The organism is Chromobacterium alticapitis (assembly GCF_002924365.1).
Classification (GTDB): Bacteria; Pseudomonadota; Gammaproteobacteria; order Burkholderiales; family Chromobacteriaceae; genus Chromobacterium; species Chromobacterium alticapitis.
In genome coordinates, this window is record NZ_PQWB01000012.1 from 29,226 (window position 1) to 83,503 (window position 54,278).

Genomic DNA, 54,278 nt, shown 5'->3' on the forward strand with positions numbered 1-54,278 from the left:
ATTGATTAGCGGACGAAAGGGATAGCGATGGCGATAGATTTCAACGCGATGCCGCCCAGCACCTGGGCGGACAATCTGGCCAAGAGCAGCTTGAGCGGCATGCAGAGTGCGCTGGACAGCCAAACCAAGGACGCCAAGGCGCGCAGCGACGCTTTGAGCCAGTTGCAGAAAGCGCTGCAGGACTACAAGGGCAGCCTGACCACGCTGACCGGCAAGAAGAGCCTGGCGGCGATGGGCGCCACGGCCAGTCCGGACGGCGTGGCCACGGTCAGCGCCGCCGGCAATGCCCAGCCGGGCAGCTACAGCCTGTTCGTGGAGCAGACCGCCACGGCCCAGCAACTGGCGATGGGCGATTTATCGACCGCCACGGCCCAGGCCAGCGACAAATTCACGGTCAAGCTGGCTGGCGGCAGCAGCTTCGATGTCGCCATGAATGGAGCGGATCAGGACGGCGACGGCAAGCTTTCCGTCACCGAATTGGCATTGGCGATCAACCGCGCCAGCGGCAACAGCGGCAAGGTCAACGCCATGGTGCTGAACAATAACGGCGCGAGCCAGTTGGTGCTGTCTTCCGGCAAGACCGGCCAGTCCGGCGCCATTTCGCTGGACCTGAGCCAGGTGAGCGACGCCGGGCTGAAGAGCGGCTTGTCCACTTCGCAAACGCTGACCGCGGCGCAGGACGCCGTGGTGTGGCTGGGCGGCAAGGGCACCGGCGTGCGCATGCAGCAGGCATCCAATACCTTCACCAATATCAGCGGCGTCACGCTGACCGTCAACAAGGCGATGAAGGATGGCGACGCGCCGCTGCAAGTGTCGGTGAACCGCAGCGACAATGACACGACCGCGAACGTGCAGAGCTTCATCGATGCATACAACAAAGCCTACAAGGCGCTGGGCAGCCTCACTCAGCCTGGCGTGAACGGCAATGCCGCCGGCGCCTTGGGCGACGATTCAGGCGTGCGCAGCCTGCAGAGCCAGCTGGGCAATTTGCTGCGCCAGTCATTCGACGGCATCACTTTGGGGCAGTTGGGCATCACCGCGAGCCGCGACGGCACGCTGACATTGGATAGCAAAAAGCTGTCCACCACGCTGCAAGCCGCGCCGGATGCGTTGGACCGCTTTTTCAACAGCAGCGCGAGCAAAACCGGCGCGCTCAAGCAGAGCGGCGATTATCTGGATAAATGGCTGAACTTCAGCAGCGGGATGCTGAAGCAGCGCCAGGACAGCGCGAGCCGCGAAACGAAGGATTTGAACAACAGGCAGGACGCGTTGCAGCAGCAATACCAGCAGTTATACCAACGCTACCTGACCCAGTTCAGCAAATTGCAAAGCATGCAAGACCAGATGAACCAGACGCTGGGCATGCTCAACTCCAACTGATTACAAGACAGGCGGGATCAAGAAAGTGGATTACGAAGCCTACCGCAACTACCACGCGGTCAACCTGGAGTCGCAGACTCACGCCGCCAGCCAGGTGGAACTGGTGCTGGTGCTGTTCGACGGCTTGCTCGAGGAGATCGCGCGCGCGCGCGGCCATCTGGAGCATGGCCGCTACGAGCAGAAGGGCGAGAGCATCAGCAAGTGCATCAATATCCTCAACGGCTTGTCCAGCGCGCTGGATTTCGAGTCCGGCGGCGAGGTGGTGGCCAATCTGGCGCGGCTGTACGACTACTGCGCCCACCGGCTGTACCAGGCTAGCGCGGAGCTGGACGGCGCGGCGCTGGATGAGGCGGAGAAGCTGCTGTTGACGCTGAAGGGCGGCTGGGTAGGCGTGCGGGACCAGCATGCCGCGGCCTGAAGCGGCAAGCTGCTGCCAGGCTATGGCGGAGGCCGGCGCCCGCCGCGATTGGGCGGCGCTGGCCGCGCTGGATCGGCGCGTGCGAGAGGGTTTGGCGACGCCGGACGGCGGCTGGAGCCGCGAAGAGCGGGCGGCGTTGGCCGAGGCCTACCGCGCCGCGCTGGCGCGCAGCGGCGCCGAGCTGGAAGCGTTGCGGCACCGATTGGCCGCTATCGGCCAGCAGCGCGAAGGCCAGCTGGCCTACGCGCAATTCAGTGAATGGGAGCAAGCATGAGCAGAGTGGCGCCGCCGTCTATCCAGACCAGTTTGCCGGCTTTGTCGGACGAGGCCATCGCCCCGGGGCAGGAGGATCTGCCGCGGGGCGATGACGCGTCCGCCGCGGATTTCTTCGATGTTTTGCTGCAAGCCAGTCAGATGGCGCCTGCCGATCCGGCGCGACAAGCTATTCCGTCCGCGGCAGAGGCGCCCGCGCGGGGCGGGGAGGGCGGGCCGCGGAATGTCGCCGCCGCGCAGCCAGCGAAAGCGCAGGCGGAGCCTGCGCGAGAGGCGGATGAACCGCAGCGGCAGGCAGATCCCCTGGTTTTGATGCCGGCGATGCAGCCATCCGCGCTGTGGCAGGCATGGCTGCCGCAGGGCTCGGCGCCGTCCGAGCCGGTTCAGGCTCGGATCGACGGCGATGGGTCGCCCTCGAACGCGCGCGCGGCGGCGCCGGTTTTGCCGTCCGCGCAGTTTGCGCCGGTTTCCGCCAAGGAGTTGGCGCAGCAACTGGCGGAGCTGGCGCCGTCGCCGTCTGCCGCGGCGCCGGTTTTGGCCGCGCCCCTGGCGCCGGCGGCTGCGCATTTGGCCGACGCTGCCAGGCTGTCGGATGGATTCAGCCTGGCTTTGCCGCCGGCCCAGCCGGAAAGCTGGAGCGGCAAATTGCAGGCGGCGCTGGGCGAGCGGCTGCAAGTGCTGTCCAGCCAGAACATGGACCGGGCGACGCTGCGCTTGGACCCGCCGTCGCTGGGCACCTTGGAGATCGCCATCCGCCACCAAGCCGGGGCGCTGACGGTGGAGCTGACGGCTTCGCACGGCGAGGTGGTGCGCCAGCTGCAGAATATGGGCGACGCCCTGCGTCAGGATCTGGGCGGGCGACAGTACACCCAGGTGGCGGTGGAAGTGCGGGAGGGCATGCCTTCAGGCCATGGCCAAGGCGGCCGCCATGGCCGCGAGCAGCAAGCGCGCGAGGAGCCGGGACGGGCTTTGACGCGGGAAGGATGGCGGGAGGCGGAAGGCTTTTCGCTGGATCAGGGTTGAAGGATTGAAGGGTTGAAGAGGTAAAGAGATGAATGGCAAGACCCTGATCGCGGCTGCGTTGGCGGCTGTTCTGGCGGCGGGTGCCGGCGTGGGGAGCTGGTGGTATTTCCAGCGCGGCGCTCACGCCGCGGCCGAGCCGCCCAAGCCGGTCGACTACCGCTATGTCACCTTGGACAAGATCGTGGTGATGCTGCGCGCGGAAGGCGGCGATCCGCGCTATATGGCGGTGGACCTGGTGTTCCGCTGCGCGCCGGACGGCGAGGCCAGGCTCAAGGAGCAATTGCCGCTGCTGAAAAGCGTGGCGGTTCGAGCCTTGTCGCAGCTGAACCGCGAGCGCGCCGGCGCGCTGAGCATAGACGACTACCAAAGCCTGCTGAGCAAGGCCTATCGCGCCGCGTATGCGCGCGAGCAGGGGGCCCAGCCCTTCAGCGAGGTGATGGTGGGCAAATTGATCATCGAGTAGCGCGATGTACGCCGAAAGCTACGCACTTCCCACGCAGGCGGCGGACGAGAGCCGGCATCTGCTCGCCTACGCGCCGCTGGTCAAACGCGCGGCGCGCCAGCTATCCAGCCAGGCCGACGGCGTGTTCGATCGCGAGGACATGGAGCAGATCGGCCTGATGGCGCTGCTGGATTGCCTGCGCCGCTACGGCGGGGAGCCGGACGAGCGCTTCGCCGGCTTCGCCATGCTGCGCATCCGCGGCGCCATCCTGGACGAGTTGCGGCGGCTGGACTGGCGGCCGCGCTCGGTGCGGCAGGAGGCGCACCGCATGCGGGACGCGCTGCGCGAATTACGGCGCAATCTCGGACGAGAGCCATCCGAAGCCGAAGCGATGTCTTTGCTGGGGGTGGACGCGGACGCCTACCGCGAGGCGCTGCTGGCGGAAAACGCGGAGGCGATGGCCAGCTTCGACGAAATGGTGGCGTCCGGGGTGGAGCTGGCGGGCGAGGCTTCGCCCGAGGTCAGGCTGGAGCGTCAGAGCGAGCTGGCGCGCGCGCTGACCGCGCTCAATGAGCGAGAGCAGCAAGTGATCCAGCTGTATTACGAATTCGAACTGAGTCTCAAGGAGATCGCGGCGGTGCTGGAGCTGACCGAAGCCCGCATCTGCCAGATCAACAAGAGCGCCCTGAAAAAAATGCAGGCCTGTCTGATGGCGGCCTGAAGCAAGGAAAATCCTCATGCAGCAATTGTTGGGCATTGTGATCGTGCTGGTTTGCGTTTTCGGCGGCTTCATGCTGCATGGCGGCGTGTTGTCCATCATCTGGCAGCCGACCGAGCTGCTGATCATCTGCGGCGCGGCGCTGGGCGCCGTGGTGCTGGGCAATCCCCCGCATGTGCTGAAGGAGATGGGCGGCCAGATCAAGCGCGCGGTGCTGCGCAAAAAGCAGGGCGCCGAGTTCCAGCGTCAGCAACTGCTGCTGATGTATGAGCTGTTGATCACCGCTAGCCGCGGCCTGAAGGCGCTGGACCAGCACGTTGAGGCGCCGCGGCAGAGTCCGCTGTTCAACCGCTACCCCCTGGTGCTGGAAAGCCCCAAGCTGCTGGCCTTCGTCGTCGACAACTTCCGCCTGATGGCCATGGGCAAGATCAACGCCCATGAGCTGGAAGGCGTGCTGGACCAGGAGTTGGACGCGATCCATGAGCAATTGAACCAGCCGTCCAAATCCCTGCACAAGATCGCCGAAGCCATGCCGGGCTTCGGCATCCTGGCCGCGGTGCTGGGCATCGTGATGGCGATGAACACCGTCAGCCAGGGCGCCAGCGCCGGCGAAATCGCCGAGAGCGTGGCGGCGGCCATGGTGGGCACTTTCATCGGCATTTTCCTCTGCTACGGCGTATTGGACCCGCTGTCCAATGTGATGCACCAGTTGGTCAAGGAAGAACTGTCCAATTTCGAATCGGTCAAAGTGGTCCTGACCACGCATGTGTCCGGCAAGCCGCCTTTGTTGGCCATCGACGCCGGCCGCCGCCTGGTGCAGCTGAACACCAAGCCCAGCTTCTCCCAGCTGGAGTCCTGGATCAACGCGCTGGAAGGCGTATAAGCGATGGCGCCGTTGAAAAACAAGGACGCCCATGAAAGCGCGGTGATCAAGAAAGTGTCGCGCCGGCATTCCGAGGAGCCGCATGGCGGCGCGTGGAAAGTCGCGTTCGCCGATTTCGTATTGGCCTTGATGTGCCTGTTTCTGGTGCTATGGGTGCTGGCGGCGCGCGATCAGGAAAATCTGCAGCAATTGCTGAGCGCCTCCGGCGGCAAGCCGATGATGGAGGGCGCCAGCCGACAGATAGACCACCTGGGCAATCCGCCGGGCAGCCTGATCCCGCGCGACCCGGTTCCGGGACAGAGCGGCAGCCGGGCGGCCAGCAAGTCGGCGGTGAGGAATACCGACAAGCGCACGTTGGATGATGAGCCGGAAGTGATGCGCCGCAGCTATGACAGCGAAGCGGATCTGCGCAAGTTGGCGACCGAGTTGTCCGACATGAGCCGGCAAGCCGGCCTGGAGAGCAATCTACAGACCGTGGTCACGCCTTATGGCTTGCGCGTGACGCTGCATGATACCGACAAACAGGGCATGTTCGAGCGCGGCAGCGCCATCGTTGAGCCGCGGTTTCGCGACTTGCTGCAGCGGATGGGTGCCATGCTGGGCGAAATAGACAACCGCATTCTGGTGGTGGGCCATACCGATGCGGCGCAGTACCACAGCGCGGGTTTCGGCGCGCTGTCCAATTGGTCCTTGTCCAGCAATCGGGCAATGGCGGCGCGCATGCATTTGTTGCAGGGCGGCCTGGCTGGCGGCGCCGTGTTGCAAGTTGTCGGCATGGCGGACCGGGCGCCGCTGGATGCCGCGCATCCGCTCGCCGCGCTCAATCGCCGCATCGAACTGCTGATTCTGACATCTGGCCAGGCGCAAGCCGTGGTGGCGATGTACGGCGCGCAAGGGAAGGGCGCGACTGCGATTCCAGGCGTGGCGAGCGCGCTGCCAGGCGAAAGCGAATTGCGCGCGTTGCGCGAAGGGACGAATGGCATGCATTAAGCCGAAATCCTTCTGGCCATAAAAATCCTTGCTATGCAAGGATTTTTTTTTGTTAGAATTTCACGCAAATTTTAAGTAAATTATTTACAATATTACCGTTTTTGATAAGAATAACGCTATGTGAGTCATCTCACATATTATAAAAGTCAAATAATGACCAAGGCATTTTGCGCCAGGGGTCGGGGACGTGTTACCGAGATGAAACAAGAACAAGCAACGCAGATGTTGCGGCAGACGCCGCTGTTTGGTCATTTGACGGAAGAGAGCATGACGCGCGCGCTGTCCGAGGCGGAAGCGGTGCGCCTGGGCAGAGGGGATAGCCTGTATGCGGAGGGGGAGGCTTCCGACGAAGTCTATCTATTGCTCTCCGGATGCATGCAGTCCTGCGTGGCCGGTCCGGCCGGCAAGCGCTATGTGCTGCAGATGGCCATGCCTGGCGACATGCTGGGCATGGAGTCTTTTGTCGACGGCGATATCCGCAATAGCAGCGCGGTTGCGGACGAGGACAGTCAATTGCTGAAATTCTCCCGCACTAGGCTGTGCGCGCTGTTCGGCAGCGAAGACGGCTTGCCCGATTGCGACAAGGTGCGCGGCAGCATCATGCGCTACCTGGTTTCTCTGGTCCGCCATATGACCACGCTGGCGCGCAATCTCGCCCTGCTCGACGTGTACGGCCGGGTACGCATTCTGATCAATCAGATGCTGGTGGAGCAAGATGGCGTGCTGATGCTGCGCAAGCAGCTGACGCAGCAGGAAATCGCCGATCAGATCGGCTCCTCGCGCGAAATGGTGGCGCGGATCTTGAAGGAGTTGGTCTATGGCCATTACATTCGAGTGGAGAACCGCCGCATCGTGGTGCTGAAGATGCTGCCGGAAAACTTCTGACGCGGTCTCGCGCCGGGCGGAGATTCCGCTTCGGCGCTTAAGTTCGGCGCGTCAGCGTCGCCTTGTATCGGTATTCACCGCAATACGGACAGCAGGCATTCAGATGCAAATCACATCCCATTCTTCCCGCCGCGGCGAGGCGGCGGGCGTCGTCAAGACGGATAATCGCCCCGCGGCCGCGCCGCGAGCGGCCGCCGCTCCCGCGCAAGCCGCTTCGGCTGCCGCCAGTCTGCAGTCCATGCCGGAAATCGACCAGGCCAAGGTGGCGGAGGTGCGAGCGGCGCTCGCGCGCGGCGAGGTGCGCTTCAATCCGGAGCGCCTGGCTGGGCTGATCGAGCAGTATCACGGCGGCCGCTGATGGATAAAAGGCAGGCTTATCGCCAGTTGTTCGGCACGATAGCGGAAGACTTGACGGAATATCAGCGCCTGTTGGCGCGGCTGGAGGCGCAATTCCGCGCCGCGTTGGAGCATGACGCAGCCGCTTTGGCGATGAGCGCCGATGAGATAGCCGAATCGTGCGTCAGGCTGGAGCGCAGCCGGCGCGCGCGCCTGGAGCTGGTGCGCGGCCTGCTTCCGGCGGGCGCCGAAGCGTCGATGACTGCCGCGCTGGCGGTTTTGCCGCCGGCTTTGCGCGATCAGGCCGGCGCGCATTGGCAGCGATTGCGCGGCTTGATCGCGGAGTGCCGCGAATCCAATCTGCGCAACGGCCATTTGTTGCAGCAGCGGCGCGAGTTGCTGCAGCGGGTGTTGGTGGGGGAGTCCGATGTTTACCTTGCGCAGTGAGGGCATGGGCGGCTTTGCCGCGCCGGCGGCGGATGCGGTGGCTTTGCCGCTGGGTTTGCCTGGCGAGGGCGCGGGCTTTTCCGAGCAATTTTCCGGCGTGCGCGCCGAGGTGGAGCGCTTCATCGCCAACGGCGAGCCGGGCGGCGCGCCGCAGTTGGCGCCGGAGGCCTGGCGTTTCGCGAGAGCGCCGCAGGCCGGGGTGCCGTTGGCGGCGGCCGGGCCCGAGCAGCAGGCTTTTCTGGATGAAATGCGGCCCTATGCCCAGGCGGCGGGCGCGCGGCTGGGCGTGGCGCCGGATATCATATTGGCCCAGGCCGCCCTGGAGTCTGGCTGGGGGCGCAAGCCTTTGAAGCGGGCTGACGGCGGCGATAGCCATAATCTGTTCGGCGTCAAGGCGGACTCGCGCTGGCGCGGCGAGGCGGCATCGGCGCTGACGACGGAATTTGCGGGCGGCTTGCGGCAATCGCGCGTGGAGTCTTTTCGCGCGTATCCTGACTATCAAGCGGCTTTCGATGATTACGCGCGTCTTTTGTCGGAGAGCCCCCGCTACCGCGCCGCGTTGGGGGTTGGCGGCGACGCACAGGCTTTCGCGCGGGCGCTGGCTCATGGGGGTTATGCCACGGATCCGGAATACGCGGATAAGTTGACCGCGTTGGTGGGACGATTGCGGCGAGGCGCCTGAGCGAGTCGGGTTGGCGTATCGGCGCGATGGCGCCGATTTTCATTTATGCCATTTTTTGAAAAATAAAAATAAAAAAGCCGAAATCGTAAGATTTCGGCTTTTGACTGGTGGAGGTAAGCGGGATCGAACCGCTGACCTCTTGCATGCCATGCAAGCGCTCTCCCAGCTGAGCTATACCCCCAGTATGCTGGCGTCTCCACGCATGTCCAGGCTTGCTTGCCGCTATGAAAGGGCTATGGCCTGGAATTTTGAACGGTGGGGACGAGTGTCCTGACGAATTGTAAGTGGTGGAGGTAAGCGGGATCGAACCGCTGACCTCTTGCATGCCATGCAAGCGCTCTCCCAGCTGAGCTATACCCCCACGATAAAACCATTTTGCGATCGGAAATTGGCGGATTCCGAGCGCTTTGCTGCCTAAACTGTATTCTGGTGGAGGTAAGCGGGATCGAACCGCTGACCTCTTGCATGCCATGCAAGCGCTCTCCCAGCTGAGCTATACCCCCAGATTTTGGCGTCCCCACGGGGAGTCGAACCCCGGTTATCGCCGTGAAAGGGCGGTGTCCTAGGCCTCTAGACGATGGGGACTTTGGTGGAGGTAAGCGGGATCGAACCGCTGACCTCTTGCATGCCATGCAAGCGCTCTCCCAGCTGAGCTATACCCCCACAAGTCCGTCGATTCCGCGTCCGCGGCGACCGTTAGGTCTCGACAGGAGGCGAACTATACATGGGCCAATTTGGCTATGCAAGCAGTTTGTGAAAATATTTCGATAAATCCTGAGAATTACTCATTTTGATTGAAGAGCATGTCGCGCGGCGTGCCAGGGGGCCTGTTTGCGTGGTGATGGTCAATAAATGGAATATGTTTTTAATATATTATTCCTTGCAGTTCTAAGTTGGGGCCTGCTAAGGTGTGCCCATTGCCGGCGGACTGCGCCGGGCGCGATCAAGCAATGATGGAGATTCGACAATGAACAAACTGAACGCCTCGCTGATTTTGGGACTGGCGCTTGCCTCTGCCGCGGCGCATGCCGACGATCTGGCGGATATCCGCAAGGCCGGCGTATTGAAGATTGGCACTGAAGGCACTTACGCGCCGTTCACCTATCACAACGCTTCCGGCGAGTTGACGGGATTCGATGTCGAGATCGGCCAGGCTATCGCCAAGAAGCTGGGCGTCAAGCCGCAATTCGTGGAAGGCAAGTGGGACGGCCTCATCGCCGGTCTGGACGTCAAGCGCTACGATGTGGTGATCAATGAAGTGGCCGTGACCGATGCGCGCAAGGTCAAGTACGATTTTTCCGCGCCATACATCGTGTCCAAGGCTGTGCTGGTGGTGCGCGACGACAATCGCGAGATCAAGCGCTTCGAAGACTTGAAGGGTCGCAAGTCGGCCAATACGTTGACCAGCAACTTCGGCAAGATCGCGCAGCGCTACGGCGCCGAGGTGGTGCCGACCCAGGGCTTCAATGAGTCTGTCGCGCTGCTGGAATCCGGCCGCGTGGAAACCACCATCAACGACAACCTGTCTTTCCTCGACTTCAAGAAGAAGCAGCCGAATTCCCGTCTGAAAGTGGCTGCCACCGAGGTTAGCGGAGAAGCGTCCGCCGTGCTGCTGCGCAAGGGCAATCCGGAGTTGAAGGCGGCCGTGGATAAGGCGCTGGCGGCGATCAAGGCTGACGGCACGTATCAGAAGATTTCGCAGAAATACTTCGGCGCCGACGTGTCGCGCTGAGCATGAGCTTGCGCGCGCCGCCTTGTGCGGCGCGTTATGGTTTCCCGATGACTGGAAATGAGTGGAGGGCGGATGCCTCAGTGGTTGCAATTGATGGCGGACTCCTTGCCGTCGCTACTTTACGCCGGCGCGGTCTTTACCGTGCCGCTGACCTTGCTGTCCTTCGCCGGCGGGCTGGCGCTGGGCTTGCTGGTGGCCTTGATCCGGCTGTTTGGGCCGCGTCCCCTGGTGTTGTTGGTACGCGGCTATTCCTGGCTGGTTCGCGGTACGCCGCTCTTGGTGCAGCTGTTCGTGATTTTCTACGGGTTGCCGCGCGTCGGCATCGTGTTTGACCCGTTTCCGGCGGCTTTGCTCGGTTTCGTGCTCAATGTCGGGGCCTATACCTCGGAAGTGATACGCGCCGCCATCGCCTCTGTGCCCAAGGCGCAGTGGGAAGCGGCTTATTCGCTGGGCATGAGCTGGTCGCAGGCGATGCGCCGCGCCATCCTGCCTCAGGCGGGGCGGGTGGCGGTGCCGCCGCTGGCCAATTCCTTCATCTCGCTGGTAAAGGATACTTCCCTGGCGGCGGTGCTGACGGTGCCGGAAATGTTCCAGGCGGCGCAGCGCATCGCGGCCACCACTTATGAACCGCTGATGCTGTATCTGGAAGCGGCCTTCATTTACCTGATGTTGAGCACGGTGCTGACCTGGATGCAGGAGCGCCTGGAAAAACGTTTTGACCGCCATGTGGCGTCGGTGGGAGCAGCGACATGATCAAGCTCAGCGATATCGTCAAATCCTTCGATGGCCACAAGGTGCTGGATAAGGTAAGCCTGGAGCTGGCCGAGGGCGGCGTCACCGCGCTGATCGGCCCGTCGGGCAGCGGCAAGAGCACCTTGCTGCGCTGCGCCAATCTGCTGGAGACGCCAGATGGCGGCGAATTGCAACTGGCCGGCGAGGCGCTGCGCTTCGAGCCGGGCAGGCGCTTGTCGCGGGACGCGATTCTGCGCGCGCGCCGCGTCACCGGCATGGTGTTCCAGAACTTCCAGTTGTTCCCGCATCAAACCGTGCTGCAGAACGTGATGGAAGGCCTGCTGACTGTGCAGCGTTGGCCGCGCGACAAGGCCGAGGCGAGGGCGCGCGAGTTGCTGGACAAGGTAGGCATGAGCCACAAGGCGGACGCCTGGCCGTCCACGTTGTCCGGCGGCCAGCAGCAGCGCGTGGCGATCGCCCGCGCGCTGGCGCCTTCGCCGAGGCTGCTGCTGTGCGACGAGCCGACTTCGGCGCTGGATCCCGAGCTGGCTGCCGAGGTGGTGGCGGTGTTGCGCCAGTTGGCGGCGGAGGGCGTCACCATGCTGATGGCGACGCATGATCTGCGGCTGGCGGCCAGCGTGGCGCGCGACGTGGTGTTTCTCGAGCATGGGCGCATCGTTGAGGCGGGGCCGGCTGCGCAGATATTCGGCGCGCCGCGCGAGTCGCGCACGGCGGAGTATGTGTCCACGCTGACGGCGGGGGCGAGGGATTTGGTGCAAATCTGACCGGACGGGCCGCCGCTTGGCGGCCTGCCATGGCTGGAATGCGAAAAAGCCTGCTTGCGCAGGCTTTTTTGTTTGGTGAAGCAGTCGAGTGGTGGAGGTAAGCGGGATCGAACCGCTGACCTCTTGCATGCCATGCAAGCGCTCTCCCAGCTGAGCTATACCCCCCGTTGGATGTCGCTGCGTTCACAGTGAAGGACATTTTAGGCGGGGCAGGCGCGCTTGTAAATACCTGGCGATGCGAATTGTGAAAAATCACTTTCAGGGCGAGTCGGAAGGTCTGCCCGTGGCGGCGGCTTGCAAGCGCGCGCGCGGGACGCTGCAGCCCGCCCTCGGTTATAATCCGCGGCCGGAACAGGCTTAAAGAGGCGCAGATGTCGGTAGGCCATTACGAGAATTTCCCGGTTGGCTCCATCTTGCTGCCGCGGCGGATGCGGCGCGCGGTGCATGCCATCTACCATTTCTCCCGCTATGCGGACGATGTGGCGGACGAGGGCGACGCCGTCGAGGCCGAGCGCTTGGCAGAGCTGGACCGGCTGGAGGCCGATCTTGACCGCATCGTGGCCGGCGAGCCGCCGGCTATCGCATTGATGGCGCCGCTGGCGGCGGCCATCGCCGAGCACTCGCTGCCGCTGCAGCCCTTTCGCGATCTGCTGTCCGCCTTTCGCCAGGATGTGGCCAAAACGCGTTACCAGAGCTTCGCCGAGCTGGTGGATTACTGCCGCCGCTCCGCCAATCCGGTGGGACGGTTGATGCTGGCGCTGTACGGCGAGACCGACGCGCGCAGCCTGGCGCAGTCGGACGGCATCTGCACCGCCTTGCAGCTGATCAATTTCTGGCAGGATGTGGCGGTGGACTGGGGCAAGAGCCGGGTGTATCTGCCGCAGGAGGATCTGGCGCGTTTCGGCGTGAGCGAGGAGCAGATCGCCGCGGGCCGCTGCGACGCCAGGTGGCGCGCGTTGATGCTGTTCGAGATCGAGCGCGCGCGCAAGATGCTGCAGGCCGGCGCGCCGCTGGGCCGCACGCTGCGCGGCCGCCTGGGGCTGGAGCTGCGGCTGATCGTGATGGGCGGCGAGCGCATCCTGTACAAGCTGCGCGCGGCGGAGGGCGATGTGTTCGCCAAGCGGCCGAAACTGAATGGCGGCGACTGGATATATATGATGTGGCGGGCGTGCCGGGCCAAGTGAGCCGGCGCGGCGCCGACGACGGAATTCATGCCGGCGGCTTGGCCGGCGACAGCAGGGGAGAGGCGTGTGACGCCCGATCAGTATTGCGAGGACAAGGCCGCGGCCAGCGGTTCCAGTTTCTATTACAGCTTCCGCTTTCTGCCGGAGGCGAAGCGGCGCGCCATCACCGCGCTGTACGCGTTCTGCCGCGAGGTGGACGATGCCGTGGACGAGTGCCAGGACCCTAACGTGGCCCAGGCCAAGCTGGCCTGGTGGCGCGGAGAGGTCGGGCGCGCCTATCTGGGCCAGGTGGACCATCCGGTGATGCGCGCGCTGCAGCCGCATCTGAAAGCCTTCGAGTTGCCGCAATCGCAGCTGGAGGAAATCATTGACGGCATGGAGATGGACCTGCGCATGGTGCGCTACCAGCGCTACCAGGACCTGCTGCTGTACTGCCACCGCGTGGCCGGCGTGGTGGGCCAGCTGGCCGCCCGCATTTTCGGCTACCGCGACGAGCGCACGCTGGAGTACGCCCATGAGCTGGGCGTGGCTTTCCAGCTGACCAACATCATCCGCGACGTCGGCGAGGACGCGCGGCGCGACCGCATCTATCTGCCGATGGAAGAGCTGCAGCGTTTCAACTGCCCAGCCATGGACATCCTGCATTACGAGGAGAGCGAGGCCTTCAAGGCTTTGATGGACTTCCAGATCGAGCGCGCGCAGGAACACTACCGCAAGGCCTGGGAGCTGCTGCCGGCGGACGACCGCAAGTCGCAGCGGCCCGGCCTCCTGATGGCGGCGATCTATCGCGCCACGCTGGAGGAGATTCGGCTGGATGGCCCGGCCAAGGTGCTGAACCAGCGCTTGTCGCTGACGCCCTTGCGCAAGTTGTGGCTGGCCTGGAAGACCTGGACCTTCGGCTATCAGCCGTGAAGCCGCGAGTTGCGGTGGTCGGCGCGGGCTGGGCCGGGCTGGCGGCGGCGGTGGAGCTGGCCGGCCAGGCCGACGTCACGGTCTACGAAGCCGGCCGCGAGCCGGGCGGCCGCGCGCGTCGTGGCGGCAAAGAAGGCGACAGGTTTGACAATGGTCAGCACATTTTACTGGGCGCTTATGCAGAATGCCTGCGCCTGATGCGGACGGTCGGCGTGGAGCCGGAGCGCGCATTGCGGCGGCTGTCCATGCAATGGTTGCGCGAAGGCGGGCTGCGCATGCGCTGTCCGCGTTTGCCGGCGCCGCTGCATGTGGCGCTGGGCCTGGCGCTGGCCGATGGCTTGGCGTGGCTGGACAAATGGCGGCTGGCGCGCGCGTTGCGCAGTCTGCAGAACACCGGCTATAGGCTGGCGCGCGATGTGAGCGTGGAGGTTTGGTTGGCGGAGCAGGGACAGAGCGCCGCGTTGCGGCGGGATTTCTGGCGACCGCTGGTCGCTTCGGCCCTGAACACGCCGTTGGAGCGGGCGTCGATGCGGGTATTGGCCGCCGTGCTGCGCGACAGCCTGGGCGCGAGCCGCGAATCCAGCGATTTGTTGCTGCCCGCGGTCGATCTGTCCGAGCTGTTTCCGGCGCCGGCCTGGCGCTGGCTGGGAGAGCGGGGCGCGTCCTTGCGGGCGGGCGAACGGGTGGCCTCGATACGGCTGAATGGCGGCAGTCCGGAAGTGGACGGCGTGCGGTATGATGGCGTGATCGCGGCGGTCGCGCCTTATCATGTCCAGTCGTTGCTCGAAGAGCCCGAGTTGGCGGCGCGCGCGGCGGCGTATCGCTATTGCCCCATCGCCACCGTTTACCTGCGTTTCGAGCAGTCGCCTCGCTTGCCGTCGCCCATGATGGGCGTCAGCGGCGGCGCGGCGGACTGGTTGTTCGACCGCGAGGCCTTGTGCGGGGAAACCGGCTGGCTGGCGGCGGTGATCAGCGCGCCGGAGGCGCTGCCGCCGGCAGAGGCGCTGATCCGCGCCGTGACGGCCGACGCGCGGCGGCTGGCGCCGTGGCTGGGCGAGCCGGCGCAAAGCAAGATCATCGTGGAGAAGCGCGCCACTTTCGCCAGCGAAACCGGTCTAAGCAGACCGGGCGTCCGCGCGAAGTGGCCGCGGATTTATCTAGCCGGGGATTGGACGCATCCTGAATACCCGGCGACACTGGAGGGGGCGGTGCGCAGCGGCTTGGCCGCGGCGGCCGCCGCGAAGCGGGACTTACGGATAGAACAATGAAGACAGAATTCGCGCAAGACGCCCTGGCCGGGCGCGTCATCCTGATAACCGGCGCCTCGCAGGGCATAGGCCGCGAAGCGGCGCTGGCCTTCGCGCGCCATGGCGCGTCGGTGGTGCTGCTATCGCGCAGCGTCAGGGGGCTGGAGAAGGTCTACGATGAGGTGGTGGCCATCGGCGGGCCGGAACCGGCCGCCATCCCGCTGGATTTGCTGAGCGCCGGCGAAAACGAGTTCAACAATCTGGCCTTGACGATACACCGCGAATTCGGCCGCCTGGACGGCATCCTGCACTGCGCCTCGCACTTTTACGCGCTGTCGCCGCTGACCAACCAGGGCATTGAAGAGTGGATGAACCAGTACCGCATCAACACGGTGGCGCGTTTCGCGCTGACCCGCGCCTGCCTGCCGCTGCTGAAGGAGGCTCCGGACGCGTCGGTGCTGTTTGTCGGCGAGCACCACGCGCTGTATCCGGCCGCGTACTGGGGCGCCTTCGGAGCGTCCAGCGCCGGGCAGGCCTATCTGGTCAAGGTGGCGGCGGACGAGTGGGAGATGTTCCCGAATCTGCGCGTCAACCTGATGCTGCCAGGCCCGGTCAATTCGCCGCAACGCAACCGTACCCATCCGGGCGAGGACAAGAGCGAGCGCGCCGATCTGGCCGATCTGATGCCGCATCTGCTGTACTGGATGAGCGGGGACAGCCAGGGCCGCAGCGGCGAAATCGTGGAGCTGGATCTGCGCAAGCCGCGCGGCTGACACAAGGAGAGAGCATGAGGACATCGTTGCTGTTGGCCGCCATGCTGGCGCTGGGCGGTTGCAATTACGTGAATAGCGTGACCGGCCTGAGCAAGGATTCGGACAAGGCGATAGGCGCGGCCTGCCGCCAGACCGGCCGCTCGCTGGAGGAGTGCTACCAGCGCAATCCCAATGCCGACAAGGCTTTTATCTACGCCGGCTGGCGCGAGATGAACGAGTACATGTCCAAGAACAAGCTGGAGACGATGCCGCCCTTGCCCGAAAAGCAGGCAGACGCCAGCGGCGGCGCGATGACGAGCGAGGGCAAGCCGGCCGGCGCTCCCCCCGCCGGCGGGCCTCTGGCCGGCAAATCCAGCGAGGCGGGCGCGCATCCGCTGACCAGCGAGGAAGCGGACCGCGCCGCCAAAACCGATCCGGAAGTGGCCGCGGTGGTGGCGGCTATGCATAGACAGGATGGCACCGGCAAGCCGAAGGGCGCGGTCAAGGGCGAGCAGGACCAGAAGCGCTTGCTGAACATCATCAACGAGATCAACAAAGCCGACCCCAACCGCGCCCAGCAGAATTGAGGAGCGGCGCGCCGGGCCGGCTCCTGCTATCCTTGCGCCTTTGATTCCCGTTTTCGTCTCCGATGGCCAAGAGCAAAACCGTCTTCAGCTGCACCGAGTGCGGCGGACAATCGCCGAAATGGCAGGGCCAATGCCCGCATTGCAACGCTTGGAACACGCTGGTGGAGGCGGTGGCCGCGCCGGCCGCGGCTGGCCCGCGCTTCCAGTCCTGGGCGGCCAATGTCACCAAGGTGCAGAAACTGTCCGAGGTGCAGACCGAGGAAGCCCCGCGCGATCCCTCCGGCATTGAAGAGCTGGACCGCGTGCTGGGCGGCGGCATCGTCCGCGGCGCCGTGGTGCTGATAGGCGGCGATCCCGGCATAGGCAAATCCACGCTGCTGCTGCAGGCCTTGTCCCAGATAGGCCAGAATCGCAAAGTGTTGTACGTTTCCGGCGAGGAGTCGGCGCAACAGATCGCGCTGCGCGCCACGCGCTTGGCGCTGGATACCAGCCGAGTGGATTTGCTGGCTGAAATCTGCGTCGAGAATATTCTGGCCACGCTGAAGCGCGAACAGCCCGAGGTGGTGGTGATCGACTCCATTCAGACGCTGTACACCGAGCAGGTGACCTCGGCGCCGGGCTCGGTGTCGCAGGTGCGCGAATGCGCGGCGCAGTTGACGCGGATGGCCAAGCAGAGCGGCATCACCGTGCTCCTGGTCGGCCATGTCACTAAAGAGGGCTCGCTGGCCGGCCCTCGCGTGCTGGAGCACATGGTGGACACCGTGCTGTATTTCGAGGGCGACTCCCATTCCAGCTATCGCATGATACGCGCGATCAAGAACCGCTTCGGCGCAGTCAACGAATTGGGCGTGTTCGCGATGACCGACCGCGGCCTGAAGGGCGTGTCCAATCCGTCTGCGATCTTCCTTTCCTCCTATCGAGACGATGTGGCCGGCTCCTGCGTGCTGGTGACGCAGGAAGGCACGCGGCCGCTGCTGGTGGAGATTCAGGCGCTGGTGGACGACTGTCACGGCTTCCAGCCCAAGCGTCTCACCGTGGGCCTGGAGCAGAACCGGCTGGCCATGCTGCTGGCGGTGCTGCACCGCCACGGCGGCGTGGCCTGCTTCGATCAGGACGTGTTCCTCAACGCGGTGGGCGGCGTCAAGATCAACGAGCCGGCTGCCGACCTCGCCATCATCCTGGCCATGGTTTCATCTTTGCGCAACAAGGCGCTGCCGGAGAAGCTGGTGGTGTTCGGCGAGGTGGGCCTGGCAGGTGAAGTGCGCCCGGTGACGCGCGGGCAGGAGCGGTTGAAAGAGGCCGCCAAGCTCGGCTTCACTCGCGCCATCGTGCCGTCGGCCAATAAGCCGCGCCAGGAAATAGAAGGTCTGAAGGTGCTGGCGGTGGACCGGCTGGACCAGGCAGTGGAATTCTGCAGGGAATGAACATGATAGACCCGCAACAGATCGAACAGGAGCGCCCCTACTTGCTGCGCTACGCGCTGGCGCAACTGCGCGAGCGCGACGCGGCGGAAGAGGCGGTGCAGGAGACGCTGCTGGCGGCGCTGGAATCGCAAGGCAGTTTCTCCGGCAAGTCCACCGTGCGCACCTGGCTCACGTCCATCCTGCGTTTCAAGCTGATAGACGGGCTGCGCCGCAAGGGCAAGGAGAAGCTGTTCGAATCGCTGGAGGACGAGGCCGACGATGGCGACTTCGACGGCCTGTTCGCACAGGATGGCCATTGGCGAGAGCCGGTCCGCGCCTGGAGCGGGCCGGAGTCGCAATTGGTGTCGAAGCAGTTCTGGGAGGTGTTCGAGGCATGCTCCAAGGTGATGCCGCGCCGTACCGCCATGGTGTTCGCCATGCGCGAGGTGATGGGCATGGAGATTGCCGAGATTTGTAACAATCTTGAGATCAGCGCGACTAACTGTTCGGTATTGCTGTATCGCGCGCGGATGACGCTGCGCGAATGTTTTTCCACGCGCTGGAGCCGGGAGGGCGAGCGATGAGGTTGAGTTGCCGCGAAGCCAGCCGGCTGATTTCGGCCGGCATGGACAGGCCGTTGAGTGCGGCCGAACATTTGAAACTGCGCATGCATCTGCTGCTATGCGGCAATTGCCGCCAGTTCTCGCAGCAGCTGGCCCTGTTGCGGAACGGCGCGCGGCGCGCCGGCGAAGGGGTGGAATGATGTTTGGATAGTCAATGCTTTGACATTGTCATTTCAATTATCGATACTGGGCCTTTCTGACTGGAAAGGCCCTTGTCATGTCCGCTTCCGAACTATTGCAGCATCTGATTCGCATCCACGACGAGCAGCCGGATGAAGCGGCCGAGCAGTTGCCTGGCTTGGTCAAAGCGGCGGACTTGCCGACGGCTGATCGTCCCAAGCTGGCCTGGCTGGTCAATCACATGCTGGGCGAGAAGCGCGGCGATTGGCGCGGCGCCTGGACCCTGCTGGACAAGCTGCCGCTCGAGGATGCGAACCAGACCCTGCTGCGGCACTGCTTCGTCGCCGCCACGCTGGCAGGCGACGCGTTGGCGGTTTGGCGGCTGGAGCGGCAATGGCGCAGTGCGGGCGCGCAGGACGCCGAAATCCACTTGCTGGTGCGCATGGGCGTGTTGCAGAGCCTGTGCGGCACCGTGCGGCTGTCTTCGCTGCTGCCCATTCTGGCTGAGACGCTGGACTTGCTGGATGATGGGACGGCCAGCGGCCACGACGCCACACTGGCCATGCTGTTCAATAACATCGTGTCTACCTTGTTGGAGCGAGAGGATCTGGAGACGGGAAACGCCGTCTGCTGGGCCGTGATTTGGCGCGCCGCCAACGCCGCGCGCAGCTTCTGGGGCAGGGCTGGCAATTGGGTGAACCACGAGCGCGCCGAATACCTGCTGGCGCTGACAGCCAATCGCTTCCAGCGCTGGCCAGCCGGCCTGGCGGCGGCGGACGAGGGCTTGGGCTTGATCGCCGCCAACGGCGAGGAGGCGGTGGACCAGGCTTTCCTGCTGCTGGAAAGGGCGCGGGCGATGTTTGGCCTGGGGCGGGACGAGGGCGGCATGGCCGCTTATGAGGCGGCGCAGGCCTTGGCCGCGTCGTTCGGTTCCAGCCTGCGGCCATGGTTCGACGGCTGCGCCCGGCGGGCGAAAAAGAAGCCGGCGTTGGCCGGCTTGTGAGTCTACAAGGGTCGAGCTGGAGAAAATCGGAAGCTAAGGGCTGCCCTCAGCGTTTGCGTCTGCCCTCAGCCTGCTCGTTTCGCCTGGGGCAGGCGGCGCAGGGCTGCTCGCACATGCCGGCGCCGGTCAGCGACTGTTTCAACGCGCATGCCGAGCGGCGACAGGCGATGAAGCGGATTTGCTGTTCGGCCGCCAGTTCGCGGAAGTGGCGCATCACATTGTGGCCGAGGAAGTCGGTGAACAGGATCAGCAGCTCCGTGCCGGCGGGCAGGCGGTCTACTTTGCGCTGGTGCGAGCTATTGCGGCCGCTCAAATGGCGGTGGATGGTGATGCCGTAGCTCTGCAGCACGTCGGGGATGTTGCCCAGGGTATCGGCGCCAACCAGCATGGCATTCATCGTGAGACCTCCTGTGGTGATTTTTGTGAATGATAATAATTATCATTTGCGTCGTCAACCTGTACTTTGATCGCGTTGCGGCGAAGACCTATGGTGTAAACATCGATCGCACAATCCGTATCGCCGCGTGCCGGCGGGGAGGGGCATCATGAGAACGGCTTGGCTGCTGCGCGTGTTGGGCGCGATCATCTTGCTGGCGCAGCTGCCGGCCGGCGCGGACCCGCTTTCCCGCATTCGGCGAGCCGGCGCGCTGGTGATAGGCGTGGAGGGAACCTTTCCACCTTACAGCCAATGGACGCGCGGTCGCTTGGAGGGGTTCGAGGTGGACTTTGGCCGCGCCCTGACGCGGCAACTGGGCGTGCAGGCGCGCTTTCAGACCATAGGCTGGAGCCATATGCTGGACAGCCTGGCGTCCGGCCAGGTGGATGCGGTGATCAATCAGGTGGTGGCTACGCCGGAGCGGCGCCAACGTTTCGATTTCTCCATTCCCTACACCTATTCAGGCATGCAGATGGTGGTGCGCAAGGAGGACTTGATGCGCTTCCGAGGCGCGGAGGACATGCGCGGCGCCCATGTCGGCGTCGGGGCCGGCACCAATTACGAGCAATGGCTGCGCGCCAATGTGCCGCAGGCGCATATCCATCTGTATCACGACGATATGACCAAATACGACGGGCTGCGCCGCGGCGAGGTGGACGCGATCGTGATCAACCGGCTGGCGGCGTTCAATCTGATGTTGAAAACGAGCGGGGACCTGGTGGCGGCCGGCCATGTGCTGGCGCGCGAGGACGCCTGCGTGACAGTGCGCAAGGGCGATCCGGCCCTGCTGTCCGAGATCAACCGAGCCATCGGCCATTTGCAGCGCGACGGCACCTTGCTGGAACTGTCGCGCAAGTGGTTCAAGGCCGATATCGTCAATCGGCCGGATTAGCCATAGACATCGACCTGGCTGACCAGTCCGGCCTGGCCATCGTCTTTCAGATAGACGCCGGCGCTTTGCATCTGCGCGGTCGGCGTGGCGCTGCCGCTATCGTTCCGTATCGTCAGCGGCGCGCTGACGCTGGGCAGCAGAATGGCCCCGATATGCGCCTGCTGCAGCGTTTCCGTTTGATCGTTGCCATCGGCGCCGCGGCCGGTCCAGATTCTGAGTTGCGCGTAGACAGGGTCCGATTCGTCGATCGCGCCGTCGTGGTTGGCGTCGTACTGCGCCAGATCGGCGAAGCCGTTGCCGGATTGCGGTCCGAACAGTTCGCTGCCGTTGTTCACTTTGCCGTCGCCGTTCTTGTCCAGAGTCAGCCAGCCACCGCCGGCTGGGAAGGGCAGCGCGCTCATCTGGCCATTGTTCTGCAGGTCGAAGCTTACGGTGGCGCCGCTGAAAGCGCCGGCTTCGCCATCCAGCGTGATCATCAGCGGGTCGTGCGGCTGGCCGCCGCTCTGGCTGCTTGAGCTGCTGTGGTATTGATAGCGGCTTTGCATGGACAGGCTAAGGGAAAACTGGAATTGCTGGCCATCCTGGGTGGCCACCTGGCCGTTGGCGGAGAACTGCAGTTGCTGCTTCTGTTGGTAATCCACGCTTTGCTGCGTGCTGACCTCGGGCGGAGAAGGGGGCTGCGTGGCCGGGGCGGCAGGCTGTTGCTGCCCATCCCACAGCCAGATGTGGATGCCGAAGGATTTTTCCAGTATGGCCTTGACCATGGAGAGCAGGCCGCTGGCATCGCCTTGCAGCAGGGAGGATTGCAGGCTCTGCACGCCTTGCTTGCTTAGCGCCACGCTGTCTTCTGGCGGGTTGCTCGGCGGGGTGGCTTGCGACACGGCGACACTTTGGCGAATGCTCAGCGTCTGGGTCTGGGTGAAGTTGCTGGCAAGATTGGTGGTTACGGCGGCGATTTTCATGGCGGCGGTCCGGCGGGGAGGGGATGACCCGCTATCGGCCCGCCCAGCCGCAACTTGATGCCGCAATTCCTCGTATTGCCAACGGTTCCAAGCCGTGAACCGGCGCTTATAAGTCCTTGCCGGAACGCCAGATCGACCAGACCAGCCAGACGCTGTTGAACAAGGCCAGCATGAAGCCGAAGAAGCCGAAGAAGGGCAGGCCGAACAGCTTGGGCCCGGCGTTCACCGTCATCACGATGGACGAGCCTATGATCAGGCAGCCGGTGACGATGCCCATGGTCAGCCGGTTGCTGCTGCGGTCCAGCTGCTTGCCGAAGCTGTCCAGCCGCTGCAGGTCCAGGTTGACGCGGAACTTGCCGTGGCGTATGTCGCGGCCGACGCGGGCCAAGTCGCGCGGCAGGCCGGTGATCATCTCCAGCCCCTCGGACAGCGACTGCCGGCCGCGCTTGAGCAGCGCTGCCGGGTGGTAGCGCGCGACCATCAGCTCCTTGACGAAGGGCGTCAGGTGGGCCACCAGCTGGAATTCCGGGTTTAGCTGCCGCCCTAGCCCTTCCAGCGTGATCAGCGCCTTGAACAGCATGGCCATGTCCGGCGGCAGCACGATGCCGTGATTGCGGATCAGCGTCATGATGTCCGAGATCAACTGGCTGATGTTGAGGCCCTTCAGCGGAACGTGCTCGTACTGGAACATGAATTCGCCCACCTCGTCGGCGAATTTCTGCATGTCCACCGGCGTGTTGCCGGTCCACTCTATCAGCACGTCTATGATGCCGTGCTCGTTGTGCTCCGCCACGGCGGACAGCAGGTCGACGATCTCGTCGCGCCGTAGGTGGCTGATGCGGCCCACCATGCCGAAATCGATGAAGGCGATGCGATGATCTGCCAGGAAGAACACATTGCCGGGGTGCGGGTCGGCGTGGAAGAAGCCGTTGACCAGTATCATCTTCAGCACCGCGTCCGCGCCGCGCTGAGCCAGCAGCACCGCGTCCAGACCGCTGGCCGCCAGCCGTTCCAGGTCGCTGGCCGGAATGCCGTCGACGAAGCTTTGCACATTGACCGCGGCCTTGGTGTACTCCCAGTGCACGCGCGGCACTTCCACGCTGGGGTCGTCGGCGAAGTCCTTGCCGAAGCGCTCCATATTGCGCGCTTCTATCGCCAGGTCCAGCTCGCGCCGCAGCGAGCGCGAGAACTGGGCGACGATGCCGGACGGTTGGTAGCGGCGCAGCTCGGGAAATTCGATTTCCAGCAGATGGGCGAGGTGGGCCAGGATGCGCAGGTCGGCCTCCACTTTTTCCGCAATGCCGGGGCGGCGCAGCTTGACTGCCACTTCGCTGCCGTCTTTCAATCGGGCGCGGTGCACCTGGGCAATGGAGGCCGAGCCTATGGGATGCATGTCGAATTCGGCGAACAGCGCCTCGGGCGAGTCTCCCAGCGCGTCCCGCACCAGGCGCTCCACGGCGGCCGGCGGCAAGGGCGGCACGCGGTTCTGCAGTTTTTCGAACTCGTCTATCCAGTCCGGCGGGAACACGTCCACCCGGGTGGACAGAATTTGTCCGAGCTTGATGAAGGTGGGACCTAGCTCCTCGCAGGCCAGCCTCAGCCGCACTGCCGTCGGCTGTCCCTTTTCGCCGTCGGGGAGGGCCAGGTTCAGCCATTCGCCGGCCTTTTCCATCGCGCGCGGCAGTTTCAGCCGCTGGGCGAACTCTCCCAGGCCATGGCGTATCAAAATTCCGCTGATTTCTCTCAGCCGCGGTAAGTCCCGCATTGCAATCAAGGTTTCCCGTATCATGTGCTTTTCGCCGTTCCGCTTGGCTTTACACTACCGGTCCCGTCCGATAGAGTTCGGCCTATGAAATTGCAACTCCGCTTATCAGCGCTGGCGCTGGCGGGCTTCATGGTTTTCGCCCAGGCCGCGCCAGACAAGGCCATGCCGGACAAGGCCCCGGCCGAGGGGAAGGCCGCCGCGGACAGCGCGTCGGACAAACCGGAAGATCCCATCTCCAAGTACGCCGCTCCGCAAGAGGATGCGGTGGGCGACTTGCTTTTGCAAGCGATGAGTTTATTGGGCGTCGCCTACCGCTTCGGCGGCAACACCCCCGACGACGGTCTGGACTGCAGCGGCTTCATCCGCTACGTGTTTCAGAAATCGCTGCGGGTGAACCTGCCGCGCACGGCCGCCGAAATGGCGCGCATCGGCAAGGCGGTGGGGCGCGGCGAGCTGATGCCGGGCGATCTGGTGTTCTTCAACACGCGCGGCTTCAGCTATTCCCATGTCGGAATCTACATGGGCAACAATAAATTCATCCATGCGCCGCGAACGGGCAAGAACATCGAGGTGTCCAACCTGTCGCAGAGCTACTGGACAGGGCGCTACAATGGCGCGCGCCGCGTCAATCGCAGCACGGCCTACCTGCCGGCCGATACCTCCGCGGATGTCAGCGTGAAGGGCGGAGGCAAGAAATCCGAACCGGCAGCCAAATGCCGCAAGGGACAAAAGAAATGCAAGGCCGCCGCCGAACCGGCGCGCGGCAAGAAAGCCGCCAAGGCTTCGCGCGCGGCGAAGTCGGGCGTGAAAAAGAAACACCGGCACTGATCGGCCTAGCCGAGCGACGATGCCCGCAGCTTGCGGGCATCGTGTTTTCAGGAATGGAAAATGACATTAAAGATTGAGATACCGGTCTGGAAAGACCCGGACGGCAACGTTGTCGCTTGCGTCGAAAAGCTGAAGGTGATGCGCGAGAACCTGGAAGAGATCGCCCAGATGGCGCAAGACGCCTTCGAGGACGCCGTGCTGATGGGCTGCGACGAGCAGCAGGTGCGCGACTTCATGGTGGCGATGATGCGCGGCCTGGAAAACCCCTACCGTTCCGAGCGAGAAGACTGAGCATGCCATTCGAAGCCTTTATCGGGCTGCGCTATCTGCGCGCCAAGCGCCGCAACGGATTCATTTCCTTCATCTCTCTGATTTCCATCGTCGGCATCGGCTTGGGCGTGGCTGCGCTGATCATCGTGCTGTCGGTGATGAACGGCTTCCAGAAGGAAATCCGCGGCCGCATTCTCAGCGTGGCGTCTCACCTGGAAGTCAGCGGCTACGACGGCCGGCTGCCCAATTGGCAGGGCGCGCAGGCCATGCTGGCCAAGCAGCCGCATGTGCAGGCCGCCGCGCCCTTTGTGTCCAGCCAGGGTCTGTTCGTGGCCTACGGCAATGTGCGCGGCGGGATGTTGCGCGGCATCGAGCCCAAGCTGGAAAACCAGGTGGTGGACGTGGGCCGCCATATGAAGGCAGGCAAGCTGGAAGACCTCAAACCTGGCAGCTTCGGCATGGCGCTGGGCGTGGAGCTGGCGCGGCAGTTGGGCGTCGGCGTCGGCGACAAGGTGACGTTGATGACGCCGCAGGGCAATATCACGCCGGCCGGCATGATTCCGCGCACCAAGCAGTTCACCGTGGTAGGCATCTTCAAGGTGGACATGTATGAATTCGACGCCTCGCTGGCCATGGTCAATCTGCGCGACGCCCAGGTGATGGAACGCATGGGCGACGCGGTCAGCGGCGTGCGGCTGAAGCTGGATGATCCGCTCTTGGCGCCGCAGTTGAAGGAAACGCTGCGGCCGCAGCTGCCGCAACTGATGGTGACGGACTGGACCGACACCAACGCCAACTACTTCCGCGCGGTGCAGATCGAAAAGCGGATGATGACCATCATCCTGACGCTGATCGTCGCCGTGGCGGCGTTCAACCTGGTATCCACGCTGGTGATGGTGGTGACGGACAAACAGGCCGACATCGCCATCCTGCGAACCTTGGGCGCCTCGCCTGGCAGCATCATGAAAATCTTCGTGATCCAGGGCGCGGTGGCCGGCGTACTGGGCACGCTGGCCGGCGCGGTCAGCGGCGTGATCATCGCGCTGAATCTGGACGTGATCGTGCCGGTGATAGAGCGCATCATCGGCAGCAAGATTCTGTCCAGCGACGTCTACATGATCGACTACCTGCCGTCCGACGTGCAGTGGGGCGACGTCTCCACCATCACCATCATTTCCCTGCTGCTGGCGCTGTTCGCCACGCTGTATCCGAGCTGGCGCGCCGCGCGCACGCAGCCGGCGGAGGCTTTGCGCTATGAGTAAGGTATTGAGCTGCCGCGGCCTGGGCAAGCGCTACCAGGAAGGCAAACTGGGCCTGGACGTGTTGTCCGGCATCGATCTGGAAGTGAACAAGGGCGAGCATCTGGCCATCGTCGGCGCCTCCGGCTCCGGCAAGAGCACGCTGCTGCATCTGCTGGGCGGGCTGGACTCGCCGACTTCCGGCTCGGTGGAAGTGCTGGGGCGCGACCTGTCCACGCTGTCCGAAGCCGAGCGCGGCCGCCTGCGCAACGAGTCCATGGGCTTTGTCTACCAGTTTCACCATCTGCTGCCCGAATTCTCCGCGCTGGAGAACGTCATGATGCCGCTCTTGATCCGGCGCATGGACAAGGCTGAGGCGGCGCGCCGCGCCGCGGACATGCTGGACAAAGTGGGCCTGGGCAAGCGGCTGGAGCACAAGCCGGGCGAACTGTCCGGCGGGGAGCGCCAGCGCGCAGCCATCGCCCGCGCGCTGGTCACGCAGCCAGCCTGCCTGTTGGCGGACGAGCCCACCGGCAATCTGGACGCCAATACCGCGCGCCAGGTGTTCGAGCTGATGCTGGAGCTGAACCGCACGCTGGGGACCAGCCTGATCATCGTCACCCATGACCTGGATCTCGCGGGGAGGACTCAGCGCGTGCTGCGATTGAACGAAGGCCGGCTGGCGCGGTCTGATGCGGTTTCCGCCTGATCCAGAACGGGCCGAGCAATCGGCCCGTTCGCCGTTTTGACAAGGAGTCGGACATTGCTGTTGTTTATCCGCAAGGAAATGGATTTTTTCGCGCTGCTTGACGCGCTGCAGACGCCGAATGGCCTGATCGAGCTTGGCATAGGGGCGGTCTGCGTCTTGCTGGCCATCGCCATCGCCCGCAATCTGTATCGCCGTTGGTTCACGCACAATCCGGAGCGTTACGAACAGTTCCTGCCGTATATGGGCTTCCGCCTGGTGCTGCCGTTGACGGCCCAGCTATTGGTGATCGCGGCCAGCCTGGCCTGGGGCCGGCTGGAGCACGCGCCCATGCTGGTGCTGCATATTTTCAGCGCCATGCTGTTCTGGCTGGCGGTGATCCGCCTGTGCACCGCTGTGGTGAGGCAGGCCTTTCCGCATGGCCGTTTCGAGCGTCATTCCGAGCACTTGCTGGCTACCGCGCTGTGGCTGGGCTTTGTCAGCTGGACAATAGGCTTCGACGTGGCGATGACGGACTGGCTGGAGTCCATGACCTTCAGCATAGGCAAGACCAAGCTGGACATGCTGACCATCCTCAACGGCTTGTTGTGGGTGACGATCATCGTGGTGGTGGCCTTGTGGGCCAGCCGGCTGATCGAGGCGCGCATCATGAAGCTGAAGCACCTCGATTCCAATCTGCGCATCGTATTCGCCAAGCTGACGCGCATCATCCTGGTGGTGGTCGCGGTAATGGTGGCGCTGCCGGTGGTGGGAATTGATCTGACCGTGCTGGCGGCGTTGGGCGGCGGTTTCACCATCGGCTTGGGCTTGAGCCTGCAGAACATCGCCCGGAATTTCCTGTCCGGCTTCGTCATCCTGCTGGATCGCTCCATCCGCATCGGCGACCGCCTGATGGTGGGCGACCGGGTGGGCAACGTCACCCGCATGACTTCGCGCTATGTGGTGCTGCGCGGCGGGGACGGCAGCGAGGCGCTGATTCCGAACGACCTGCTGGTGTCTAATACGGTGGTCAACCAGTCTTATTCGGAAAAGAGCCTGTGGACCAGCGTGCCGGTGCAAGTGGCTTACGGCACCGATCTGGATCTGGCCATCTCTCTGCTCAAGCAGGCCGCGGCGCACCCGCGAGTGCAGGCGCAGCCGGCGCCGAACGCCTTTGTGACCTTGTTCGCCGATAGCGGCATCAATATGGAGCTGGGCTTCTGGGTGCAGGACCCGGAAAACGGTTTTCTGGGCCTGAAGTCGGATATCAATCTAGCTATCTGGCGTTTGTTCAAGCAGCATAATATCGAAATTCCCTTCCCGCAGCGGGAAGTGCGCATCGTCGGCGACAAGCCGGCCCTGGGCTGATACGGAGACATCATGAGCGCAAAGCGTCTGGCCATCATCGACGACGACGAGGCCGTGCGGCAATCGCTGCTGTGGCTGCTGGATGGCCAGGGCTATCAGACCGACGGCTTCGACAGCGGCGAGGCATTCCTGGCCGCGGATAGCGGCTTTGAGTACAATGGCATCATTTTGGACCTGAGGCTATCCGGCGTCAGCGGCATCGTGGTGCTGGAAAAGCTGGCCGGCTGGCCCTACTGTCCGCCGGTCATCATGCTGACTGCGCACGGCGATGTGCCGCATGCGGTGGCGGCATTGAAGCTGGGCGCGCTCGACTTCATCGAGAAACCGTTCGACGATGTGCACCTGTTGGAGCGCGCGGCGGCGGCGGTGGCGCGGGACGAGCAAAACCGCCAGCTTCACGGCTACCAGCTGAAGGTGGCGGCGGCGCTGGCGCTGCTGACAGAGCGCGAGCGCGAGGTGATGCAGCTGATTCTGGTTGGCAAGCTGAACAAGCAGATCGCCGAAGAGCTGTGCATCAGCATGAAGACGGTGGAGGTCCACCGCTCGCGGGTATTCGAGAAAATGGGCGTTAAGTCCGCGGTGGAGCTGGCTGGCATGCTGGCGGCGCCGGGCGCGCAGGGAGGCAAGATTTAGATGGGCAGCAAGCAACCGGTATCGGTGCTGGTGGTGATACATACCCAAGACGGCCAGGCCTTGTTGCTGGAGCGGGCGGACAAGCCCGGCTACTGGCAGTCGGTGACCGGCAGCCGCGAGGGCGGCGAGGACCTGCTGGACACGGCGCGGCGCGAGCTGGCCGAGGAAACGGGCCTGGACGCTTCGCGTTTCGAGCTCAGCGATTGGCATCGGGTCAATCATTACGAGATTTACGAGCACTGGCGCCACCGCTACCCGGAAGGCGTGACGCATAACGACGAGCATGTGTTCGGCCTGCTGCTGCCCGAGCCTTGCGAAGTGACGCTGGCGCCGCGCGAGCACCTGGCTTACCGCTGGTTGCCCTGGGAAGAGGCGGCCGCGCTGGTATTCTCGCCGTCCAACGCCGAGGCGCTGCGCTTGTTGCCGGAGCGGTTGGGCCTGAAAACCGCTTGAGACAAGCCTGCCTGCCCGATGATCCAAGCCCGCTTCGGCGGGTTTTTTCGTGTCTGGCGCGGGGACTCCTGGGCTGTGATATGCTATTTGAATTTCATGCCAAGGAGGACCATCTTGGCTCAAACCGACGCATTGGACCGCATTCTGGCCGAGCTGGCGCGTGACGCGCGCTTGCATACCGTTCTCTTGTACGGATCGCGCGCCGACGGCAGCGCCAACCAGGGCAGCGATTACGATATCGCCGCCTTCGGCGAGGTGGCTCAGTTGAGGCGGGACACTCGCCGCATCGACGGCGAATATCTGGATTTGTTCGTCTACCCCGACAGCGTCTTGGCGGCGCCGGAGGAGGAGCATCTGAAGTTGCGCGGCTCGCGCATTTTGCGCCAGCGCGGCGACGAGGCGACGCGCTTCCTGGCTGAGCTGGACGCTATTTACGCCGCCGGTCCGCGGCGTTTGCCCGCGGACGAGTTGCAGGCGCGCCGAGATTGGGCGCACAAGATGGCGGCGCGCATCGCGCGCGGCGATGTCGAGGGAAATTACCGACGCGTCTGGCTGCTGACGGCCTTGTTGGAGGATTATTTCGAATTGCGCGGACTGTGGTACGAGGGGCCGAAAAAAGCCCTGCGCTGGCTGAAGACGCATGACGAACTGAGTGGACTGGCATTCGACAAGGCTTTGCGGCCAGGGGCGGAGCTGGCCGCGATTGAGGCGCTGGTGGTGCGCGTGGCTGGCCCGTTGACCGGCCACGCGGACAACAACCTTACTTCTTGACGCTGTCCAGGAAGAAGCTTACGCGAGTCTGATCATCGCGGTTATAGGACATATTGGTCGGGAAGGTCTCGGGGTGAGTGGTGATGTGGATTTCGTGGCTGTGCGGATCCCAGCGGAAGAATACCGCGCCGGAGGCCACCGGGTTGCCGCCGCGGTCGAATACATAGATGGCGCAGGTGGTTTCATTGGTGCTGGAGCTGGATGGCAGGAAAGAATAATGCTCCAGGCCGGACGGCACCTCTACGGTGCCGATGTCGGCAGCGACGAAGACCATTTTGTAATCGCCCGGCGCGCCGCCGGTCTTGTCGTGCAGCTTCAGCCCCACGGCGAAGGCGGTGTCCAGCGCCAGCACCTGGAACTTGGATAGCCCGCTGATCTGCGCGTCTATGTTCTGATGGCGGCCGGGCTGATATTCATGAGACAGGCCGCTGCCGTTGATGTGTTGGTAGCAAATCACCTTGGCGGTTTCGCCGACTTCCAGAGATTTGTATTTATCATTGAGTTCGCCATGCAAGGTGATGTCATCGCCAACTTTGTAATGCTCGGGCTCGCCTTGCAGGTCGGTGGTGCGGAAGAAAGCGATTTGGTCCGGTAACAGCGCCATGCCGTGCTCCTTGGTCTAGAGGATGGGGAAATCGGGCTTAGACTGCAGGACGCAGCATGCCGGCAGGCCATAAGGACGGCAACAGGCCATGTGGCCAGAGGGCGCGGGCTTGAAATAGCCATATTTTATGCATGGTTATGGGTGAGGCGGGAAAGCCCCGGCTTGCGCCGGGGCCGAGGGGTGCCTTAATCCGGGGAGACGCCGGGTTCGGGCAGCTGCTCGATAGGGCCAAGCAGGAAAACAAAGGCCAGGATGCCGATCACCAGCATGCAGCCGGCCACCAGGAAGGCGTTGGCGAAGGAGTGGGTGGCGCCGACGATGAAGCCGGTGACGATAGGTGCTACCGCGCCCATCATATTGTTGGCGAAGTTCATGATGCCGCCCACGGTGCCGGTGCCGCCGCGCGGCGCGATCAGCGAGGGCAGGGACCAACCTACCGGCGCGGCCGCGGCCAAGCCGCTCAAGGCAATGGTGATCCAGATGATGGCGATATAGGGGTCGCTTGTCGTTGTCGCGCCGAACACCGCCATGCCCATGGCCATGCCGGACAGCAGCACGCCCTTGCGCACGCGGGTTTCGTCATGGCCGCGCGAGATCAGCTTGTCTATCAGCCAGCCGCCGACGAATAGGTCGGCCGCGGTGGCGAATAGCCAAGGTATCGTTGAAAACCACGCGGACTTCAAGATGTCCATGTGCATGGCTTGCACCAGATAGCCGGGCAGCCAGGTCAGGAATAGGTAGAACACATAGCCATAGGCGGCGAAGCCTATGGACAGCCCCCACACCTTGCGCTGGCGCAGCAGGTAGCCCAGCGTGGCCAGCGAGCCCTGCTGGCTGACGCCTTCCTGCGTCGCGCCGCCCTGAGCGATGTACTGGCGCTCGGTTTCGCTGAGTTTCTTGTCGGCGCTGGGGTCGCGGTAGATCAGATAGAAGGCGGCGAAGTACAGCACGCTAAGGATGGCGGAGATGCCAAAGCCCCAGCGCCAGCCCAGATGCACCACGGCCAGCGCGATCAAGGGCACGCCTATCACATTGGAGAACTTGGCGGCGGCGTCGAAGATGGCGGTGGCCATGGCCCGCTCGCGGCGCGGGAACCAGTAGCCGGTGGCTTTGGAGCTGACCGGAAAGCCTGGAGCCTCGGCGATGCCCAGCAAGACGCGGGCGGCGAAAATGCCGGCAAAGCCGCCGGCGCAGGCGGTGAGCGTGGCGGCCACGCCCCACAACATCGCGCCGATCCGGCCGATGCGGGTGGCGCCGAAGCGGTCCAGGATCACGCCGGTGGGGATCTGCAGCAGCGCGTAGCTCCAGAAGAAGGCGCTGAACAGCAGTCCCAGTTCGCCGTTGCTGAGGCCGAACTCATGTTGCAGCTGCGGCGCGGCCACGGACAGGCTGATGCGATCGAAGTAATTGACCAGGATGCCGACGCCGAGCAGCCAGCCTATGCGCCAGCGCCGGGCTGGAACCTTGAATTGATGTTGGGACGGGGCATGCATATTATTCTCCTCTTTCCTGCGTTGGGGTCTTTCAATCAAGCGTGGACAGGATGCAGCGCAGCATGGCGGGCGGCGGCGCGCCGATGTCCACCGCGATGGCCCGCTCGTCCATTTCAGGCGGCTCCAGATCGGCGAACTGGCTGGCCAGCAGGCTTTCCGGCATGAAATGGCCGCTGCGCTCGCGCATGCGGGCCGCGATCAGTTCCGCCTCGCCTTGCAGGTGGACGAAGCGCAGCTCCGGATCGCCGCCGCGCAGCGCGTCGCGGTAGCGGCGCTTCAAGGCGGAGCAGGCCAGCACCGTGGCATGGCCTGAGGTCCGGGCGGCGCTCAACTGTTCGGCCAGCGCCGCCAGCCAGCCGGCGCGGCTGGCGTCGTCCAGCGGAATGCCGGCGCGCATGCGCTCGATATTTTCCTGGGGGTGGAAGCTGTCGCCCTCGATGAAGCTGGCGCCCAAGGCTTCGGCCAGCATTTTGCCTACGCTGCTTTTGCCGCAGCCGGCCACGCCCATTACGACGATGTTTCGGGTATTCATGTTAGCGCTAACAATTAATGGTCAGGAAAAGGCCGAAGCGGAATCGGCCGAGTGCTGTTTATGTTAGCGCTAACAAAAGTTGAACAACAAGCAGTGGGATCAAGTTTGGGCTGGCCGCGCGCGGCCATGTAGTCGCCGCGCAACAGGGTGACGAGCGGCGAGCGAGGCATGCCGCGGCAGGATTTTAGCTGCTGCGGCGCAGCATCAGCTCGAAGCCGAGATCGACGCGCGGCGCGTCCGGCATACCGCCGTCCATCATGTTCAGCAGGGCGCGGGCGGCCTGGACGCCGATTTCGCGCCGGGGCGTGGCCACTGTGGTGAGGGAGGGGATGCACCAGGTTGCGGGCTGCAGATCGTTGAAGCCGGCCACCGCCAGCCGCTGCGGCACGGCGACGCCGAGCTGCTGGCAGCGCGCCAGCGCGCCTATGGCCAGGTCGTCGTTGCAGCAGAACAGCGCGTCGCAGTCCGGCCGCGCCCGCAAGGCCGCATCCAGCATGTCCGCGCCCATCTGCATGCTGGAAGGGGATGGGTCGAGCCATTCCAGGCTGGGGTCATGCAGGCCAGCTTCGGCTAACGTCGCGCGGTAACCGGCCAGCCGCTTCAGCACCCGCTCGTCGAGCTGGGCGCCCAGAAAGCCGATGCGGCGCTTGCCGCGCGACAGCAGGTGGCGGGTGATGGCGGCGCCAGCCTCCTCTTGCGAGAAGCCCACGCAGCAGCGGCCGTCATCGGCCAGGTCCATCATGTAGACGGCCGGCAGCGCGTGCTGGCGCAGCAGCGCGTCGAAGGGTGCGGCATGACTCAGGCCGGTCAGCAGCAGACCGTCCGGCCGGTGCTGCAGGTAGGCGCGCAGCAGCTGCAATTCCTGTTCCGCGTCGTAATGGCTGTTGCCTATCAGCATTTGGTAGCCGGCAGGGGCCAGGATGGATTCGATGCCGGCCAGCGTGTCCAGAAATACGGTATTGCCCAGAGATGGTATCAGCACCAGCACGGTGCGCGAACGCGCCGAGGCCAGCGCGCTGGCCGAGCGGCTGGGCACATAGCCCAGCGCGTCCACCGCTTGCTGCACTTTGTCGCGCAGATGCGGCGAAACCTGCTGCGGTTGGTTCAGCGCGCGCGACACCGTGATGGCGCTGACGCCGGCGGCCTTGGCCACGTCATGCATGGTGACGCCGCTGCCGGAGCGGATGCGCGGTTTTCTGGACATATCGGTTTGGAGAAAATGGGAGCTGCCATTGTAGCGCAGCCGCGGCATTCATGGCTTGTAGTTGTATGACGTGGGACTAAAATGGCTATTTTCTCCGGGGTCATGCCATGTATTTGCCCAAGCATTTTCAGGAGATGGATATCGGGTCCTTGCTGCGATTGATGCGAGCCCGCCCTCTGGCCACGCTGTCGATCAACGGCGAGAGCGGCCCGATTGTCAACCATGTTCCCTTGCTGGCTTTCCGCGATGGGCAGTCACTGGTTCTGCGTGGCCACGTGGCCCGCGCGAATCCCTTGTGGCGGGAACTGGGGTGCGAGCCGCAGGCCGTGGCGGTGTTTCACGGCGACGACGCCTACGTGACGCCGTCCTGGTATCCGGCCAAAGGCGAGCACGGCAAAGTGGTGCCGACGTGGAACTACGCGGTGGCGCACGCTCGCGGCCGTTTGCGCGTGGAGGAGGATCCAGCTTGGCTGCGCGCCTTGCTGACTGAGCTGACGTCGGAGCAGGAGTCAGGTTTCAGCCTGCCATGGAGCATGGATGACGCGCCGGCCGACTATATCGAAAAGCTGCTGTCCGCCATTGTCGGCATTGAGCTGCAGGTCGAGCGGCTGGACGGCAAATTCAAACTTAGCCAGAACCAGAACGAAGCGGCGCGTGATGGCGTGAGCGAGGGCTTGGCGTCGCGCGGCGACGCGCGGGCGGCCGCCGTCGCCGCAAGCATGCGTCAGAGTTCCTAACGCCGGAAACGAGCCAGCAAATCCGCCATGTCGCCCTGGACGTGGCTGGCGCCTTGACGCATCTGGCGCAGGAAGTTGTCCAGGAAGTCATGCAACAGCAGGGCGGAGGCGGCGACGGCGCCGATGCCGGCGCGGTCCCATTCGGTCACGAAGCCCTGCAGGGTGGCGGTGAGCCGGTTGCTGTCCTGCCGCAGCGAATGATACAGGCCTATGGCTGGGGTGCCGCACAACTGATAGTTGTGCTGCAGAATGGCTTTATCCAGTGGGTGGCTGCTCAGGATGTCGCGGCTGTCAAACTCGACGAACAACGGATGCATGGTGTCGCAGTCGCATCGGCCGTTGCGGTAGGCGCGCGCCACCACGCCTATGGCCGCGTCCGGCTCGGCCGCGGGCTGGCGGCTGGGCACGGGATGGCCCAGCAGCAGCGTGAAGGCGCTGGCTAGCGGATCCGGCCAGCCGGCGGGGCCCAGGTCGAAGCACAGCGGCATCGGTTGTCGTCCCAGCCAGTCCGCCGGCAGGTGGATTGCGCCGATGTCCATCAGTTGCGAGCTGGCGTAGCCCAGATCGCGCAAGGGCCAGCTCTGGCCGGCCGAACATGCCCAGGCCTGCTGCCTGTAGGCGACGCAAATCTCTGTCAGCACGGATTCCGTGGTGATGATGAAGGCCTCGCCGCGATACGCCAGCATCAGACCGCTGCCGAAGGCGGGGCCGAACAGGCCGCCGCTGGCGATGGGGCGGAAGGCCACCACCATCGGACTCAACTGCAGGTAAATCTGCTCCAGGCATTGCAGCGGCTCATTTAGATCAAATTGAAACTCCATCCCCGATTCCAGTCTGCAGCTTTATTGTTTTACCGCTCCAGAATAGTTCATATTCAAACCAAGGTCGGAGCTATTCGTCGCCGCGCAGGCGTGATGAGCCGCGGCGGGCAAATGCTATATCTATAGGGAGAACGATTTAAGCATTGACAGTATGATGTTGAATCCGACCAGCCGCCGCGCGGCGGCCTGGGATGAGTGGGGCGGAGCCTTTGCCACTCGGCGAAGGGGGGAGACGAGATGCGGATGCGCCCGCGGACTAGTTTCATTTTACTGGTGGTGATGGGGTATGGCCTGCTTGCTTGGGCCTGGTTTGCGTTTTCAGGCAGCGGTTTGGCCCTGTCCGGCAGCGCTGGCGCCTCCCTGGTCGGCAGCGGCCTGCTCTTGGTTTTGAGCTTGGCGCTGCTGGCCTGCTTGCTGCGCGGGCGGACCCGCGTCCAGAATGAGCCGCTGCAGAACTGGCACGCCGAACTGGCCGCGGAGCTGCTGCCTGGACGCGCAATCGCCTGGCTGGCGTATTTGCTGGCCGTGCTGTTGACCGGCGCGGTACTGGCGCTGCGGGCGTGGCTGGTCAGCGATGTCGACGCCCACCCCATGTTGATCCTGTTCATGTTGCCCATCATGCTGTGCGCCAGCCTGGGCGGCTTGGGGCCGGGCTTGCTGGCCACGGCGCTGGCGGGACTGGCCGCCAGTTATTCTCCTGGCTGGCCGCCTTACGCGGCCTTGCCGTGGGGGCGGCACCTGCAATTGATTTTCTTGCTGGTGGAGGGCGTGGCGGTCTGCGTGCTGGGCGCCACGCTCAAACGCAGCCTGTCTCGGATGGCGCTGAACCGGCGCCTGCTCGACTCCGTGGTGTCCAGCACTTCGGACGCCGTTTTCGTCAAGGATGTTCAGGGGCGCTATTTATTGGTCAACCAGGCCGGTTTGGCGCTGGTGGGCAAGCGCGCGGATGAGGTGCTGGGCCGGGACGATCACTCGGTGTTCGCGGAGGAAACGGCGCGCAAGCTGATCGTGGCTGATCGCGCGATCATGCAGTCGGGCAAAGTGCAATGCTCGGAAGAATGTCTGACGTTGCAAGACGGCGGGCAGATGGTTTTCATGGTGACCAAGGGGCCGATCTATTCGCCGCAGGGCCGCCTGGTCGGCATCTTCGGCATTTCGCGCGATGTGACGGAGCATAGGCGAGCGGAGGAGGCTTTGCGCGCCAGCGAGTCCGAGCTGCTGCTGGCGCAGCAATTGGCCGGCCTGGGCAGCTGGAGCTGGGATTTGCGCAGAGACCGGCATCTTTGGTCGGCTGAAGTCTATCGCCTGTTTGGCCTCGATAGCCATGAAGAACCGCCAGCTTACTCGGCGATGCAGCATTTCTTCACTTTGGAAAGCTGGGCTAGGTTGTCGGAGGCGGTGGAGCGCTGCCGCTTGATCGGCATGGGTTACGAATGCGATCTGGAGGTGTTGCGCTCGGACGGCACCTCCTGTTGGGTGACGGCGCGGGGGGAGGCGCGCCGCGATGAGGACGGCAAGGTGGCGGGCCTGTACGGCACGGTGCAGGACATCACCGAGCGCAAGATGATGGCCTTGCAGGTCAAGGCGAGCGAGGCGCGGCTGCAATTGGTGGCGGAGGCCACCAGCGACGGCTTTTGGGACTGGGATCTGCGCAGCGGGAGGGTCTACCGCTCGCCGCGCTACTATGAGGTGACCTGCACCCGCGCCGAGGACGATACCGGCGACTTCCGCTTCTTCCGCCAATTGGTCCACTCGGCCGACCTGCCCTTCGTGCTGCAGGCGATAGAGGCGCACCGGCGGGGCAAGACGCCGCGCATCGAGGTGGAGTTCCGGCTGGCCAATCAGGAAAACGGCGTGCGTTGGCTGTTGGCGCGCGGCAAAGCGGTGGAATGGGATGAGCGCGGCGGGGCGCTGCGGCTGGTGGGCAATCTGTCCGACATCACCGAGCGCAAGCGGGTGGACGACGATCTGCGGCTGGTGCTGAACGAGGCGGGGGACGCCATCTGGGTGACCGACGCCGAGGGCTATTACATTTTCGCCAACCCCGCCGCTTGCCGGCTGACCGGGCACAGCCTGGAAGAATTGAAGGGCATGCAGATCCGCGATTTGGTGGCGCCGGAATGCCTGCCCGCCCTGCCGGCCCACCTGGCCATGCTGGGCTCCGGGGCCTTTCTGCGCTCGGAATGGACCTTGCGCTTGAGGAAGGGCGGCGGCATCTGCGTCGATCTGACCACCGGCAGGCTCAAGGATGGCCGTTATATGGCCTTCGGCCGCGATCTGACCGAACAGCGGCGCGCCGAGCAGGCCCTGCGCAGCCGCGAGCAGCAGCTGGCGCGCGTGATCGAGGGCTCGGACCAAGGGTATTGGGACTGGAACCTGAAAACCGGGAGTTTTCAGGTCAGTCCGCGCTGGGAAAGCATGCTCGGTTACGGGCCGGGGCAGATGCGCGTCACCGCGGACAACTGGTACGAGCATGTGCATCCGGAGGACGCCGTGCGGGCGCGGGAATCCATTCAGCGCAATCTGAGCGGCGCCTCCGCCAGCCACGAGGTGGAAATCCGCTGCCGCAGCCGCGGCGGCGACTGGCGCTGGATATTGTCGCGCGGACGGGTAGTGGAGCGCGACGAGGACGGCGCGCCCTTGATGATGTCCGGCACGCATACCGACATCACCGAGCGCAAGGTGTTCGAACAGACGCAGAAGGAGGCGGCAGCTGTATTCTCCAGCAGCTACGAGGGCATTCTGATGGTGAGCCCGGACGGGTTCATCACCAAGGTCAACCAGGCTTTCACCCGCATCACCGGCTACAGCGCGGAGGAGGCGGTGGGGCAGAAGCCCAATATATTGTCCTCCGGCAAGCAGAGCGCCAACTTTTACGACGAGCTGTGGAGCTCCATCAGGGGCCATGACTTCTGGCGCGGCGAACTATGGAACCGGCGCAAGAACGGCGAACTGTACGCCGAACTGCTGTCCATCTCCGTGGTGCGGGACGAAAGCGGGCAGGTGCAGCACTATATCGGCATCTTCTCCGACATCACTCAGTTGAAGCAGCACGAGGCGGAGCTGGACCGGGTGGCGCATTTCGACCCGCTGACCGGGGTGGCCAACCGGAGGCTGCTGTCGGACCGGCTGCGCCAGGCCATTGTGCGCGCCACGCGCAGCGGCAAGTCCTGCGCGGTGTGTTTCCTAGATCTGGACGGTTTCAAGGCGGTCAACGACCAGTACGGCCACGAGGTGGGGGACCAACTGCTGGTGGCGGTGAGCGGCCATCTGAAGTCCGTGTTGAGAGGAGACGACACGCTGGCCCGGCTGGGCGGCGACGAGTTCGTGGTGCTGCTGTCCGATATAAGCTCGACCGAGGAGTGCATGCTGGTGTTGGACCGCATACTCGCCGCGGTGGCGGCGCCGGTGCCGGTGGGCAACGGCGTGGTCAATGTCACCGGCAGCATAGGCGTCAGCCTGTACCCGCAGGACAATGTGGATCCGGACACCTTGCTGCGCCATGCCGACCAGGCGATGTACGTGGCGAAAGAGGGCGGCAAGAACCGCTATCAGCTGTTCGATCCGGAGAGCGACCGCAAGGCGCAAGAGCACAGGCAGTTCATGGAGCTGCTGCGCCAGGCGCTGTCGCGCAGCGAATTCACTCTGTACTACCAGCCCAAGGTGGACCTGTTCGACGGCGAAATCATAGGCATGGAGGCGTTGATCCGCTGGCATCACCCGCGGCGCGGCGTGCTGGCGCCGGCGGATTTTCTGCCGCATCTGCGCGGCAACGAGCTGGAGGAAGCTTTCGGCGACTGGGTGCTGGACGCCGCGCTGAAGCAGGCTTCGCAATGGATGGAGTCAGGCCAGGACATGCCGGTCAGCGCCAACGTCAGCGCCAGCTATCTCCTGGGCGGCGACTTCTGCGACAAGCTGGCGGCGGCGCTGGCCCGCTATCCCAATGTGCCGCCGGATCATCTGGAGCTGGAAGTGCAGGAAAGCGCGCAGACCGATGTCGAGAAAACCATAGAAACGCTGCGTGGCTGCCGCGAGCTGGGCGTGCGCTTCGCGCTGGATGATTTCGGCACCGGCTATGCCTCGCTGAATTATCTGCGGCAGCTGCCGGTGGACACGCTGAAGATAGACAACAGCTTCGTCCACGACATGCTGAGCAGCGCCGACGACCGCCGCATCGTGGAGGGCATCGTGCAATTGGCGGCCATCTTCAACCGCGACGTGATCGCGGAGGGCGTGGAAACGCTGGAGCATGGCGCGCTGCTGCGCAAGCTGGGTTGCCGTTATGCCCAGGGCTTCGGCATCGCCCGGCCGATGGAGGCCGGGGCCGTGCCAGGCTGGTGCCGGCGCTGGCGGCAGGGAGAAATCTGGCGGAAACTGGCGCCGCAACCGGCTGAGGAGCTGCGGTCGAAGTGAGGGGGAAAGAGGCCCCGCCCAGGCCCGCCGCTGCGGGCCTTTTTCTTGCGCGACACACGATGCTTGCACCATCATGGCGCGAAATTCGTGGATGGCGAGCAGTATCGCTAGCAAGCGGCCGCTTTTAGTTGGTCCAATTTTTGCTGGAACGGCTGGGGAATGCAGGTTGCCGCCGCGACTTGGCGGTTTGAACGGAACACTATCGGGATACAAGCAGTGGCGAGCAATATCGAGATCAAGGCCAGGGTGAGGGATCTGGCGGTTTTGGCGGGCAAGGTGGAAGCCTTGGCCGGAATGGCGGGGATGGTTCGAGAGCAGGACGACACCTTCTTCTCCTGTCCTCATGGCAGGCTCAAGCTGCGGGTGGAAGGCGGGAAGCGCGGCAAGCTGATTTTCTATCAACGGCCGGACGCGGCGGAGATCAAGACATCGGACTTTCTGGTCAGCGAGTGCGACGACGCGAATGCGTTGCGGGCGCTGCTGGCGCGGGCCTACGGCGAGCAAGGGCGGGTGCGCAAGCAGCGCAGGCTGTATCGCATAGGCGTTTGCCGCGTGCATCTGGACCGGGTGGAGCGCTTGGGCGATTTTGTCGAAATCGAAGTGGAAGTGGACGATGGCGCGGCTGGGACAGGCGCCAGGCAGGGGGTGGCGGACTTGATGTCGGCCCTGGATATCCGCGACGCGGACCTGATCGACAAGGCTTATCTGGAGCTGCTGGCGGAGCGCGCGGGCTCAGGCGCGAGCATCGCGCTGGAGCGGGCGGACCAGCCCGAGGCGCTGGCGCTGATAGAGGAGCTGGACGCCTACCAGATGCCGCTGTATCCAGCGGAGAGCCATCACGGCGTGGAGGTTTCGGTGCTGCTGCAGCCCAATGTGGCGTTTGCCGTCGCCCGAGACGAAAGCGGCCAGGCGGTGGGCTGCGGCGCGGTATGGTGCGTGCCGGAATATGGCGAGCTGAAGCGGATGTATGTGCGGCCGCAATGCCGTGGCAAGGGCGTGGCGCGCGCGCTGATGGATTTTCTGGAGGACCAGGCCAAGGCGCGCGGCTGCGCCGCCATGACCTTGGAAACCGGCATCCACCAGCACGAGGCCATCGCCTTGTACCGCCGCGCCGGCTATGAATTCTGCGCGCCGTTCGGGTCTTACGCCGTGGATCCGAACAGCGTATTCATGCGCAAGCCGTTCTGAGTCAGGAGGCCTTGCCCAGGTGGGCGGCCAACTGGCGGGCGCTGTCCTTGCACCATTGGTCTATCAGCGGCTTGATCAGCTCCAGCGTCAGCGGCGCGTCCTTGGATTTGCTTTTCTTGTTTTCGCGCAGATTGACGGTGCCGGCCAGCAGCGTGCCGTCTTGCGCGTCCTCCAGCTGCGCCATGCTGCCTATCTTCAGCAGATAGGGCTCCTTGCCGGCGGCCAGCCTGGCCAGATTGAACACGGCCTTGACCGGCAGCAGGTCCACCGCGTCAATGCCCGGCCGGTCCTGGGTCATGCCGGTCACCGCCACGCGCAGGCGGGCCACGCCCGGCGCCGGCTGCAGCGCCACCTTGACGCCGGCCGCTTCCAGCTCGGCCTGCAGGCGCTGGTGGAAATAGGCGGTGATGGCGTTCTCGTCGCTGGATTGCAGTAGCTCCCAGTTGCCGTCCTGGCCCTGGCGCATGAACAGCAGCGGTTCCAGCAGCACGGCGTTGTAAGCTTTCAGGTCTATGCCGGGTTTCAAATAGACACGCTGGTCGGGCATCATCTTGCCGGGCTGGAAGGCGTCCAGCGGCAGCGTGAACAGATTTTCCTTGGGGGCGGCGGATGCAGGCTCGTCGGCCCAGGCCGCGCCGCTCAGCGCGAACAGGGTGCATAAAGTCAGTGCGGTCAATTTCATGATTGGCCTCGCTTGGCGGATAGGAGTAATACGCTGACATCTCTGGGGCCGAATGGTTTCGGCTCATCGCATTCTCGGAGCCCGCCGCGCGCTTGTCCAGCGGGGCAGGCCGCCAAGTCTTGCCCGCGCCATCTGCTGGCGGACTCGCCAGTTTCATTGTTTCAGATACGTGAACAGCGCCAGTAGGACGATGCAGAGGATGACCATCAGGTTCAGCAGGACTTCCTCGCTTATGGGTTGGAAATGGAGTCTGTCCTGAGCGCTCAGGCGGGAGCCGGTGAGCTTGTGCAGCCAATAACGCAGGAGATTGTTGCTACTGGGGCCGTCGGTGTCGGCTTTCATGATGGAGCGTCCGCGTAAATGGAAATTTACATGCAGACATTGTACGCCGATTGCGTATGCAATCAACATCTCGTTGCGGCTTGCAGGGTGTCCAGCCGTGCGCGCAAGCGGCGCATCGCCTGTTCATCCAGGTGCTCCCGGCAGGCGTCCACGGTTCTTTGCCCCATGGCCAGCAGGCAAAGCCGGAAGGCTGCGCCGGGCGCGACCGCTGCGATATCGTTCAGCGCCGCCAGCAAGCGCAGGCTGACGGCCATGTCGCCGCGCGCGTAGTGGCGGATGTGCTCGAAGGCCGATTCCAGCAGCGCCTCCGTCTCAATGACCGGGATGGCGACGCGCACCACGCCGGGCGGGTCGTAGTAGTGGCTTTGCGGCGTGCTGCGCTGCGAATACAGGCACAGGATGCGGCTTAGCTGATCGATGCAGGTGATGGCGGTGGTGGGATCGTTCACCGCGGGGGAAATGGCTTTCAAGGCGATGTCCACGATCTGCAGCACGCCGAATTCCACATCCTGCTGCAGCGTGCGGCTGGGGCCGATGTCTATCGCCGCCTGCAAGGCCTGGCACAGCTTGGGCGTCAGCCTTTCCCCGCGCGAGGCGTAAAACAGGGGCGCGGCGGCCGGCGCGAACTGGCCGACGCGGCGAGCGACGCATAGTTTGATCTGGTGAGCCTTCGCCAGTTGGACGAGTTTTCGGGTATCCATGTAGCGGATATAGCCCGCGTGCCGATTGAGAATGGGCGTGTCCGGCTGGGCGGCGTTTGGCGCGGCGCCGGATTCCCACAGATGTTCCGCATGCGGCTCCGGCATCTGATCCGCAATCGTCTGTTCGGTTTCTTCCGCGATGCGGTCAACGATGTAGTTGACGCTGATGGCGCGCGAGATGTGGTGGATGAAGAACAGCAGCCCCACTACGCAGGCCACGGCCAGCAGCATGGAGCCGAATACCGTCAGCACTGGGCTGAAGGCGTAGGGCTTCAGCCTGGCGGCGGGCAGGGCGGCGATGCAGTAGGCGAAAGTGCCCAGGAAAATGCCCAAAGTCCATTGCGTGACCTTGTCGCGCGAAAAGCTGACGATGATGCGCGGCGAGAATTGCATGGAAGCCAGGGTGAGCGACATCAGCAGGATGGCGAACACGATCGACACCACGGTCATGATGGAGGTGGCGATGGCGGACAGCATGACCTGGGCCACTTGCGGGTCTTCGCGCGAGGGAAACAGCACGGCCGGCAGCCAGGCGCTGATGGCCGGATGCTTCTCCTCCAGCCATGACAGCCAGCCGCCCAGCAGGCCCAGTCCCAGCGAGATGATCAGCGGCCGCACCAGGAAGCCGCCGCGTAGATTGAACAGGATGTGCTGGATGGCGCGGGGCAGGTGTCGGGTCATGACGGCGGCGGGAGCAACGATGAAACCGGCATGATAACGGTTTTATCGCGCACCCGCTGCAGGAGAGTCCCGCTGCGGTCCGCGCGCTGGGTCAGCCCTTGACCCCGCCGCTGCTCAGGCCGCTCACCATCCAGCGCTGGGCGATGATGAACAGCAGCGTGATGGGCAGGCCGGACAGGATGGCGGCGGCGGCGAAGTCGCCCCACAGATAGTTCTGCTCGTACAGATACAGCTTGGAGCCGACCGCCAGCGTCAGGTTTTGCTCCTGGTGCAGCAGCACCGAGGCCACCGGATATTCGATGATGGCGCCGATGAAAGCGAGCAGGAAAACCACGCACAGTATGGGCAGGGCCATGGGCAGCAGCACGTGCCAGAAGGCCTGGAAGGGCGTGGCGCCGTCCACGATGGCGGCCTCCTCTATCTCGGACGGCAGGGTGTCGAAATAGCCCTTGATGGTCCAGATGTGCAGGGCGATGCCGCCGGCGTAGGCCAGCACCACGCTGCCGTGGCTGTCCAGGCCCAGCCACGGCACATAGCTGCCGATCTGGTCGAAGATGGAGTAGATGGCGATCAAGGACAGCACGGCCGGAAACATCTGCGCCAGCAGCAGCAGGTTCAGGCCCAGCTGCTTGCCGCGGAAGCGCAGCCGCGAGAAGGCGTAAGCGCAGGTGGTGGAGAGCAGCAGGATCAGGCTGGCGCTGATGAAGGCGATTTTCATCGAGTTCCATAGCCAGCGCAGCACCGGGAAGGGCGGCTCCACCACGCGGCCGCCCGCGTCGGTGTAGGACAGGCCGAAGGCCAGTTTCCAGTGCTCCAGGCTGATGCTGTCCGGAATCAAGCTGCCGGCGGCGAAGTTGCCGGGGCGCAGCGAGATGGACACGATCATCAAAAAGGGAAACAGGGTCAGCAGCAGAAAGGCGATCAGCCCCAGATGGGCCAGCCAGAGCCGGCCGGTATGGGTTTTGTCTTGAACCATGGCCATGGCGGTCTCCTCAGCGGTTTGCTTGCGCGTTGATGCGCGACAGGCGCAGATTGATCAGCGACAGCGCCGCCACCAGCGCGAAGATCAGCGTGGAGATGGCCGCGGCCAGGCCGAAGTTCTGCCCCGAATCCTGGAAGGCGATGCGATAGGTGTAGGACACCAGGATGTCGGTGGTGCCGGCCGGCACCGCGCTGTCGATGAAGTCCGGGCGGCCGTCGGTCAGCAGCGAGATCAGCACGAAGTTGTTGAAGTTGAAGGCGAAGGACGCGATCAAGAGCGGCATGATGGGCTTGAGAATCAAGGGCAGCGTGATCTGGGTCAGATTGGTCCAGGCGCTGGCGCCGTTGATGGCCGAAGCTTCGTACAGATCGGACGGAATCGATTTGATCAGGCCCAGGCACAGCAGCATCATGTAGGGATAGCCCAGCCAGGTATTGACGATCAGCAGCATGGCCTTGGCCAAGAGCGGGTCGGAGAACCAGCTGGGGCGGATGCCGAACAGGCCGTTCAACACCAGGTTGATTTCGCCGAAGTTCTCATTGAACAGGCCGCGGAAAATCAGGATGGAAATGAAGCCGGGCACGGCGTAGGGCAGGAACAGCAGCACGCGGTAGACGCCGCGGAAGCGCAGCGCTTCCCAACTGAGCACGGTGGCCAGCATCAGGCCGAGAGCGAAGGTGAACAGCACGGTCAGGGCGGAGAAAGTCACCGTCCAGGCGAACACTTTCAGCATCGGTTTTTGCAGATCGCTGTTGGCGAACAGCTGGCGGAAATTTTTCCAGCCCACGTTGACGCGGAAGCCCGGCACGATGTTTTCGCCCTGCGCGTTGCGGTAGAAGCCGCGCTCGAAGTCCGGCCGTAGCGTCTCGCCGCTTTGCTGGTTCAGCAGGGCGCCGTCGGCCTGGCGCAAATACAGCGGCTTGGCCGGGCTGAAGCCGCTGAGCGAGCTCAGGCGGTAGGGCGTAGTCTGTCCCGGCAGCGTCAGCGTGAGCTGGCGCAAGGCCGGCTGCAGGGCGATGACGTCTTTCAAGGCCAGCTTTTCGCCGGTGTTTTGGCCGGCGGTCGCCTGCAGCGCCAGTTTCTGGGAGGCGGGCTGGATGGCGTTCAGTTTGATGGGCGCGGATCGCCAGGCGGCGCCATCGTCGCGGGACAGCGTCAGGCGGTATTGACTGTTCTGGCGATACAGTTGCAGGCGCAGCGGATCGCCGTCGCCGGCATAAGTCTGCTCCAGCAGATAGGACGTGGCGCGCTCGTAGCTCAGCAGATTGCTGGAGCTGTAATTGGTGAAGCCGATGCCTACGGTGTACAGCGCGGGCAGGATGACGAATACCAGGATGGCCGCGGCGCCGGGGTACAGATAGCGCAGCGCGTAGGCCCGCTTCATGCTGAAAATGGCGGCGGAGCCGGCCAGCAGCGCTAGGCCGGCCAGCGCTAGCCACAAATGGCCTTCGCGGTAGAGCATGAAGACCAGCCACAGGCCGGCCGTCATGAATGTCGCGCCCAGCGCCGTTCCGGCGTGGCGCGGATGGATCTTGAACATGCTTTGCACTCCCTGTTGCCCCGGCGGCCGGACGCCAGAGGGCGTCCGGCGCATGCCGCCTTAGTTGCCGCGGATCTTGGCCGCCGCGGCGTCCAGGCCGGCCTTCACGCCCTGGCGGCCCTGGGTGACGTTTTGCAGCGTGGACTGCATGGTGGACCAGAACTTGCCCATTTCCGGATTGTTGGGCATGGGCGCGCCGGCCTGCGCGCTCTGCATGGTGGCGTGGATGTTCGGGTCGCCCTTGAGCTGGGCGTAGAAGGCTTTGCTGGCAGGCACGCCCAACGGCACGTCGTCGTTGATGGTTTTCAGGCCGTGCTGGGTCAGCATGGTGTTTTCGATGAACTCGGTGGCCAGTTCCTTGTTCTGGCTGGAGGCGCTGATCATGGCGCCCAGCACGCCGACGAAGGGCGCGGCGGGTTTGCCGTTGACGCTGGGGATGGGCGCCACGCCGAAGTTGATCCGGCTCTTCTTCAGGTTTTCCCAGGCCCAGGGGCCGCTGATCATCATGGCCACCTGGCCCTTGTTCACGCCGGCTTCCATGTCGGCGTAGCTGGCGCTTTTCGGCATGGCGCCGCTATGGATCAGCTTCATCAGGGTATCCAGGCCGGCCACCGCGCCGGCGTTGTTGACGCCCACGTTTTTGGCGTCATAGGTGCCGTCGGCTTTCTGCTTGAACGGATAGGCGCCGCCGGCGGCCAACAGCGGCCAGGTGAAGTAGGTATTGGTGAAGTCCCACAGAATGGCCTTTTTGCCGCTGGCGGACAGTTTCTTGTCCAGCGCCATCACGTCGTCGAAGGTCTTGGGCGGCGTCGGCACCAGCGCCTTGTTGTAGATCAGCGCCACGGCTTCCAGCGCGATGGGGTAGCCCCAGGTCTTGCCGCCGCTGCTGAAGGCCTTCCAGCCCATGTCGTCTATCTCGCCGCGCAGCTTCTTGCTCGGATTGACCGGGGAGAGCAGGCCGGCGGTGGACCATTCGCCTAGACGGTCGTGCGGCCAGATCCAGATGTCCGGTCCCTTGCCTGCGGCGGCGGCCTGCTGGAACTTGCCGGCGGCGTCTTCCGGGTGCTCCACCACCACCTTGACGCCGGTTTGCTTGGTGAATTCTTCGCCCAGCTTGGCCAAGCCGCGGTAGCCCTTGTCGCCGTTGATCCAGATCAGCAGCTTGGCGTCGCCGGAGGCTTGCGCCAGCGGCGCGGCGAAGGCGCCCGCTACGGCCAGGCCCAGGGTCAGGCAGGCGGCGCGGCTGAATTGTCTGCGAGTGATCTTCATCTCTACATCTCCTCTTCTTGGGGGTATGGATGCTTGCTAGGCGCAAGCCAGGCCCGGATGGCGAGCCTGCAGATTAAGCGGGTCGAGGCGGCGAAGCGCCCGGCCCTGTTGATCGAACAGATGGCCGTCGGCCGGATCGAACACCAAGCGGCAGGCGGTGCCGGGTTCGAACTGCACCAGCGGCGGCAGGCGGGCGGACAGCGGCTCGGCGCAGCCTGGGGCTTCCAGGTAGAGCACGGACGATTCACCCAGGTGCTCGACGGCGATGACGCTGCCGCGCACGCTGTTGTCGCCGGCCTTCAGGCTCAGGTGTTCCGGGCGCACGCCCACGCAAACCTCGTCGCCCGCGGCGAAGCCGGCGGCATCCACCGCCACGCGCACTTCCTGGCCGTCGGCCAACAACACCATCGCGCCCTCGGCGTCCTGGCTTTGCAGGCGGCCGGGCAGGAAGTTCATGCCCGGCGAGCCGAGGAAGCCGGCGACGAAGCGGTTGGCCGGCTGGTAATACAGCTCGGATGGCGAACCCACTTGCTCGATGCGGCCGCCGCGCAGCACCACGATGCGGTCGGCCAGCGTCATGGCCTCGATCTGGTCATGGGTGACGTAGATCATGGTGGTGCCCAGTTCGCGGTGCAGCTTGGCGATTTCGATGCGCATCTGCACCCTGAGCGAGGCATCCAGATTGGACAGCGGCTCGTCGAACAGAAAAACCTTGGGCCGTTGCACGATGGCGCGGCCTATGGCCACGCGCTGGCGCTGGCCGCCGGACAGCTCCTTGGGCTTGCGCTCAAGCAGATGATCGATTTGCAGCACCTTGGCCACTTGTTCCACCTGCGCCGCGTAGTCGCTCTTGCGCTTGCCGGCCAGCTTCAGGCCGAAGCCCAGGTTGTCGAATACCGACATATGCGGATACAGCGCGTAAGATTGGAACACCATGGAGATGCCGCGCTTGACCGGCGGCAGCTCGTTGACGCGCTCGCCGTCTATTTGCAGCTCTCCCTCGGTGATTTCCTCCAGCCCGGCGATGGTGCGCAGCAGGGTGGACTTGCCGCAGCCGGAGGGGCCGACGAAAACGATAAACTCACCGGCCTGGATTTCCAGGTCGATTTCCGTCAAGGTTCGGGCCAGGCCGAAATCCTTGGTGATGCCTCGCAAGCTGACCGCGGCCATCTTGTTCTCCCGCCAGTTTCAGGCCAGTTGGCCCATCCAGCCGCCCCAGCCTTCCAGCATGAGTTCGCGGCCATCGCGCTGGGCGCCCGCGAGCGGGCAGCCAGCCAGTTCTGCCGCCTCAGCCGGCAGCGTGTAGACGCGCGGCTCGGGGCCCAGATTGAATACGCACAGCGTTTTTCCGCCGCGCGTGAACGCCAGGATGCGCGCGTCGTCGCCCAGGAAACGGATGTCGCCTTCCTTGAGCGCCGGCTGGCCGCGCCGCCAGGCGATGAAGCGGCGGTAGAAGGCCAGGCAGGAGTCTTCGCTCGCTTCCTGCAAGTCCACCGCCAGTTTCTTGTGCTCGTCCGGCATGGGCAGCCACGGGTTTTCGCTGCCGAAGCCGCCGTCCGCCAGATCATGCCGCCACGGCATGGGGGTGCGGCAGCCGTCGCGGCCCTTGAATTCCGGCCACATGGCGATGCCGTAAGGGTCTTGCAGCTGTTCGAAGCTCAGCTCGGCCTCGGTCAGCGCCAGCTCCTCGCCCTGGTACAGGCAGGCCGAGCCGCGCAGCGACAGCAGCATGGCCAGGATGCACGGCGCGAAGCGCGGGTGGCCGGCGTTGCGTCCCCAGCGCGTGGGCATGCGGATGGCGTCGTGGTTGCCGGTGGTCCAGCAGGCCCAGCCGCTGCCGATTTGCGCTTCCAGCTCGCTCACCTGGCGGCGGATGTAGTCGGCGGAGAAGGCCGGCGTCAGCAGGTTGAAGCTGTACGCCATGTGCAGCTTGTCGTTGCCGGCGGTGTATTCCGCCATGCGGGCCAGGCTGTTATCGTCGCCAATCTCGCCCAGGGCCACCGCGTCGTATTCGTTCAACAGGCTGCGCAGTCGCTTGAGGAAGTCCAGGTTCTGCGGCTGCGATTTGTCGTAGCGGTGCGCTTGGTAGCCGTAAGGATTGTCCGCCGTTACGGTGGCGTTGTCTCTGACCTGAGCCGGCGGGTTGTCGCGCAGCTGGGTATCGTGGAAATGGAAGTTGCAGGCGTCGAAGCGCAGGCCGTCCACGCCCAGCTCCAGCCAGAAGCGCACCTCGTCCAGCATGGCGTCCTGCACTTCGGGGTGATGGAAGTTCAAGTCCGGCTGGGAGGCCAGGAAGTTGTGCAGATAGTATTGGCGGCGGCGGGTATCCCACTGCCAGGCTGAGCCGCCGAACACCGACATCCAGTTGTTGGGCGGGCTGCCGTCGGGCTTGGCCTCGCTCCACACATACCAGTCGGCGCGCGCGTTGTCGCGGCTGGCGCGGCTTTCGGCGAACCAGGCGTGTTGCTCCGAGGTATGCGACAGCACCTGGTCTATCATCACTTTCAGGCCCAGGCGGTGCGCTTCGCTCACCAGGCGGCGGAAGTCCTCCACGTCGCCGAACATCGGGTCCACGGCGCGGTAGTCGGACACGTCGTAGCCGAAGTCCTTCATCGGCGACTTGAAAAACGGGCTGATCCAGATGGCGTCCACGCCCAGGCTGGCCACATAGGGCAGTTTGCCGGTGATGCCGGCCAGGTCGCCGACGCCGTCGCCGTTGCTGTCGGCGAAGCTGCGCGGGTAGATCTGGTAAATCACGCCACCGCGCCACCAAGCGCTTTTGCTCATGCTTTGCTGCTCCCGCCCCGCAGGGCATTGGATGGAAAACAAGGGGAGGCGGGCGCCTCCCCGGTTCAAATCAGGCTTACCACCAGGCTTCGGCCTGGGCGCCTATGGTCACGCCATGGGTCTGATTGCCGAAATGGCCGACCGCGGACAGAGGGTTGTTGACATCGGTGCCCGCAGCCTGTTGAGCGGCCTGGTTCCACTTGGCGTACGTGGCGAACAGGCGCAGTTGCGGACGGCTCCAGAAGCCTTGATCCGGCGAAATCAGGAAGGCCGCGGTGGTTTTGAACAGGGTGCGGCGCTCGCCGTTGTCCGGCGTGACCTGGTCGTAGCCCATTTCCAGCGCCGCGCCCAGATGCTTGGAGAAGGCGTAAGTCGGACGCGCGCCTAAAGACATCCAGGTCTGGCCATCGCCCTTGGCAGGGGTTTGTTTCTCCCATATCGCCACAGCCATGCCGCCGAACGGGCTGCCGGTCGGTTGCCATTGCAGTTGCTCTACCAAGCGGTATTTTTTGTCGTCGCTGTTGGCGTTAGGGTTGGGGTAGCCGTAGCTGCCGGCGATGCTGCCCTTCATGTATTGCAGGGCCAGCTTGTTGTAGCCGCCCAGCACGCCGCTCTGGGTATGCATGACGTTGAGGGCGACGCCGTTGGTGGCCTGGTTGGCGGTGTCCGTGCTGTCCTTCTTGGCGTAGCGCAGGTCCAGGCCCAGCGTCAGTTCCCCGCCCGGATTGACCTTGATGCCGGACAGGCGGAAGTCGTGGCCGGTGACGCCCAAGGTGTGGTCCAGCTTGTCCACGGAGACATTGCCGCTGTCCACGGTGTTCTGGCGCCAGGCATAAGCGAACTTGCCCACGCCGACGTCGATGTTTTCGATGCCGGCGCCCGGGCCGGAGTTGTCCCAGAAATAGAAGTCGTTGATGTGCACGTCCTGGCGGTCGTAGAAGCGCTTGCCGGCCCATACCTTGGCTTGGCCCAGGCCGATGTTCTCGGCGGTGACGAACATCTCGCGCAGCGCGAATTTGGCGTTGGAGTTGCCGTTTTTGTCGCTGCTGCTGTCTTCCCAGTCCTGCCACTGCTTGGCGCTCATGGCGAGACGTGAATCCACGCGGAAGCGCGCGCCGGTTTCGGCGTCGGCGTACACCTGTTTGCCCAGGGCCAGTTCGGCGTAAGTTTCGCACTCATTGCCCAAACGGTACTTGGACCCGGCCCCCGCCAGCTGGAAACATGACTGCGAGCCGCCGCCGCCTTGATTGCTGCCCACGCCGCTGCGCAGGTAGCCGCTGAAGTCCAGGCCGCTGCCATCGGCCAGCGCGGCGAGCGGCAAGGCCGCCAGGCTCAGCGCGGCCAGAGGGAGGAATGCTGCTGATTTCATTTTTCTATCCCTTCAGTGTTGACTACGTTCCACTGGGCGAAGGGCCTCGCCCATCTCCATCTCAAATCGGTTTTTGTTTTTCAAACCGGTTTAAATTTTGTGAAACGATCATACTTCCGAAAAAACTTGGCGGGATACGGCATTTGTCGCTTTAGTTGAGGCAAAGCAAGAGCGGATGATTTCGATGCTGCGTTCGCACGAGGTGGTCTTGAAGTGGTTTTTTTGATTTTCTATTAAAATCAATGGTTTGATTTTGTTTTCCGCCAGCTCGATGTGGCATTTTTGTTGCATTGCAACTTATTAAACCGTTTCAAATTTGTAATTTTGCAACAATTAAACTGTAGAGACGGTGCGGAGATTATGAATCTAGGCAATGTTTGGAAACCGGAGGCCTGTCGTCCGCGGCGGCCAGCGGCGCCGCAGGCTGCCGCGCTTAGCGGCCGTCGGGCTCGCCTTGCCGGGGTAGGGGCGCGTCCGAGTTGCCCGGCCGCAGCACGGGTTGCCACAGCCGGGTCAGGGTGTCGGCCGGTTCGCCGGACAAGCGCGCCAGCATCAGCTCCGCCATGGTCTGGCCGGCGCGGCGCGGCTCAGGCTGCAGCACGGCGCTGATTGGGCTGGTTTCGCCATCGGCCAGGGGCAGGCCGCCGAATACGATGACGGAGATGTCGCTCCCCGGCGTCAGCCCGGCCTCGCGCAGCGCCTGCATCGCGCCCACCGCGGCGACGTTATTGTCCACCACCACCGCGCTGGGGCGGCTGGGAGCGGACAGCAGCCGCTGCATGGCGAGCCGGCCTTGGGAGGGATTCAGCTCAGCGGTTTCCAGCCTATGCGCGGCGGGATGGACGCCGGCCTGCTCCAGTTCCTGCAAGAAACCCTCGCGGCGCTGGGAGGCGAAATTCATGCGCAGCGGCGCGCTGATCAGGCCGATGTCGCGGTGGCCGAACTGCAGCAGCCGCCGCACGGCCAGACGCATGCCGGCTTCATTGTCGTAATCGAACCAGGGATAAGGCTGGGTCAGATGGGAACGGCCGTGGGCGACGAAGGGAAAGCCGCGCTCCTGCAAATAGTGCAGCCGCGGGTCGTTCACCAGGGTCCGCGCCACGATCAGGCCGTCCACGCGCGCGGCGGAAACCATGCGGTGATAGGTGGCCAGCTCATTGGCCTGGGCCGCGGAGACGATGATCAGATCCATTTGCGCCTCCGCCAGGCGCTCGGTGATGCCGGCGATCACGTCCAGGAATACCGGGTCGCCCAGGTCGGACGGCTCGAACGGATAGATTAGGCCTATGCTGTCGGTGCGGCCCGTCGCCAGCTTGCGGGCGATGGTGTTGGGGCGATAACCGTGCTGGGCCGCCGCCGCCAGCACCCGTTCTCGGGTTTCGGCGTTCACTTCCGGAAAGCCGTTCAGCGCGCGGCTGACCGTGGCGGGGGACAATTTCAACAAAGCGGCGAGCTGGCGCAGATTCATGACGAAAACGAGAGTTTGGTGCGAAAAATATGCATAGAGTAGCGCGAAACGGCGAAAGTGGATATCCGTCGCGATAGGCGCGCGGGAGCCTGCTGGGAGGTCAAGGTCCGCCGCCTCTAGTCTACACTGTACGAATGCGTACCAATTCCGCGATATCGCGGCAGGGAGGCGGCGATGGCATGGCGCTTGACGGTGGGACGGCGAATCGCCGTGCTGATTCTTCTGTCGCTGGCGGCTTTCGTGTTGTTGGGGGCGATCAGCCTGTCCAGCCTGCATGCGACGCAATTGCAATTGCGCAAGCTGGACGAGGTATCGCTGGCCGAGGTCGACATTTCGCGCAGCCTCAGCGCCGAGCTGACCGGCATGCGGCTGGAGACGGTGCGCCATATCGCCGCGCGCAGCCTCGAGGTCAAACGGACGGCGGAGCAGCTGATACGCAAGCACCGGGAAAACCTCGATCAGTTGCTGGCCGCCTATAAGCAACTGCCCTTGCCGCCCGAGCAGCAGCGCAAAGCGGAGAGGTTCCAGTCCACGCTGTCAGAATATATCGAAGCCATCACGCCCTTGCTGGCGGCCTCGCTGGCCGATCCCGAGCATCCGCCGCCAGTGTACAACCCCAAGATCAATGGCGCGGCCGGCGCGATGGGCGAGCTGGTGGACGATATGGTCAAGACCAGCCGCGCCGACGCGGGCGAGGAGCGGGCGAGCGCGGAGCGGGATTACGCGGTGGCGTGGCGCCAGATGCTGGCGGTGATCGCGCTGGGCGCGATATTGCTGCTGACGGTGGGCTATCTGCTACAGCGCTCCATCACCGTGCCGTTGAACCGCGCGCGCGACGCTTTGGCCAGCGTGGCGCGCGAGCTGGACTTCACCCGGCGAACCCGGCCGGAGGGGAGGGACGAGATAGCCGACGCGTTGCAGGCGCTGGATTCTTTATTGCAAACCCTGCAAGGCAGTCTGACCGAAGTGGGCGGCGCGGCCTGCGGCGTGGCGGAGTCCGCGCGCGGCATGCTGGCCACGGCGGATGGTCTGGCCGACAGCGCGGCGACCTCATCTCTGGCCTGCTCCAGCATGGCTGCCTCGGTGGAGCAACTGACGGTCAGCATCGCTCATGTGCGCGATCGCGCCCAGGAGGCGAGCCGGCTCAGCAGCGACTCCGGCCGGCTAGCGGCCTCCGGCGAGCAGGTCATCCTGAAAACGGTGGGGCAGATCCAGTCTTCCGTCGATACTGTGCGGGAGGCTGTCGTTGTCGTGGACAAGCTGCGCGAGCAGGTGGCGGCGATAGGGCGGGTGACCGAAGTGATCAAGGGCGTGGCCGAGCAGACCAATCTGCTGGCGCTGAATGCCTCGATCGAGGCTGCGCGGGCCGGAGAGACCGGCCGCGGCTTCGCCGTGGTGGCGGACGAGGTGCGCAAGCTGGCGGAGCGCACGGCGCAGGCGACGCTGGAGATAGGCGGGATGATCCAGGCCATGCAGCAGGAGGCGCTCAACGCGGCGCAGCGCATGGGCCGGGTGGTGGATGACGTGCGGGGCTGCGAGCAATCGGCGAACCAGGCCGGAAGCACCATTACGGAAATCAGCGGGCGGGCGGCGGATGCGGTGGCGCT

Annotated in this window: 55 protein-coding genes and 6 tRNA genes (1 of these 61 only partly in view); 37 read left to right on the forward strand and 24 right to left on the reverse strand. The window is 64.3% G+C overall.

From position 1 onward, the window contains the following. The first annotated feature begins 27 nt into the window (after positions 1-27). The 12 genes from fliD to flgJ all read left to right on the forward strand — a co-directional run bounded on the left by fliD (position 28) and on the right by flgJ (position 8,477). Entirely contained in the window at positions 28-1,380 is a 1,353-nt protein-coding gene (gene fliD, locus C2I19_RS03220; protein WP_103901284.1) for a flagellar filament capping protein FliD, read from the forward strand. A gap of 25 nt (positions 1,381-1,405) precedes the next feature. Next, positions 1,406-1,798, forward strand: coding sequence for a flagellar export chaperone FliS (gene fliS, locus C2I19_RS03225; protein WP_103901285.1), 393 nt, complete (start codon positions 1,406-1,408; stop codon positions 1,796-1,798). Then, positions 1,785-2,072, forward strand: coding sequence for a hypothetical protein (locus C2I19_RS03230; protein WP_146056738.1), 288 nt, complete (start codon positions 1,785-1,787; stop codon positions 2,070-2,072). Before fliS ends, C2I19_RS03230 begins: the two co-directional genes overlap by 14 nt. After that, positions 2,069-3,094: a flagellar hook-length control protein FliK gene (locus C2I19_RS22225; RefSeq protein WP_233201091.1), complete on the forward strand. Its 1,026-nt coding sequence runs from the start codon at positions 2,069-2,071 to the stop codon at positions 3,092-3,094. Before C2I19_RS03230 ends, C2I19_RS22225 begins: the two co-directional genes overlap by 4 nt. 28 nt (positions 3,095-3,122) lie before the next feature. Beyond that, a complete protein-coding gene (locus C2I19_RS03240; protein ID WP_103901287.1) occupies positions 3,123-3,557 on the forward strand; it encodes a flagellar basal body-associated FliL family protein in 435 nt (144 codons plus the stop codon). A 4-nt stretch (positions 3,558-3,561) separates the two neighbouring features. Beyond that, complete coding sequence (locus C2I19_RS03245) at positions 3,562-4,257, forward strand: RNA polymerase sigma factor FliA (protein WP_103901288.1); 696 nt, start codon at positions 3,562-3,564, stop codon at positions 4,255-4,257. Positions 4,258-4,273: 16 nt separating this feature from the next. Beyond that, on the forward strand, positions 4,274-5,137 hold the full coding sequence (gene motA, locus C2I19_RS03250; protein WP_103901289.1) for a flagellar motor stator protein MotA: 864 nt from the start codon (positions 4,274-4,276) through the stop codon (positions 5,135-5,137). 3 nt (positions 5,138-5,140) lie between these two features. Further along, entirely contained in the window at positions 5,141-6,127 is a 987-nt protein-coding gene (locus tag C2I19_RS03255; protein ID WP_103901290.1) for a flagellar motor protein MotB, read from the forward strand. A 198-nt stretch (positions 6,128-6,325) separates the two neighbouring features. Further along, positions 6,326-7,012 (forward strand): Crp/Fnr family transcriptional regulator, encoded by a 687-nt coding sequence (locus C2I19_RS03260; RefSeq protein ID WP_103901291.1) that lies wholly within the window; start codon positions 6,326-6,328, stop codon positions 7,010-7,012. A gap of 103 nt (positions 7,013-7,115) precedes the next feature. Next, a complete protein-coding gene (flgM, locus tag C2I19_RS03265) occupies positions 7,116-7,370 on the forward strand; it encodes a flagellar biosynthesis anti-sigma factor FlgM (protein WP_103901292.1) in 255 nt (84 codons plus the stop codon). Next, on the forward strand, positions 7,370-7,795 hold the full coding sequence (flgN, locus tag C2I19_RS03270; protein WP_103901293.1) for a flagellar export chaperone FlgN: 426 nt from the start codon (positions 7,370-7,372) through the stop codon (positions 7,793-7,795). Before flgM ends, flgN begins: the two co-directional genes overlap by 1 nt. Further along, positions 7,776-8,477 (forward strand): flagellar assembly peptidoglycan hydrolase FlgJ, encoded by a 702-nt coding sequence (gene flgJ, locus C2I19_RS03275; RefSeq protein ID WP_233201092.1) that lies wholly within the window; start codon positions 7,776-7,778, stop codon positions 8,475-8,477. The genes flgN and flgJ overlap by 20 nt, the downstream gene beginning before the upstream one ends. A gap of 105 nt (positions 8,478-8,582) precedes the next feature. On the opposite strand, the gene C2I19_RS03280 is transcribed toward flgJ, so the two are convergent. The 5 genes from C2I19_RS03280 to C2I19_RS03300 all read right to left on the reverse strand — a co-directional run bounded on the left by C2I19_RS03280 (position 8,583) and on the right by C2I19_RS03300 (position 9,140). Further along, positions 8,583-8,658, reverse strand: a tRNA-Ala gene (locus C2I19_RS03280). A 104-nt stretch (positions 8,659-8,762) separates the two neighbouring features. After that, positions 8,763-8,838, reverse strand: a tRNA-Ala gene (locus C2I19_RS03285). Between the two features lie 66 nt (positions 8,839-8,904). Then, positions 8,905-8,980 (reverse strand) — tRNA-Ala (locus C2I19_RS03290). Between the two features lie 6 nt (positions 8,981-8,986). Beyond that, positions 8,987-9,062: transfer RNA gene (locus C2I19_RS03295), tRNA-Glu, on the reverse strand. A gap of 2 nt (positions 9,063-9,064) precedes the next feature. Further along, positions 9,065-9,140, reverse strand: a tRNA-Ala gene (locus C2I19_RS03300). 304 nt (positions 9,141-9,444) lie between these two features. On the opposite strand from C2I19_RS03300, the gene C2I19_RS03305 reads away from it, so the two are divergent. The 3 genes from C2I19_RS03305 (at position 9,445) to C2I19_RS03315 (ending at position 11,726) form a co-directional block, all read left to right on the forward strand. Beyond that, the gene (locus C2I19_RS03305; RefSeq protein WP_103901295.1) at positions 9,445-10,209 is read left to right on the forward strand and encodes an amino acid ABC transporter substrate-binding protein; all 765 of its coding nucleotides are present in this window, start codon (positions 9,445-9,447) and stop codon (positions 10,207-10,209) included. A gap of 72 nt (positions 10,210-10,281) precedes the next feature. Further along, the gene (locus tag C2I19_RS03310) at positions 10,282-10,962 is read left to right on the forward strand and encodes an amino acid ABC transporter permease (protein WP_103901296.1); all 681 of its coding nucleotides are present in this window, start codon (positions 10,282-10,284) and stop codon (positions 10,960-10,962) included. Further along, positions 10,959-11,726 (forward strand): amino acid ABC transporter ATP-binding protein, encoded by a 768-nt coding sequence (locus C2I19_RS03315; RefSeq protein ID WP_103901297.1) that lies wholly within the window; start codon positions 10,959-10,961, stop codon positions 11,724-11,726. Before C2I19_RS03310 ends, C2I19_RS03315 begins: the two co-directional genes overlap by 4 nt. Positions 11,727-11,815: 89 nt before the next feature. Here C2I19_RS03315 and C2I19_RS03320 read toward each other — a convergent pair. Continuing rightward, positions 11,816-11,891, reverse strand: a tRNA-Ala gene (locus tag C2I19_RS03320). Between the two features lie 206 nt (positions 11,892-12,097). Here C2I19_RS03320 and hpnC point away from each other — a divergent pair. The 9 genes from hpnC (at position 12,098) to C2I19_RS03365 (ending at position 19,557) form a co-directional block, all read left to right on the forward strand. Beyond that, positions 12,098-12,910, forward strand: a complete 813-nt coding sequence (hpnC, locus tag C2I19_RS03325) for a squalene synthase HpnC (protein WP_103901298.1) — start codon at positions 12,098-12,100, stop codon at positions 12,908-12,910. Between the two features lie 66 nt (positions 12,911-12,976). Beyond that, positions 12,977-13,822 carry a presqualene diphosphate synthase HpnD gene (gene hpnD, locus C2I19_RS03330; protein WP_103901299.1) on the forward strand — a complete coding sequence of 282 codons (846 nt, stop codon included), beginning with the start codon at positions 12,977-12,979 and terminating at the stop codon, positions 13,820-13,822. Next, on the forward strand, positions 13,819-15,090 hold the full coding sequence (hpnE, locus tag C2I19_RS03335; RefSeq protein WP_103901300.1) for a hydroxysqualene dehydroxylase HpnE: 1,272 nt from the start codon (positions 13,819-13,821) through the stop codon (positions 15,088-15,090). The genes hpnD and hpnE overlap by 4 nt, the downstream gene beginning before the upstream one ends. Beyond that, entirely contained in the window at positions 15,087-15,842 is a 756-nt protein-coding gene (locus C2I19_RS03340) for an SDR family oxidoreductase (protein ID WP_103901301.1), read from the forward strand. The genes hpnE and C2I19_RS03340 overlap by 4 nt, the downstream gene beginning before the upstream one ends. A 14-nt stretch (positions 15,843-15,856) precedes the next feature. Continuing rightward, positions 15,857-16,408 (forward strand): hypothetical protein, encoded by a 552-nt coding sequence (locus C2I19_RS03345; protein WP_103901302.1) that lies wholly within the window; start codon positions 15,857-15,859, stop codon positions 16,406-16,408. A gap of 62 nt (positions 16,409-16,470) precedes the next feature. Beyond that, entirely contained in the window at positions 16,471-17,832 is a 1,362-nt protein-coding gene (gene radA, locus C2I19_RS03350; RefSeq protein ID WP_103901303.1) for a DNA repair protein RadA, read from the forward strand. Between the two features lie 2 nt (positions 17,833-17,834). After that, on the forward strand, positions 17,835-18,395 hold the full coding sequence (locus tag C2I19_RS03355; protein ID WP_103901377.1) for a sigma-70 family RNA polymerase sigma factor: 561 nt from the start codon (positions 17,835-17,837) through the stop codon (positions 18,393-18,395). Then, on the forward strand, positions 18,392-18,574 hold the full coding sequence (locus C2I19_RS03360; protein ID WP_103901304.1) for a zf-HC2 domain-containing protein: 183 nt from the start codon (positions 18,392-18,394) through the stop codon (positions 18,572-18,574). The genes C2I19_RS03355 and C2I19_RS03360 overlap by 4 nt, the downstream gene beginning before the upstream one ends. Before the next feature lie 77 nt (positions 18,575-18,651). Continuing rightward, a complete protein-coding gene (locus C2I19_RS03365) occupies positions 18,652-19,557 on the forward strand; it encodes a hypothetical protein (protein WP_103901305.1) in 906 nt (301 codons plus the stop codon). A gap of 46 nt (positions 19,558-19,603) precedes the next feature. Here the strand turns inward: C2I19_RS03365 and C2I19_RS03370 are convergent, their stop codons facing one another. Then, positions 19,604-19,954, reverse strand: coding sequence for a DUF2325 domain-containing protein (locus C2I19_RS03370; protein WP_103901306.1), 351 nt, complete (start codon positions 19,952-19,954; stop codon positions 19,604-19,606). 148 nt (positions 19,955-20,102) lie between these two features. On the opposite strand from C2I19_RS03370, the gene C2I19_RS03375 reads away from it, so the two are divergent. Beyond that, positions 20,103-20,885, forward strand: coding sequence for a transporter substrate-binding domain-containing protein (locus C2I19_RS03375; protein ID WP_103901307.1), 783 nt, complete (start codon positions 20,103-20,105; stop codon positions 20,883-20,885). Here C2I19_RS03375 and C2I19_RS03380 read toward each other — a convergent pair. Together C2I19_RS03380 and C2I19_RS03385 are read right to left on the reverse strand one after the other, a co-directional pair. Beyond that, positions 20,882-21,847, reverse strand: coding sequence for an SPM autocatalytic domain-containing protein (locus C2I19_RS03380; protein ID WP_103901308.1), 966 nt, complete (start codon positions 21,845-21,847; stop codon positions 20,882-20,884). The genes C2I19_RS03375 and C2I19_RS03380 overlap by 4 nt on opposite strands. Positions 21,848-21,953: 106 nt before the next feature. Next, entirely contained in the window at positions 21,954-23,612 is a 1,659-nt protein-coding gene (locus C2I19_RS03385; RefSeq protein WP_233201093.1) for an ABC1 kinase family protein, read from the reverse strand. 84 nt (positions 23,613-23,696) lie between these two features. Here C2I19_RS03385 and C2I19_RS03390 point away from each other — a divergent pair, with 84 nt between their 5' ends. The 8 genes from C2I19_RS03390 to C2I19_RS03425 all read left to right on the forward strand — a co-directional run bounded on the left by C2I19_RS03390 (position 23,697) and on the right by C2I19_RS03425 (position 29,858). After that, the gene (locus C2I19_RS03390; RefSeq protein WP_103901310.1) at positions 23,697-24,440 is read left to right on the forward strand and encodes a C40 family peptidase; all 744 of its coding nucleotides are present in this window, start codon (positions 23,697-23,699) and stop codon (positions 24,438-24,440) included. 60 nt (positions 24,441-24,500) lie between these two features. Beyond that, on the forward strand, positions 24,501-24,731 hold the full coding sequence (locus C2I19_RS03395; RefSeq protein ID WP_103901311.1) for a hypothetical protein: 231 nt from the start codon (positions 24,501-24,503) through the stop codon (positions 24,729-24,731). Positions 24,732-24,733: 2 nt separating this feature from the next. Next, positions 24,734-25,972: a lipoprotein-releasing ABC transporter permease subunit gene (locus C2I19_RS03400; RefSeq protein ID WP_199181063.1), complete on the forward strand. Its 1,239-nt coding sequence runs from the start codon at positions 24,734-24,736 to the stop codon at positions 25,970-25,972. Then, positions 25,965-26,657 (forward strand): lipoprotein-releasing ABC transporter ATP-binding protein LolD, encoded by a 693-nt coding sequence (gene lolD / locus C2I19_RS03405; RefSeq protein WP_103901312.1) that lies wholly within the window; start codon positions 25,965-25,967, stop codon positions 26,655-26,657. The genes C2I19_RS03400 and lolD overlap by 8 nt, the downstream gene beginning before the upstream one ends. Positions 26,658-26,711: 54 nt before the next feature. Beyond that, entirely contained in the window at positions 26,712-28,001 is a 1,290-nt protein-coding gene (locus tag C2I19_RS03410; protein ID WP_233201094.1) for a mechanosensitive ion channel family protein, read from the forward strand. Positions 28,002-28,013: 12 nt separating this feature from the next. After that, the gene (locus tag C2I19_RS03415; protein ID WP_103901313.1) at positions 28,014-28,634 is read left to right on the forward strand and encodes a response regulator transcription factor; all 621 of its coding nucleotides are present in this window, start codon (positions 28,014-28,016) and stop codon (positions 28,632-28,634) included. Further along, the gene (nudB, locus tag C2I19_RS03420) at positions 28,635-29,087 is read left to right on the forward strand and encodes a dihydroneopterin triphosphate diphosphatase (RefSeq protein ID WP_103901314.1); all 453 of its coding nucleotides are present in this window, start codon (positions 28,635-28,637) and stop codon (positions 29,085-29,087) included. Positions 29,088-29,201: 114 nt separating this feature from the next. Further along, positions 29,202-29,858: a nucleotidyltransferase domain-containing protein gene (locus C2I19_RS03425; RefSeq protein WP_103901315.1), complete on the forward strand. Its 657-nt coding sequence runs from the start codon at positions 29,202-29,204 to the stop codon at positions 29,856-29,858. Here the strand turns inward: C2I19_RS03425 and C2I19_RS03430 are convergent. The 4 genes from C2I19_RS03430 to gntR all read right to left on the reverse strand — a co-directional run bounded on the left by C2I19_RS03430 (position 29,848) and on the right by gntR (position 33,691). Continuing rightward, positions 29,848-30,462, reverse strand: a complete 615-nt coding sequence (locus C2I19_RS03430; RefSeq protein ID WP_103901316.1) for a beta/gamma crystallin domain-containing protein — start codon at positions 30,460-30,462, stop codon at positions 29,848-29,850. The genes C2I19_RS03425 and C2I19_RS03430 overlap by 11 nt on opposite strands. Before the next feature lie 185 nt (positions 30,463-30,647). Then, positions 30,648-31,955 (reverse strand): MFS transporter, encoded by a 1,308-nt coding sequence (locus C2I19_RS03435; protein WP_103901317.1) that lies wholly within the window; start codon positions 31,953-31,955, stop codon positions 30,648-30,650. A gap of 31 nt (positions 31,956-31,986) precedes the next feature. After that, positions 31,987-32,487: a gluconokinase gene (locus C2I19_RS03440; RefSeq protein WP_103901318.1), complete on the reverse strand. Its 501-nt coding sequence runs from the start codon at positions 32,485-32,487 to the stop codon at positions 31,987-31,989. Positions 32,488-32,671: 184 nt separating this feature from the next. Continuing rightward, positions 32,672-33,691, reverse strand: a complete 1,020-nt coding sequence (gntR, locus tag C2I19_RS03445; RefSeq protein WP_103901380.1) for an HTH-type transcriptional regulator GntR — start codon at positions 33,689-33,691, stop codon at positions 32,672-32,674. A 107-nt stretch (positions 33,692-33,798) separates the two neighbouring features. Between gntR and C2I19_RS03450 the strand changes: the two genes are divergently transcribed. Beyond that, positions 33,799-34,428, forward strand: coding sequence for an FMN-binding negative transcriptional regulator (locus tag C2I19_RS03450; RefSeq protein WP_103901319.1), 630 nt, complete (start codon positions 33,799-33,801; stop codon positions 34,426-34,428). Here the strand turns inward: C2I19_RS03450 and C2I19_RS03455 are convergent. Beyond that, positions 34,425-35,249 (reverse strand): hypothetical protein, encoded by an 825-nt coding sequence (locus tag C2I19_RS03455; RefSeq protein WP_103901320.1) that lies wholly within the window; start codon positions 35,247-35,249, stop codon positions 34,425-34,427. The genes C2I19_RS03450 and C2I19_RS03455 overlap by 4 nt on opposite strands. Positions 35,250-35,492: 243 nt before the next feature. Between C2I19_RS03455 and C2I19_RS03460 the strand changes: the two genes are divergently transcribed. Continuing rightward, positions 35,493-39,662: a sensor domain-containing protein gene (locus C2I19_RS03460; protein WP_146056739.1), complete on the forward strand. Its 4,170-nt coding sequence runs from the start codon at positions 35,493-35,495 to the stop codon at positions 39,660-39,662. Positions 39,663-39,878: 216 nt separating this feature from the next. Further along, entirely contained in the window at positions 39,879-40,850 is a 972-nt protein-coding gene (gene cyaB, locus C2I19_RS22405; RefSeq protein ID WP_233201096.1) for a class IV adenylate cyclase, read from the forward strand. A 1-nt stretch (position 40,851) separates the two neighbouring features. On the opposite strand, the gene C2I19_RS03470 is transcribed toward cyaB, so the two are convergent. From C2I19_RS03470 to C2I19_RS03520, 10 genes are all read right to left on the reverse strand, one after another. Then, on the reverse strand, positions 40,852-41,532 hold the full coding sequence (locus C2I19_RS03470) for a DUF3313 domain-containing protein (protein ID WP_103901322.1): 681 nt from the start codon (positions 41,530-41,532) through the stop codon (positions 40,852-40,854). Between the two features lie 153 nt (positions 41,533-41,685). Continuing rightward, positions 41,686-41,874, reverse strand: coding sequence for a hypothetical protein (locus tag C2I19_RS03475; RefSeq protein ID WP_103901323.1), 189 nt, complete (start codon positions 41,872-41,874; stop codon positions 41,686-41,688). 62 nt (positions 41,875-41,936) lie between these two features. Continuing rightward, positions 41,937-43,256 carry a DUF2254 domain-containing protein gene (locus C2I19_RS03480; RefSeq protein WP_103901324.1) on the reverse strand — a complete coding sequence of 440 codons (1,320 nt, stop codon included), beginning with the start codon at positions 43,254-43,256 and terminating at the stop codon, positions 41,937-41,939. Positions 43,257-43,347: 91 nt separating this feature from the next. Continuing rightward, positions 43,348-44,238, reverse strand: coding sequence for a maltose ABC transporter permease MalG (malG, locus tag C2I19_RS03485; RefSeq protein WP_103901325.1), 891 nt, complete (start codon positions 44,236-44,238; stop codon positions 43,348-43,350). A 10-nt stretch (positions 44,239-44,248) separates the two neighbouring features. Beyond that, positions 44,249-45,778: a maltose ABC transporter permease MalF gene (gene malF / locus C2I19_RS03490; RefSeq protein ID WP_103901326.1), complete on the reverse strand. Its 1,530-nt coding sequence runs from the start codon at positions 45,776-45,778 to the stop codon at positions 44,249-44,251. Positions 45,779-45,838: 60 nt separating this feature from the next. Continuing rightward, the gene (gene malE, locus C2I19_RS03495) at positions 45,839-47,047 is read right to left on the reverse strand and encodes a maltose/maltodextrin ABC transporter substrate-binding protein MalE (protein WP_103901327.1); all 1,209 of its coding nucleotides are present in this window, start codon (positions 47,045-47,047) and stop codon (positions 45,839-45,841) included. Positions 47,048-47,083: 36 nt separating this feature from the next. Beyond that, entirely contained in the window at positions 47,084-48,217 is a 1,134-nt protein-coding gene (locus tag C2I19_RS03500; protein ID WP_103901328.1) for an ABC transporter ATP-binding protein, read from the reverse strand. Between the two features lie 18 nt (positions 48,218-48,235). After that, positions 48,236-49,834, reverse strand: coding sequence for an alpha-glucosidase (locus tag C2I19_RS03505; protein ID WP_103901329.1), 1,599 nt, complete (start codon positions 49,832-49,834; stop codon positions 48,236-48,238). A 76-nt stretch (positions 49,835-49,910) separates the two neighbouring features. Then, positions 49,911-51,203 (reverse strand): maltoporin, encoded by a 1,293-nt coding sequence (locus C2I19_RS03510; protein ID WP_103901330.1) that lies wholly within the window; start codon positions 51,201-51,203, stop codon positions 49,911-49,913. A gap of 433 nt (positions 51,204-51,636) precedes the next feature. After that, positions 51,637-52,671: a substrate-binding domain-containing protein gene (locus C2I19_RS03520; RefSeq protein WP_103901332.1), complete on the reverse strand. Its 1,035-nt coding sequence runs from the start codon at positions 52,669-52,671 to the stop codon at positions 51,637-51,639. A 174-nt stretch (positions 52,672-52,845) separates the two neighbouring features. Here C2I19_RS03520 and C2I19_RS03525 point away from each other — a divergent pair, with 174 nt between their 5' ends. After that, on the forward strand, positions 52,846-54,278 hold the 5' portion of the coding sequence (locus C2I19_RS03525; RefSeq protein WP_103901333.1) for a methyl-accepting chemotaxis protein. It continues 190 nt past the right edge of the window; only the first 1,433 of its 1,623 coding nucleotides appear in the window; it begins with the start codon at positions 52,846-52,848; the stop codon falls past the right edge of the window.

Excerpts from the sequence above, each read along its gene's own strand:
- fliD (WP_103901284.1), top strand. The coding sequence starts at position 28 with ATGGCGATAGATTTCAACGCGATGCCGCCCAGCACCTGGGCGGACAAT.
- C2I19_RS03460 (WP_146056739.1), top strand. The coding sequence starts at position 35,493 with ATGCGCCCGCGGACTAGTTTCATTTTACTGGTGGTGATGGGGTATGGC.
- C2I19_RS03455 (WP_103901320.1), bottom strand. The coding sequence starts at position 35,249 with ATGGAGTTTCAATTTGATCTAAATGAGCCGCTGCAATGCCTGGAGCAG.
- flgJ (WP_233201092.1), top strand. The coding sequence starts at position 7,776 with ATGTTTACCTTGCGCAGTGAGGGCATGGGCGGCTTTGCCGCGCCGGCG.
- C2I19_RS03375 (WP_103901307.1), top strand. The coding sequence starts at position 20,103 with ATGAGAACGGCTTGGCTGCTGCGCGTGTTGGGCGCGATCATCTTGCTG.
- C2I19_RS03430 (WP_103901316.1), bottom strand. The coding sequence starts at position 30,462 with ATGGCGCTGTTACCGGACCAAATCGCTTTCTTCCGCACCACCGACCTG.
- malE (WP_103901327.1), bottom strand. The coding sequence starts at position 47,047 with ATGAAGATCACTCGCAGACAATTCAGCCGCGCCGCCTGCCTGACCCTG.
- C2I19_RS03340 (WP_103901301.1), top strand. The coding sequence starts at position 15,087 with ATGAAGACAGAATTCGCGCAAGACGCCCTGGCCGGGCGCGTCATCCTG.
- C2I19_RS03480 (WP_103901324.1), bottom strand. The coding sequence starts at position 43,256 with ATGACCCGACACCTGCCCCGCGCCATCCAGCACATCCTGTTCAATCTA.
- C2I19_RS03475 (WP_103901323.1), bottom strand. The coding sequence starts at position 41,874 with ATGAAAGCCGACACCGACGGCCCCAGTAGCAACAATCTCCTGCGTTAT.
- C2I19_RS03245 (WP_103901288.1), top strand. The coding sequence starts at position 3,562 with ATGTACGCCGAAAGCTACGCACTTCCCACGCAGGCGGCGGACGAGAGC.
- motA (WP_103901289.1), top strand. The coding sequence starts at position 4,274 with ATGCAGCAATTGTTGGGCATTGTGATCGTGCTGGTTTGCGTTTTCGGC.
- flgM (WP_103901292.1), top strand. The coding sequence starts at position 7,116 with ATGCAAATCACATCCCATTCTTCCCGCCGCGGCGAGGCGGCGGGCGTC.
- radA (WP_103901303.1), top strand. The coding sequence starts at position 16,471 with ATGGCCAAGAGCAAAACCGTCTTCAGCTGCACCGAGTGCGGCGGACAA.
- C2I19_RS03255 (WP_103901290.1), top strand. The coding sequence starts at position 5,141 with ATGGCGCCGTTGAAAAACAAGGACGCCCATGAAAGCGCGGTGATCAAG.
- C2I19_RS03355 (WP_103901377.1), top strand. The coding sequence starts at position 17,835 with ATGATAGACCCGCAACAGATCGAACAGGAGCGCCCCTACTTGCTGCGC.
- nudB (WP_103901314.1), top strand. The coding sequence starts at position 28,635 with ATGGGCAGCAAGCAACCGGTATCGGTGCTGGTGGTGATACATACCCAA.
- C2I19_RS03450 (WP_103901319.1), top strand. The coding sequence starts at position 33,799 with ATGTATTTGCCCAAGCATTTTCAGGAGATGGATATCGGGTCCTTGCTG.
- C2I19_RS03240 (WP_103901287.1), top strand. The coding sequence starts at position 3,123 with ATGAATGGCAAGACCCTGATCGCGGCTGCGTTGGCGGCTGTTCTGGCG.
- C2I19_RS03380 (WP_103901308.1), bottom strand. The coding sequence starts at position 21,847 with ATGAAAATCGCCGCCGTAACCACCAATCTTGCCAGCAACTTCACCCAG.
- C2I19_RS03360 (WP_103901304.1), top strand. The coding sequence starts at position 18,392 with ATGAGGTTGAGTTGCCGCGAAGCCAGCCGGCTGATTTCGGCCGGCATG.
- C2I19_RS03500 (WP_103901328.1), bottom strand. The coding sequence starts at position 48,217 with ATGGCCGCGGTCAGCTTGCGAGGCATCACCAAGGATTTCGGCCTGGCC.
- C2I19_RS03370 (WP_103901306.1), bottom strand. The coding sequence starts at position 19,954 with ATGAATGCCATGCTGGTTGGCGCCGATACCCTGGGCAACATCCCCGAC.
- C2I19_RS03385 (WP_233201093.1), bottom strand. The coding sequence starts at position 23,612 with ATGCGGGACTTACCGCGGCTGAGAGAAATCAGCGGAATTTTGATACGC.
- C2I19_RS03260 (WP_103901291.1), top strand. The coding sequence starts at position 6,326 with ATGAAACAAGAACAAGCAACGCAGATGTTGCGGCAGACGCCGCTGTTT.
- C2I19_RS03365 (WP_103901305.1), top strand. The coding sequence starts at position 18,652 with ATGTCCGCTTCCGAACTATTGCAGCATCTGATTCGCATCCACGACGAG.
- C2I19_RS03230 (WP_146056738.1), top strand. The coding sequence starts at position 1,785 with ATGCCGCGGCCTGAAGCGGCAAGCTGCTGCCAGGCTATGGCGGAGGCC.
- C2I19_RS03315 (WP_103901297.1), top strand. The coding sequence starts at position 10,959 with ATGATCAAGCTCAGCGATATCGTCAAATCCTTCGATGGCCACAAGGTG.
- C2I19_RS03510 (WP_103901330.1), bottom strand. The coding sequence starts at position 51,203 with ATGAAATCAGCAGCATTCCTCCCTCTGGCCGCGCTGAGCCTGGCGGCC.
- flgN (WP_103901293.1), top strand. The coding sequence starts at position 7,370 with ATGGATAAAAGGCAGGCTTATCGCCAGTTGTTCGGCACGATAGCGGAA.
- C2I19_RS03415 (WP_103901313.1), top strand. The coding sequence starts at position 28,014 with ATGAGCGCAAAGCGTCTGGCCATCATCGACGACGACGAGGCCGTGCGG.
- malG (WP_103901325.1), bottom strand. The coding sequence starts at position 44,238 with ATGGCCATGGTTCAAGACAAAACCCATACCGGCCGGCTCTGGCTGGCC.
- C2I19_RS03435 (WP_103901317.1), bottom strand. The coding sequence starts at position 31,955 with ATGCATGCCCCGTCCCAACATCAATTCAAGGTTCCAGCCCGGCGCTGG.
- C2I19_RS03400 (WP_199181063.1), top strand. The coding sequence starts at position 24,734 with ATGCCATTCGAAGCCTTTATCGGGCTGCGCTATCTGCGCGCCAAGCGC.
- C2I19_RS03390 (WP_103901310.1), top strand. The coding sequence starts at position 23,697 with ATGAAATTGCAACTCCGCTTATCAGCGCTGGCGCTGGCGGGCTTCATG.
- C2I19_RS03520 (WP_103901332.1), bottom strand. The coding sequence starts at position 52,671 with ATGAATCTGCGCCAGCTCGCCGCTTTGTTGAAATTGTCCCCCGCCACG.
- lolD (WP_103901312.1), top strand. The coding sequence starts at position 25,965 with ATGAGTAAGGTATTGAGCTGCCGCGGCCTGGGCAAGCGCTACCAGGAA.
- C2I19_RS03345 (WP_103901302.1), top strand. The coding sequence starts at position 15,857 with ATGAGGACATCGTTGCTGTTGGCCGCCATGCTGGCGCTGGGCGGTTGC.
- C2I19_RS03505 (WP_103901329.1), bottom strand. The coding sequence starts at position 49,834 with ATGAGCAAAAGCGCTTGGTGGCGCGGTGGCGTGATTTACCAGATCTAC.
- C2I19_RS03440 (WP_103901318.1), bottom strand. The coding sequence starts at position 32,487 with ATGAATACCCGAAACATCGTCGTAATGGGCGTGGCCGGCTGCGGCAAA.
- hpnC (WP_103901298.1), top strand. The coding sequence starts at position 12,098 with ATGTCGGTAGGCCATTACGAGAATTTCCCGGTTGGCTCCATCTTGCTG.
- malF (WP_103901326.1), bottom strand. The coding sequence starts at position 45,778 with ATGTTCAAGATCCATCCGCGCCACGCCGGAACGGCGCTGGGCGCGACA.
- gntR (WP_103901380.1), bottom strand. The coding sequence starts at position 33,691 with ATGTCCAGAAAACCGCGCATCCGCTCCGGCAGCGGCGTCACCATGCAT.
- C2I19_RS03470 (WP_103901322.1), bottom strand. The coding sequence starts at position 41,532 with ATGAAATTGACCGCACTGACTTTATGCACCCTGTTCGCGCTGAGCGGC.
- C2I19_RS03310 (WP_103901296.1), top strand. The coding sequence starts at position 10,282 with ATGCCTCAGTGGTTGCAATTGATGGCGGACTCCTTGCCGTCGCTACTT.
- C2I19_RS22225 (WP_233201091.1), top strand. The coding sequence starts at position 2,069 with ATGAGCAGAGTGGCGCCGCCGTCTATCCAGACCAGTTTGCCGGCTTTG.
- C2I19_RS03395 (WP_103901311.1), top strand. The coding sequence starts at position 24,501 with ATGACATTAAAGATTGAGATACCGGTCTGGAAAGACCCGGACGGCAAC.
- C2I19_RS03305 (WP_103901295.1), top strand. The coding sequence starts at position 9,445 with ATGAACAAACTGAACGCCTCGCTGATTTTGGGACTGGCGCTTGCCTCT.